At 68.8% G+C, this 44793-nt stretch carries 42 protein-coding genes, 6 tRNA genes and 1 pseudogene (1 of these 49 running past the window's edge); 19 read left to right on the forward strand and 30 right to left on the reverse strand.

What is annotated here, in order from left to right:
• From DTA22_RS20015 to DTA22_RS20065, 10 genes are all read right to left on the reverse strand, one after another.
• Positions 1-1686, reverse strand: the 5' portion of a protein-coding gene (locus DTA22_RS20015; protein WP_005241006.1) for a RelA/SpoT family protein. It extends 690 nt beyond the left edge of the window; 1686 of the gene's 2376 nt are visible here — the first part of the coding sequence; the start codon lies at positions 1684-1686; its stop codon lies beyond the left edge, outside the window.
• 103 nt (positions 1687-1789) lie between these two features.
• A complete protein-coding gene (locus DTA22_RS20025) occupies positions 1790-2323 on the reverse strand; it encodes an adenine phosphoribosyltransferase (RefSeq protein ID WP_105419926.1) in 534 nt (177 codons plus the stop codon).
• Positions 2320-4056 carry an ABC transporter substrate-binding protein gene (locus DTA22_RS20030; RefSeq protein ID WP_112300687.1) on the reverse strand — a complete coding sequence of 579 codons (1737 nt, stop codon included), beginning with the start codon at positions 4054-4056 and terminating at the stop codon, positions 2320-2322. The genes DTA22_RS20025 and DTA22_RS20030 overlap by 4 nt, the downstream gene beginning before the upstream one ends.
• Before the next feature lies 1 nt (position 4057).
• Positions 4058-5290 (reverse strand): protein translocase subunit SecF, encoded by a 1233-nt coding sequence (secF, locus tag DTA22_RS20035; RefSeq protein ID WP_112300688.1) that lies wholly within the window; start codon positions 5288-5290, stop codon positions 4058-4060.
• Entirely contained in the window at positions 5287-6957 is a 1671-nt protein-coding gene (secD, locus tag DTA22_RS20040) for a protein translocase subunit SecD (RefSeq protein WP_037239932.1), read from the reverse strand. The genes secF and secD overlap by 4 nt, the downstream gene beginning before the upstream one ends.
• A gap of 142 nt (positions 6958-7099) precedes the next feature.
• Positions 7100-7477 (reverse strand): preprotein translocase subunit YajC, encoded by a 378-nt coding sequence (yajC, locus tag DTA22_RS20045; protein WP_112300689.1) that lies wholly within the window; start codon positions 7475-7477, stop codon positions 7100-7102.
• A gap of 136 nt (positions 7478-7613) precedes the next feature.
• The gene (gene ruvB / locus DTA22_RS20050; RefSeq protein WP_112300690.1) at positions 7614-8711 is read right to left on the reverse strand and encodes a Holliday junction branch migration DNA helicase RuvB; all 1098 of its coding nucleotides are present in this window, start codon (positions 8709-8711) and stop codon (positions 7614-7616) included.
• Positions 8708-9310, reverse strand: coding sequence for a Holliday junction branch migration protein RuvA (gene ruvA, locus DTA22_RS20055; protein ID WP_037239923.1), 603 nt, complete (start codon positions 9308-9310; stop codon positions 8708-8710). The genes ruvB and ruvA overlap by 4 nt, the downstream gene beginning before the upstream one ends.
• Complete coding sequence (ruvC, locus tag DTA22_RS20060; protein ID WP_037239920.1) at positions 9307-9876, reverse strand: crossover junction endodeoxyribonuclease RuvC; 570 nt, start codon at positions 9874-9876, stop codon at positions 9307-9309. The genes ruvA and ruvC overlap by 4 nt, the downstream gene beginning before the upstream one ends.
• A 136-nt stretch (positions 9877-10012) precedes the next feature.
• Entirely contained in the window at positions 10013-10765 is a 753-nt protein-coding gene (locus DTA22_RS20065; protein ID WP_011598635.1) for a YebC/PmpR family DNA-binding transcriptional regulator, read from the reverse strand.
• Between the two features lie 144 nt (positions 10766-10909).
• On the opposite strand from DTA22_RS20065, the gene DTA22_RS20070 reads away from it, so the two are divergent.
• Both DTA22_RS20070 and DTA22_RS20075 read left to right on the forward strand, forming a co-directional pair.
• Positions 10910-11266 carry a GntR family transcriptional regulator gene (locus DTA22_RS20070; protein WP_037239917.1) on the forward strand — a complete coding sequence of 119 codons (357 nt, stop codon included), beginning with the start codon at positions 10910-10912 and terminating at the stop codon, positions 11264-11266.
• Positions 11263-12183: a hypothetical protein gene (locus DTA22_RS20075; protein WP_112300691.1), complete on the forward strand. Its 921-nt coding sequence runs from the start codon at positions 11263-11265 to the stop codon at positions 12181-12183. Before DTA22_RS20070 ends, DTA22_RS20075 begins: the two co-directional genes overlap by 4 nt.
• Here DTA22_RS20075 and pdxT read toward each other — a convergent pair.
• Positions 12180-12788 carry a pyridoxal 5'-phosphate synthase glutaminase subunit PdxT gene (pdxT, locus tag DTA22_RS20080; RefSeq protein ID WP_037239913.1) on the reverse strand — a complete coding sequence of 203 codons (609 nt, stop codon included), beginning with the start codon at positions 12786-12788 and terminating at the stop codon, positions 12180-12182. The two genes, DTA22_RS20075 and pdxT, sit on opposite strands and share 4 nt — an antisense overlap.
• Positions 12785-13639: an acyl-CoA thioesterase gene (locus tag DTA22_RS20085; protein WP_037239911.1), complete on the reverse strand. Its 855-nt coding sequence runs from the start codon at positions 13637-13639 to the stop codon at positions 12785-12787. The genes pdxT and DTA22_RS20085 overlap by 4 nt, the downstream gene beginning before the upstream one ends.
• Positions 13640-13695: 56 nt before the next feature.
• On the opposite strand from DTA22_RS20085, the gene DTA22_RS20090 reads away from it, so the two are divergent.
• Positions 13696-14319, forward strand: coding sequence for a nucleoside/nucleotide kinase family protein (locus DTA22_RS20090; RefSeq protein ID WP_112300692.1), 624 nt, complete (start codon positions 13696-13698; stop codon positions 14317-14319).
• Between the two features lie 6 nt (positions 14320-14325).
• On the opposite strand, the gene DTA22_RS20095 is transcribed toward DTA22_RS20090, so the two are convergent.
• The 11 genes from DTA22_RS20095 to DTA22_RS20145 form a co-directional block, all read right to left on the reverse strand.
• Entirely contained in the window at positions 14326-15147 is an 822-nt protein-coding gene (locus tag DTA22_RS20095) for an acyl-CoA thioesterase (RefSeq protein ID WP_112300693.1), read from the reverse strand.
• A gap of 159 nt (positions 15148-15306) precedes the next feature.
• Entirely contained in the window at positions 15307-16209 is a 903-nt protein-coding gene (gene pdxS, locus DTA22_RS20100; protein WP_011598631.1) for a pyridoxal 5'-phosphate synthase lyase subunit PdxS, read from the reverse strand.
• Positions 16210-16360: 151 nt separating this feature from the next.
• Positions 16361-17383, reverse strand: coding sequence for an NUDIX hydrolase (locus DTA22_RS20105; protein ID WP_112300694.1), 1023 nt, complete (start codon positions 17381-17383; stop codon positions 16361-16363).
• Positions 17380-18507 carry a glycosyltransferase family 4 protein gene (locus tag DTA22_RS20110; RefSeq protein ID WP_112300695.1) on the reverse strand — a complete coding sequence of 376 codons (1128 nt, stop codon included), beginning with the start codon at positions 18505-18507 and terminating at the stop codon, positions 17380-17382. The genes DTA22_RS20105 and DTA22_RS20110 overlap by 4 nt, the downstream gene beginning before the upstream one ends.
• Entirely contained in the window at positions 18504-19409 is a 906-nt protein-coding gene (locus DTA22_RS20115; RefSeq protein ID WP_037240580.1) for a phosphatidylinositol mannoside acyltransferase, read from the reverse strand. The genes DTA22_RS20110 and DTA22_RS20115 overlap by 4 nt, the downstream gene beginning before the upstream one ends.
• Complete coding sequence (pgsA, locus tag DTA22_RS20120) at positions 19406-20071, reverse strand: phosphatidylinositol phosphate synthase (RefSeq protein ID WP_037240577.1); 666 nt, start codon at positions 20069-20071, stop codon at positions 19406-19408. The genes DTA22_RS20115 and pgsA overlap by 4 nt, the downstream gene beginning before the upstream one ends.
• A gap of 79 nt (positions 20072-20150) precedes the next feature.
• Entirely contained in the window at positions 20151-20726 is a 576-nt protein-coding gene (locus DTA22_RS20125) for an HIT family protein (protein WP_005240964.1), read from the reverse strand.
• Positions 20727-20731: 5 nt separating this feature from the next.
• Positions 20732-22789, reverse strand: a complete 2058-nt coding sequence (gene thrS / locus DTA22_RS20130; protein WP_037240574.1) for a threonine--tRNA ligase — start codon at positions 22787-22789, stop codon at positions 20732-20734.
• Positions 22790-22884: 95 nt separating this feature from the next.
• Entirely contained in the window at positions 22885-23310 is a 426-nt protein-coding gene (locus tag DTA22_RS20135; RefSeq protein ID WP_037240571.1) for a TIGR02611 family protein, read from the reverse strand.
• A 112-nt stretch (positions 23311-23422) separates the two neighbouring features.
• Positions 23423-24628, reverse strand: coding sequence for an RtcB family protein (locus tag DTA22_RS20140; RefSeq protein WP_037240568.1), 1206 nt, complete (start codon positions 24626-24628; stop codon positions 23423-23425).
• Positions 24629-24780: 152 nt separating this feature from the next.
• A tRNA-Val gene (locus DTA22_RS20145) sits at positions 24781-24852 on the reverse strand.
• Between the two features lie 242 nt (positions 24853-25094).
• Between DTA22_RS20145 and DTA22_RS20150 the strand changes: the two genes are divergently transcribed.
• The 5 genes from DTA22_RS20150 to DTA22_RS20170 all read left to right on the forward strand — a co-directional run bounded on the left by DTA22_RS20150 (position 25095) and on the right by DTA22_RS20170 (position 25576).
• Positions 25095-25167: transfer RNA gene (locus DTA22_RS20150), tRNA-Gly, on the forward strand.
• A gap of 24 nt (positions 25168-25191) precedes the next feature.
• Positions 25192-25262: transfer RNA gene (locus tag DTA22_RS20155), tRNA-Cys, on the forward strand.
• A 1-nt stretch (position 25263) separates the two neighbouring features.
• A tRNA-Val gene (locus DTA22_RS20160) sits at positions 25264-25335 on the forward strand.
• 77 nt (positions 25336-25412) lie between these two features.
• Positions 25413-25485: transfer RNA gene (locus DTA22_RS20165), tRNA-Gly, on the forward strand.
• 16 nt (positions 25486-25501) lie between these two features.
• Positions 25502-25576 (forward strand) — tRNA-Val (locus DTA22_RS20170).
• Positions 25577-25649: 73 nt separating this feature from the next.
• Here the strand turns inward: DTA22_RS20170 and DTA22_RS20175 are convergent.
• Positions 25650-26138 (reverse strand): 2-isopropylmalate synthase, encoded by a 489-nt coding sequence (locus DTA22_RS20175; RefSeq protein WP_112300696.1) that lies wholly within the window; start codon positions 26136-26138, stop codon positions 25650-25652.
• Between the two features lie 452 nt (positions 26139-26590).
• Here DTA22_RS20175 and DTA22_RS20180 point away from each other — a divergent pair, with 452 nt between their 5' ends.
• Genes DTA22_RS20180 through DTA22_RS20190 form a run of 3 tightly spaced genes read left to right on the forward strand, consistent with a single transcriptional unit; the run spans position 26591 to position 28795 of the window.
• Positions 26591-27811 carry an MFS transporter gene (locus tag DTA22_RS20180; RefSeq protein WP_112300697.1) on the forward strand — a complete coding sequence of 407 codons (1221 nt, stop codon included), beginning with the start codon at positions 26591-26593 and terminating at the stop codon, positions 27809-27811.
• Between the two features lie 22 nt (positions 27812-27833).
• The gene (locus tag DTA22_RS20185) at positions 27834-28268 is read left to right on the forward strand and encodes a hypothetical protein (protein WP_037240562.1); all 435 of its coding nucleotides are present in this window, start codon (positions 27834-27836) and stop codon (positions 28266-28268) included.
• Positions 28265-28795 (forward strand): GNAT family N-acetyltransferase, encoded by a 531-nt coding sequence (locus DTA22_RS20190; RefSeq protein WP_037240560.1) that lies wholly within the window; start codon positions 28265-28267, stop codon positions 28793-28795. Before DTA22_RS20185 ends, DTA22_RS20190 begins: the two co-directional genes overlap by 4 nt.
• Before the next feature lie 9 nt (positions 28796-28804).
• On the opposite strand, the gene zapE is transcribed toward DTA22_RS20190, so the two are convergent.
• On the reverse strand, positions 28805-29821 hold the full coding sequence (zapE, locus tag DTA22_RS20195; RefSeq protein ID WP_037240557.1) for a cell division protein ZapE: 1017 nt from the start codon (positions 29819-29821) through the stop codon (positions 28805-28807).
• Positions 29822-29855: 34 nt separating this feature from the next.
• Here zapE and DTA22_RS20200 point away from each other — a divergent pair, with 34 nt between their 5' ends.
• From DTA22_RS20200 to msrB, 4 genes are read left to right on the forward strand one after another with little or no spacing between them, the layout of a single operon-like run.
• Entirely contained in the window at positions 29856-30644 is a 789-nt protein-coding gene (locus DTA22_RS20200; RefSeq protein WP_112300704.1) for a pyrimidine reductase family protein, read from the forward strand.
• 23 nt (positions 30645-30667) lie between these two features.
• Positions 30668-32224, forward strand: coding sequence for an alpha/beta hydrolase (locus DTA22_RS20205; protein ID WP_409372719.1), 1557 nt, complete (start codon positions 30668-30670; stop codon positions 32222-32224).
• A 34-nt stretch (positions 32225-32258) separates the two neighbouring features.
• On the forward strand, positions 32259-33596 hold the full coding sequence (locus DTA22_RS20210; protein WP_037240555.1) for a glycosyltransferase family 87 protein: 1338 nt from the start codon (positions 32259-32261) through the stop codon (positions 33594-33596).
• Positions 33597-33654: 58 nt separating this feature from the next.
• Complete coding sequence (gene msrB, locus DTA22_RS20215) at positions 33655-34092, forward strand: peptide-methionine (R)-S-oxide reductase MsrB (protein ID WP_005264000.1); 438 nt, start codon at positions 33655-33657, stop codon at positions 34090-34092.
• Here the strand turns inward: msrB and DTA22_RS20220 are convergent.
• From DTA22_RS20220 to hemE, 4 genes are read right to left on the reverse strand one after another with little or no spacing between them, the layout of a single operon-like run.
• Positions 34052-36400 (reverse strand): molybdopterin-dependent oxidoreductase, encoded by a 2349-nt coding sequence (locus DTA22_RS20220; RefSeq protein WP_112300699.1) that lies wholly within the window; start codon positions 36398-36400, stop codon positions 34052-34054. The genes msrB and DTA22_RS20220 overlap by 41 nt on opposite strands.
• 15 nt (positions 36401-36415) lie before the next feature.
• Entirely contained in the window at positions 36416-37111 is a 696-nt protein-coding gene (hemQ, locus tag DTA22_RS20225; RefSeq protein WP_037240550.1) for a hydrogen peroxide-dependent heme synthase, read from the reverse strand.
• Positions 37112-37115: 4 nt separating this feature from the next.
• A complete protein-coding gene (locus DTA22_RS20230; RefSeq protein ID WP_112300700.1) occupies positions 37116-38477 on the reverse strand; it encodes a protoporphyrinogen oxidase in 1362 nt (453 codons plus the stop codon).
• On the reverse strand, positions 38474-39541 hold the full coding sequence (gene hemE, locus DTA22_RS20235; RefSeq protein ID WP_174233834.1) for a uroporphyrinogen decarboxylase: 1068 nt from the start codon (positions 39539-39541) through the stop codon (positions 38474-38476). The genes DTA22_RS20230 and hemE overlap by 4 nt, the downstream gene beginning before the upstream one ends.
• A 161-nt stretch (positions 39542-39702) precedes the next feature.
• Between hemE and DTA22_RS20240 the strand changes: the two genes are divergently transcribed.
• Positions 39703-40296 carry a DUF3000 domain-containing protein gene (locus DTA22_RS20240; RefSeq protein WP_037240540.1) on the forward strand — a complete coding sequence of 198 codons (594 nt, stop codon included), beginning with the start codon at positions 39703-39705 and terminating at the stop codon, positions 40294-40296.
• Here DTA22_RS20240 and DTA22_RS20245 read toward each other — a convergent pair whose 3' ends face one another.
• Positions 40297-41547 (reverse strand): alpha/beta hydrolase, encoded by a 1251-nt coding sequence (locus tag DTA22_RS20245; RefSeq protein ID WP_112300705.1) that lies wholly within the window; start codon positions 41545-41547, stop codon positions 40297-40299.
• Positions 41548-41712: 165 nt separating this feature from the next.
• On the opposite strand from DTA22_RS20245, the gene DTA22_RS20250 reads away from it, so the two are divergent.
• From DTA22_RS20250 to DTA22_RS20260, 3 genes and pseudogenes are all read left to right on the forward strand, one after another.
• A complete protein-coding gene (locus DTA22_RS20250; RefSeq protein WP_112300702.1) occupies positions 41713-43107 on the forward strand; it encodes a WS/DGAT/MGAT family O-acyltransferase in 1395 nt (464 codons plus the stop codon).
• A gap of 49 nt (positions 43108-43156) precedes the next feature.
• The gene (locus tag DTA22_RS20255) at positions 43157-44446 is read left to right on the forward strand and encodes a ribonuclease D (protein ID WP_112300703.1); all 1290 of its coding nucleotides are present in this window, start codon (positions 43157-43159) and stop codon (positions 44444-44446) included.
• A 149-nt stretch (positions 44447-44595) separates the two neighbouring features.
• Positions 44596-44793 (forward strand): annotated as a pseudogene (locus DTA22_RS20260) (acetyl-CoA C-acyltransferase); the annotation flags it as partial.

Genomic DNA, 44793 nt, shown 5'->3' on the forward strand with positions numbered 1-44793 from the left:
CCGCACCTCCTTCGCGATGGCGTCCTTGCCCGCCTCGAGCGCCTCCTCACGGCGCTCCTTGGCGAACCATTGCCGGATCTTCGTCTTGGCGCGCGGGGAGACGACGAACGTCTGCCAGTCGCGGCTCGGGCCGGCGTTGACGGCCTTGGAGGTGAAGACCTCCACCACCTCGCCGTTCTCGAGCTTGCGTTCGAGCGCCACCAGCCTGCCGTTGACCCGGGCGCCGATACACCGGTGCCCGACCTCCGTGTGCACCGCGTACGCGAAGTCGACGGGCGTCGACCCGGCGGGCAGCGTCACCACGTCGCCCTTGGGTGTGAAGACGAAGATCTCCTTGACCGCGAGGTCGTAGCGGAGCGACTCGAGGAACTCCCCCGGGTCGGCCGCCTCACGCTGCCAGTCGAGGAGCTGACGCATCCAGGCCATGTCGTCGACCTCGGCGACGTCACCGGAGTGCCTGCCCTTGGTCTCCTTGTACCGCCAGTGCGCGGCGATACCGAACTCGGCGGTCCGGTGCATGTCGTGGGTGCGGATCTGCACCTCGAGGGGTTTGCCCTCCGGCCCGACCACCGTGGTGTGCAGCGACTGGTAGACGCCGTAGCGCGGCTGCGCGATGTAGTCCTTGAACCGACCCGCCATCGGCTGCCACAGCGAGTGGACGACACCGACGGCCGCGTAGCAGTCGCGGACCTCGTCGCACAGGATCCGCACGCCGACCAGGTCGTGGATGTCGTCGAAGTCGCGGCCCTTGACGATCATCTTCTGGTAGATCGACCAGTAGTGCTTCGGCCTGCCCTCGACGACGGCGTTGATGCGCGACGCCGTCAGTGTCGCGTTGATCTCCGCACGGACCTTCGCGAGGTAGGTGTCGCGGGACGGCGCCCGGTCGGCGACGAGCCGCACGATCTCGTCGTACTTCTTGGGATGCAGGATCGCGAAGGACAGGTCCTCGAGTTCCCACTTCACGGTCGCCATGCCCAGCCGGTGGGCCAGGGGCGCGATCACCTCGAGGGTTTCGCGGGCCTTGCGGGCCTGCTTCTCGGGCGGCAGGAACCGCATGGTCCGCATGTTGTGGAGCCGGTCGGCCACCTTGATCACCAGGACGCGGGGATCGCGGGCCATCGCGATGATCATCTTGCGGATGGTCTCGCCCTCGGCGGCGTTGCCGAGCACCACCTTGTCGAGTTTGGTGACGCCGTCGACGAGATGGGCGACCTCCTCGCCGAACTCGTCGGTCAGCTGCTCGAGGGAGTACCCGGTGTCTTCGACGGTGTCGTGGAGCAGGGCCGCCACGAGCGTGGTCGTGTCCATCCCCAGTTCGGCGAGGATACTGGCGACGGCGAGCGGATGCGTGATGTACGGGTCGCCCGACTTGCGGCGCTGGCTCGCGTGCCGCTCCTCCGCGACGTCGTAGGCGCGCTGCAGCAGCGCCAGGTCCGCCTTGGGATAGAGCTCGCGATGCAGGCTGACGAGGGGTTCGAGAACCGGCCGGATGGTCGTGTTCCGCTGACCCGTGATGCGCCGGGCGAGTCGCGCTCGTACCCGGCGCGATGCGGACGCCGGAACGGCGAATCCCTGTGCTCCACGGTTGTTACCGGAAGCCGGGTTCGCTGCAGGTGACTCGGCATCGGATTGCGCAGACGAGGTTGATCCCGTGTTCTGCGACCGATCAAGATTCGAAGTCATGCCGTCACCTCCTACCACTGAAATGGCTCGGGCCGTGCGGCCCTGGTTGGTCTCGGGCATGCGCCCCGGTGGCCGTGACGACCACCAGGCACAACTTTAGTACTCAGACCGTGACGAGGGACGTGAGCGGGTACTTTCCGAGTCGCTCCCGGCCGCCCAGCGCGGCGATCTCCAGGACCACGGCGACACCGATCACCCGGGCACCTGCGGATTCCACCAGTCGCGCCGTGGCGTCGAGGGTTCCGCCGGTGGCCAGGACGTCGTCGACGACGAGCACGGAACGCCCGTCCAGGCCGATCGATCCGGCCGGAATCTCCAGCGTCGCCGTGCCGTATTCGAGGGTGTACGACTGCGACAGCACGGGCGGCGGCAGTTTGCCCGACTTCCGCACGGCCACCACCCCGGATCCCAGTTCCCGGGCGACGCCGCCGCCGAGGAGGAACCCTCGTGCGTCGACTGCGGCGATGACGTCCGCTTCCGGCGCGCAGGCGGCGAGCGCGTCGACGACGACACGGAAACCGTCCGCGTCGGAGAAGACCGGCGTCAGATCGGCGAACCGCACCCCGGGTTGCGGAAAGTCGTCGGCCCACCGGGTGAGCCGGGTGACGGCGTCACGGGCCGGAGAATGGTCGATCACCTGCGCAGAACCCACCTGTCCATGTTCCATCCGGCGCCCGAGCGCGTCGGATTGATTGCTCCCGCCTGCAGCCCTGTTGCGAACGCGACGGTCCGCGGCTGGTCGAACAGCGGCACCGTGGGCACGTCCGACCACAGGATGTTCTCCGCCTCCGTCGACAACGACAGCTGGGTGGCGGTCGAGCTGTCGACCGCGAGTTGATCGACGATCTGATCGACACGGCCGTTGCTGTAGTCCCCGAAGTTCGATCGGACTCCGCTGCGGAGGGCGTACATCGCGGTCGTTGCCGCCGCTGTGCCCGCGGCTCCGGGGGCCGCGGCCGTGCCCGCGAGGACCACGTCCACCTGCCCGTCGCGCAGCATGGTCGGCGTGAACTCGGGCGAGGCGACGTCCTGCACGGTGATGCCGGCCGGGGCACATGCCGCCGCCACGGCCGACACGATCTCGGCGCGGCGCGGGTTCGGGCCGAGGTATCCGACACGGACGGTCGCCGACGTGTTGCCGGTGTCGGCCAGTGCGTCCGTCGCCGCTGCCGTGTCCGCCGTCTCGTACCGTCCACCGACGGCGCCGGCCACCGACTGGTGAACGAGGCTGTCGGGGGCGGTGACTCGCGTGTCGACCGGGCCTCCGGTTGCGGCTCCGGCCTCGTCCGACTCCGTGGCGATCCCGAACTTCGACGCGAGCTCCTCCCGGGGAAGGCACGCCGCGAATGCCCGCCGTCCGGCTGCGTCCTCGAACAAGCCCGAGGTGGACAGGACGAACTGCTCGACGCTGCGCGAGGGCACCTCCGTCACGTCGAACCCGCCGAGGTCCAGATCGGGCGCCGATCCCGCGGCGACGTCGACGACCTCGACCGAGCCGTCACCGATCCGCGCGCTCACGTCGGAAGACTTGGGCCACACCACGATCCGGGACGTGGCCGGGCGGTTCCCCCACCAGCGGTCGTTGGCCACCAGCACGAGACCCTCGTCCTCGGAGAACGATTCGACCTTGTACGGGCCGGACGCGGGGAACAGGGCGAGGTCGAGGTCGCCGGGTGCCATCGTCCATCCGTTGTTCCAGAAGTCTGCGACGCGGGTCAGCGCCCCCTGGTCCGAACTCTGCACGGCGGCCACGATGTCGGGCACACCGGCAGCGCCGGCGACCGTGTGCGCCGGCATCATCGACGTCGCGCCGAACAGCGACTTCCAGTCGGTGAAGTTGCGTCCCGCCTTGAACGTGACGACGGCATCCTTCGCGCCGGTCTGGCAGTCGATCCGGTCGATGTCCGAGTAGCCGGCGGTGCTCGCCGCCTCGAACATCGGGAAGCGGCCACTGTTCGCCGCCCACGTCAGCACCAGATCGTCGCAGGACATCGGTACGCCGTCGGAGTAGACGGAGTTGGGATTGAGTTTGTACTGGATCGTGAGGGCGTCCCCGGGCATCGCGTTGGCGGTGCCGATGTCCGTGTCGGCCACCGGTCCGCCTTCCGGTCCCGTGTAGTTGAACCCGGGCAGCACCCGCGCGAACGCCTGACGCGCCCCCGACACCGCACCCGCGACGCTGTTGGCGTTGTAGGTGGTGACGGTGTTGTCGATGGCGTACCCGATCGACGGGATCTGCTCCCCCTCCTCGGAACATCCGACGAGCGATCCGGCGAGGAGCACGGTCGCGAGGAGGCCGGCACCCGACACGGCCGCCGTACGGCCGTGTCGGGTGGGCGCACCGCGCCGGGTGCTGTGCGATGCGGGCATGTCAGTGCCTCTTCTTGTTGCGCTTCCCGGTGGGACGTGAGCCCGGAGTGGGTGCGGTCGCCGCCGACCGGCGGCGCTGGACGGCGACGTCCGCCGTGGACGCTGCGACCTCGGCGGCCGGGGTACCGGCCTTCTGCGCCCCGCCCTGCGCCAGCGTCGCCCGGCGAGCGAGGACCTTGCGCGTGTGCGCGGCCACCGGACCCCACCGCTCCTTCAGCGTGACCAGCAGCGGTGTCGCGAAGAAGATCGACGAGTAGGCACCGACGATGATGCCCACGAGCTGCACCAGCGCCAGGTCCTTCAGCGTTCCGACACCGAGCATCCAGACCGCGACCACCATCAGCGCGAGCACCGGCAACACGCTGATCAGGGTGGTGTTGATGGATCGCATCAGCGTCTGGTTGATCGCCAGGTTCGCCTGCTCGGCGTAGGTGCGACGGGTGAGGTGGAGAATCCCCCGCGTGTTCTCCTCGACCTTGTCGAACACCACCACCGAGTCGTAGAGCGAGAAGCCGAGGATCGTCAGCAGGCCGATGACGGTCGCCGGGGTCACCTCGAAGCCGACCAGCGAATACACACCGGCAGTGACGGCGATGTCGAAGAACAGCGCGACGATCGCGGCGATCGCCATGTCCCGCTCGAACCGGACGGCGATGTACACGCTCACGATCACCAGGAACACAAGCAGCGCGATCAGCGCCTTCTGGGTGATCTGCCCGCCCCACGTCTCGCTGACGTCGGCGACGCTGATCACGTTCTTGCTGACGCTGCCGTCGCTGTCCTTCGGCTGGAACGTGTCGTACAACGCGTCCTGAAGAGTCACCACCTGTGCCGCGTCGAGTGCCTCGGAGCGGATCTGCACGGTCGCGCTCGACCCCGAGCCCACCGTCTGCACCGAGACGGGGGCCATGCCCAGCGCCTGGGAGTAGACGTCCTCCACCTGCGAGGTCTCCACCCCGGCGCCGGCGGGGAACTGGATCCGCGATCCACCCTCGAAGTCGATACCGAGGGTGAACCCGCGGACGAGGATGCTCAGCAACGAGATCAGCACGATCGTGCCGGTCAGGATGTAGTAGAAGCGGCGACGCCCGACCACCTCGAAGGCGCCGGTTCCGGTGTAGAGCCGCGACAGCAGGCTGTGCTGGGGCATCGACGACTGGTTGACGCCCGAATCGGACAGCGAAGACTCGGGGTCCGTCTGCGACGCAGACTGGGACGTGGTCGATTCGCTCATACTCGTGACTCCTTCGCCGACGCTGCGGCAGCCTTGCGTTCCTTGGCGATCTGCTGCACGGCACCCAGCCCGTTGACACCGGGCTTCGACCAGAACGGCGACTTCGAGGCCAGGTGGACCAGCGGCCACGTCACCAGGAACACCACGACGACATCGAGGATGGTGGTCAGGCCGAGGGTGAACGCGAAGCCGCGCACCTGGCCGACCGCGAGGACGTACAGCACCGCGGCGGCGATGAAGCTGACCGCGTTACCGGACAGGATGGTGCGGCGCGCACGGGCCCAGCCGCGCGGAACCGCGGACCGGAAACTGCGGCCCTCCCGCATCTCGTCCTTGATTCTCTCGAAGAACACCACGAACGAGTCGGCGGTCATACCGATACCGATGATCAGACCGGCGATGCCCGCGAGATCGAGGGTGAAATTGATGTACCGGCCGAGCAGCACCATGATCGCGTAGACCATCACACCGGACAGCACCAGCGACAGCGCCGTGAGCACCCCGAGCATGCGGTAGTAGAGCAGGCAGTAGAGCAGCACCAGGACCAGACCCACGAGACCGGCGATGAGACCGGCCTCCAGCGAGGCGAGACCCAGCGTCGCGGACACGGTCTCCGCCTCCGACGCCGCGAAGGAGAGCGGCAGTGAGCCGTACTTCAGGGTGTTCGCGAGTTCTTTCGCGCTTTCCGCGGTGAACGAGCCGGTGATCGACGTCGAGCTGCCCGCGGGTGTCGCGCCCTGGACGACCGGTGCGCTCACCACCTTGGAGTCGAGCGTGAACGCGGCCTGCTTGCCGATGTTCTGCGACGTGAACGTGGCCCACGTGTTGCTGCCCTCGGACTTGAACGTCAGGCTCACCTCGTGCCGCGACTGCTGGGAGTTGTAGCCGGATGTCGCGTCGGCGATCTCCTGCCCGTCGATGATCGCCGGCTCCAGCAGGTACACGGCCTGACCGTCGGTCGAGCACGCGACGAGCGGCAGCGCCGGGTCGTCGTTGCCGCGCAGCGGATCGGGCACACTGCAGTCGAGCGTCGCCATGGCCTGCTGCTGCACGGCCGGGTCGGTGCTCTGACGCGTGGCGCGCGCTGCCGCGATCTCGTCGGCCGCCTCGGCGGTCTCGGTGCCGGACGCGTCGGCGGGCGCCGGTTCCGCCGTCGGAGCCGGCTCGGGAGAGGTGGACGGATCCTGAGCCGGGAACGGCCGGTTCTGGGGCGCGGGACTCTCGGTTCCAGCGGGAGTCTGCGCCGGCGTCTCACCCGCGGCGGGTGCCTGCGTGCCGGGAGCGGCCGCGGCCTGGGACGTCTGCACGGGGCGGACGTACAACCGCGCCGTCTGGCCGAGCGAACGCGCCTGTGCGCTGTCGTCACCGGGGACGGTGATGACGAGGTTGTCGCCGTCGATGACCACCTCGGAGCCGGACACACCGAGTCCGTTCACACGGGTCTCGATGATCTCCTGGGCCTGCCGCAGGCTGTCCGGCGTCGGCTTGCTGCCGTCCGGGGTGCGTGCGGTGAGGGTGACTCGGGTCCCACCTTGCAGGTCGATGCCCAGCTTGGGTGTCGCGGACTTGTCGCCGGTGAAGAACACCAGGGCATACAGAACCGCCACGAGCACCGCGAAAACGGTGAGGTAGCGGACGGGATGCACCGATCCTGTGGAAGGTGCCACGATCTCTATGTCTCCTCAGTACGTGCAGTTCGGGTGGGAACGTTCACAGCGCACCGGGCCGGCAGACGCAGGGCTGTGCCCCGGTTGCCACGCCCGGCGTCTGCGACGCGACGGCTGCGCGGGTACGCCGCGGAAGCGTCGATCAATCCTTGTTCAGCCGCGGCGGGGTGTCGCCGCCGTTCTCACGATCCTCGCGCACGATGTCGGTGGCGGGGGCCTCGGCGTCGATCGACTCGTGGTCGATGGAAACGTCACCCTGCACCGGGGCGTCGACGATCTGCTCACGGACGACGAGACGCGACCACGTGGTGACCACGCCGGGAGCGATCTCGAGATCGATCGTCTCGTCGCCGAGTGCGACGACGGTTCCGTGCAGACCGGCAGTCGTGAGGATGCGGTCGCCGACCGAGAGCGAGTCCTGCAGAGCGGTCACCTTGGCCGCCTCCTTCTTCTGTCGGCGGATCCCCAGGAACATGGGGACGAGCAGCGCCAGAATCAGGAGCGGGAAGAGAAAATCCATCTGTAAGTCAACCTCGAGGTATGTCGCACGGTCCGAAGCACTGGTCCCGGTTGGACCGATGCAATACACCAGTGTGCCATCACCGGCCCGGACACCGGTTCGGTCGGCACGAGGCGGGCGTTTCTCCGGGGGACGCTCAGGGGTCTTCCGGATCGAACAGGGAGGCCTGCGGCTCGTTGACGCGAACCTCGATTCCGCCGGTCACAGCGTCCGGCGGCGGGGTCAGGCCCAGTTGCGTCCACGCGGCGGCCGTGGCGACACGACCGCGAGGTGTCCGGGCGATCATTCCGGCACGGACGAGGAAAGGCTCACACACCTCCTCGACGGTGGCGGGCTCCTCACCCACCGCGACGGCCAGGGTGGACACCCCGACCGGGCCACCGCCGAAGCTGCGCACGAGAGCGCTGAGAACGGACCGGTCGAGGCGGTCGAGTCCCAGCTGGTCGACGTCGTAGACGGCGAGGGCCGCGTGGGCGATCTCGCGGGTGACGACGCCGTCCGCCCGGACCTCGGCGTAGTCGCGGACACGGCGGAGGAGGCGGTTCGCGATGCGGGGCGTGCCCCGGGACCTGCTCGCGATCTCGGCGCCGGCGTCCTCGCCGAGTTGCACTCCGAGAATGCCCGCCGATCGCATGAGGATCTGCTGTAGTTCCGCGGGTTCGTAGAAGTCCATGTGGGCGGTGAAGCCGAACCGGTCGCGCAGCGGCCCGGTGAGCGCCCCCGAGCGGGTGGTGGCCCCGACCAGGGTGAACGGCGCGACCTCGAGGGGAATGGACGTGGCGCCGGGACCCTTGCCGACCACGACGTCGACCCGGAAGTCCTCCATCGCGAGGTAGAGCATCTCTTCGGCAGGCCGGGCGATGCGGTGGATCTCGTCGATGAACAGCACGTCGCCCTCGACGAGATTGCTCAGCATGGCGGCCAGGTCGCCGGCACGTTCCAGCGCCGGACCCGACGTCAGTCTCAGCGAGGAGCCCAGTTCGGCGGCGATGATCATCGCCATGCTGGTCTTCCCCAGCCCGGGCGGGCCCGAGAGCAGGATGTGGTCGGGGGTGCCGCCGCGCATCTTGGCGCCGGTCAGGACGAGTTGCAACTGCTCGCGGACCCGCGGTTGCCCGATGAAGTCGTGGAGATTCTTCGGCCGCAGGCTGGCCTCGACGTCGCCGTCGCCGGCGACGAGATCGGCCGAGACCGGGGACTCCTCGTCGTGGTCGCCGCCGGGTTCGGGATTCATCTGGTCTTCCCGAGCAGCGACAGGGCGGAGCGCAGCGCGGACGAGGTGGTCGACTCGGGCGCCTCGGCGAGGACGGCGTCGGTGGCCTGTTCGGCCTGCTTGGCCGGGAATCCGAGCCCGACGAGGGCTTCGACGATCTGGTCGCGGACCGATCCGCCGCCGCCCGCACCGAGCGGCACCGCCCCGGCGGTGGACGCGACGGCGTCGACCTTGTCGCGCAGTTCGACGACCATCCGCTCCGCCCCGCGCTTGCCGATGCCCGGCACCCGTGTGAGGGCCGTGACGTTGCCCTCGGCCAGCGCCGCCCGCAACGCGTCGGGTTCGAGGACGGCGAGGGTCGCCATCGCCAGGCGCGGGCCGACACCCGATACCGTCTGGAGCAGCCCGAACAACTCCTTGGACTCCGAGTCGGGGAACCCGTACAGGGTCATCGAGTCCTCGCGGACGATCATCGCCGTGACCAGCCGGGCCTCGGTTCCCCGCTGCAGTCCGCCGAGAGTGGCCGGCGTCGCGTTCACGCGGTATCCCACTCCCGCGGATTCGATCACCGCATGGTCGAGGGCGATCTCGAGCACCTCGCCGCGGACGGACGCGATCATCGTGTACCTGCCTTCTTCACTTCGGCCAGTCGGGCCTGGTAGCGACGTTTCTGTTCGGCGGCCGCGGCTTCGGCGCGGGCCATGCGTTCGATCATCGGCGCCCGCCAGCAATGGCAGATCGCCAAGGCCAGCGCGTCCGCCGCGTCGGCCGGTTTGGGTGCGGCCGCCAGTTTGAGGATGCGCGTCACCATGGCCGTCACCTGAGCTTTGTCTGCCGAGCCACTCCCGGTGACGGCGGCCTTGACCTCACTGGGGGTATGGAAACACACGGGGATGCCGCGGCGCGCGGCGGCGAGGGCGACGACGCCACCCGCCTGCGCGGTGCCCATCGCGGTGCGCACATTGTGCTGGGAGAACACCCGCTCGATCGCCACGACCTCGGGCCTGTGCAGATCGATCCACGATTCGGCCGCCTCGGAGATCCGTAGCAGCCTGGACGACAGCTCGAGGTCTGCCGGGGTTCGGACCACGTCGACGGCGATCGGGGTGACGGTGCGGCCGCTGCCGCCGTCCACCACTCCGAATCCGCACCGGGTCAGACCGGGATCCACACCCAGCACACGCACGCAAAGCCACCTCTCCCACGCCGAACAGCTGTTCGATAGCTTAGCCGTGGGGTCGGACGAGTCGGCGCACCAACACGCAGGACGGCGCGGGGCGGGCGAGCACCGCTCCCCCACCCCGCGCCGTGCGTCGTGCGATCTAGTCGTCGAGCTCCGCGAGCACCTCGTCGGACAGGTCGACGTTGGTGTAGACGTTCTGGACGTCGTCGGACTCCTCGAGCGCGTCGACGAGCTTGAACACCTTGCGGGCTCCGTCGGCGTCGACCGGGACCTCGACGGACGCGCGGAAGTCGGCCTCGGCGGAGTCGTAGTCGATTCCCGCCTCCTGCAGTGCGCTGCGGACGGCGACGAGGTCGGTGGGCTCGCTCACGATCTCGAACGTGTCGCCGAGGTCGGTGACCTCTTCGGCACCCGCGTCGAGGACCGCCATCAGCACGTCGTCCTCGGACTGGTCACCCTTCTCCAGGGTGACGACGCCCTTGCGCGTGAACAGGTAGGATACGGAACCCGGGTCGGCCATGTTGCCGCCGTTGCGGGTCATCGCGGTACGTACCTCGCCGGCCGCGCGGTTGCGGTTGTCGGTCAGGCACTCGATGAGGACGGCGACACCGTTGGGTCCGTAGCCCTCGTACATGATGGTCTGCCAGTCGGCGCCGCCCGCTTCTTCACCGGCGCCGCGCTTGCGCGCGCGCTCGATGTTGTCGTTGGGGACCGACGTCTTCTTGGCCTTCTGGATGGCGTCGTACAGGGTGGGATTTCCCGCAGGATCGCCACCGCCGGTACGGGCCGCCACCTCGATGTTCTTGATCAGCTTCGCGAAGGCTTTGCCACGCTTGGCATCGATCACAGCCTTCTTGTGCTTGGTGGTGGCCCATTTGGAGTGGCCGCTCATGCGATTCAAGCCCCTTTCCTGCTGCCTTTGGCACGCCGAATGCGCGGTTTCAGCTTTGACGATGTTACCCGCAGCCCGGCCGCCCCTGTGCGTTCCCGGGGTAACAACTCGCATAAGTCGGCATTGTTTGCATAGAATGCAAACATGTTGATGCGGGTCGACCACAGCTCCACCACCCCACTGGGTGAACAGATCGCGGCCAATGTGCGCGGCGCGTTCCTGCGCGGCGAGATCGGCGCGGGCGACCGGCTGCCCTCTGCCCGGGCGCTGGCCGAGTCCATCGACGTCAACCTCCACACCGTGCTGCGCGCGTACGCCGCGCTGCGCGACGAGGGCCTGATCGACCTCCGCCGGGGCCGGGGCGCCGTCGTCCGCGCCGACACGGACCCGGTACGCACCGGATTGACCGAAGCCGCACGCGCTTTCGTGTCCGAGGCACGACGCCTCGGACTCGACACCGAACAAATGCTCGACGTGATCAAGGAGACCACCAGACAATGACGACCTCCCGCACGCGGCTCCTCGCCGCGACCTCGGCCGTGCCCCTCCTCGCGCTCGTGATCGCGAGACTCGCGTGGAGCGGCGAACTGCCGCCGGTGGTGGCCAGCCACTGGTCCGGCACCGAACCCGACCGATTCAGCGACACGACCACCTACTTCTGGATCGCTGCCGCCGTCTGCGCGGCCGCCGCCGTGACCGCCGGCGTCGTGGCGGCGCGGGTCCGCACCGACGCCGCGCTCTGGCTTCCCGCCACCGTTCTCATCGGGTGGACGGTGGCCACCGCCTGGATCGTCAGCGTCGCTGCCACGATCGACGCGGGCTCGCCCGAGGCCGCAACGCTGGGCTGGTGGATCGTGGTTCCCCTCCTGGGAATCCTGTGGGCGATCGCGACGTTCGCCCTGCTCCCCCGGACGTCGCATTCCACGGAGAACGCTGCAGCGCCGACGCTGCCCGTCCCGCTGGGTCCCGGCGAACGCGCAGCCTGGACCGGATTTGCCCACGGGCGGTGGGCGGGCGTGCTCGCTCTCGCCATGGCCGTGGCCGCCGTCGTCTCCGCGCTGGTGGGAGCGCTCTGGCTCGCCGTCCTGTTCCTCGTCCTGGCGGTCGCCGCCGGCGGCTTCGCGTCCGTGACCGTGCAGATCGACCGCACGGGACTCACCCTGTCGTCGTGGAACGTCCGCTGGCGGAGGATCCCGCTCGACTCCGTCGACGAGGCCCGGGTCACCGAGATCCGGCCCGCGGAATGGGGCGGCTGGGGCTACCGCTTCACGCCGCGCGGGACCGCGGTCGTGATCCGCGCCGGCGACGGCATCGTGGTGACCCGCACCGGCGGCCGCCCGTTCGCGGTCACCGTGGACGGCGCCGCGCAGGGTGCGGCGCTCCTCAACTCGCTCGTCGCACCCCGTCCGGCGAGCTAGACCCCGCGGACGATGTCGACGAACAACTCGTGCACCCGCCGGTCGCCCGTCACCTCCGGGTGGAACGACGTGGCCACCACGGCGCCCTGCCGGACGGCCACGATCCGTCCGGCGGCCGCGCCACCCGACTCGGGCACGCGGGCAAGAACCTGCACGTCGTCGCCGACGCGCTCCACCCACGGAGCCCGGATGAACACGGCCCGGATCGGCTCGCCGACGATGCCCTCGAATTCGAGGTCGGACTCGAAGGAGTCGACCTGACGACCGAAGGCGTTGCGGCGCACCGTCATGTCGATCGCACCGAGGTGCTGCGCGTCGGGTCTCGTGTCGAGGATCTCGCTCGCGAGGAGAATCATCCCGGCGCAGGACCCGTAGGCGGGCAACCCGTCGCGCAGGCGCGCCTTCAGCGGCTCGAGCAGTTCGAAGATCTGCAGCAGCTTGCTCATCGTGGTCGACTCGCCGCCCGGGATGACGAGGCCGTCGATCTTGTCGAGCTCCTCCGGGCGCCGGATGCCGACGGCGTCGGCACCCGAATCGTTCAGTGCTGCAAGGTGTTCACGGACGTCGCCCTGCAGGGCGAGTACTCCGACGAGGGGACGGGTCATGCCATGTTTCCTGTCTCGATATCGCGCTTGTCCTGATCGCGCTGGATGCGGGTCAACCCCTCCTGGACGACGGCGGCCACCATGGTGCCGTTCCGGTCGAACATGCGGCCCTGGGTGAGGGCGCGGCCGAAGCCGGCGGAGGGCGAGGTCTGGTCGTAGAGCAGCCACTCGTCGGCGCGGAACGGGCGCATGAACCACATGGCGTGATCGAGCGACGCCGTCTGCGTGACCACTCCCGGGTGCGGGACCTTCGACGCACCGAGGAGCGTCATGTCACTGAGGTAGGCGAGCGTGCAGATGTGGAAGACCTGATCGTCCGGCAGCTTGCTGCGGTACCGCATCCACACCCGTTGCTGCGCGGCGATTCCGGGGGTCTTCCCGGTGGATCCGGGCGGAACGATGCGGACGTCCCATTCCTTCCACTCCCGGTAGAGGTCGGTGGCGGCGAACTCCTCGAGGGTCTGTGCGTCGACGAGTTCCTCGGGCGCGGGGACGGACGGCATCGTGTCCTGATGCTCGATGCCCTCGTCCTCGCTGTGGAACGACGCCGACATGGTGAAGATCGCCTTGCCGTCCTGGATTCCGGTGACGCGCCTCGTACAGAAGGATCTGCCGTCCCGGATCCGGTCGACCAGGTACACGGTGGGTTTCGCCGGATTTCCGGGGCGCAGGAAGTACCCGTGCAGGGAGTGGACCTTGAATGCCTCGTCGACGGTACGGACCGCGGACACCAGCGACTGACCCGCGACCTGCCCGCCGAACGTCCTCGTCAGAACAGACGGATGAACCGCGCCGCGGAAGATGTCCTTCTCCAGCGCTTCGAGTTCGAGAACGTCCTCGATGCTCGCCATGAGCCCTCCTTCTGTGCCTGGTCAAGGTTATCCGCCCGGTTCGGGCTCGAGGCACCATGGGTGCCATGACGATGTTCACACCGACGAGCCCGGACGGCCTCGTCGCCCTCGTCTCCGAACGATGCCTCGCCGTTCACGGCAACGCCGTCGTCGCAATCGACGCTCCCGACGGCGCGCACCCCCTGCCCCTCGCGGACGCGGTGTGCGCGTCGCTGCGGGAGCAGGGCCGCCCATGCGACGTGGTGTCCCTCCACGACTACGTCCGGCCCGCCTCCCTGCGGTTCGAGCACGGACGCGACGACGAACTCAGCTACCGCACCCTCTGGTTCGACTACGACGCCCTGAACCGGGAGGTGGTGCGGTCGATCCGCACCGACCGCCGGTGGTTGCCGCGCCTGTGGGACGAGGACGAGGATCGCTCCGCCCGCTGCGCCCGTGTTCCCGCGGCCGACGGTCAGGTGCTTCTCGTCGCCGGCCCGATGCTGCTCGGCCGGGACCTCGACTTCGACGTCACCGTGCAACTCCATCTCGGTGAGGGAGCCCTGATGCGCCGAACCCCGGCCGATCAACGGTGGACCGTCCCCGCCCTGCTGCGCCGCGCGGCCGACGTCACGGTCGAACCCGACCTGCTGGTGCGGTACGACCATCCGCCGAGGCCCGCCGTCCGGGCGGGCCGCTGAGCCCGCTCACGTCGTGCGCAGGAACCGGGTCAGCCCTTCCTGCACGACGGCGGCGACCAGGTTGCCCTTCCGGTCGAAGATCCGTCCCTGCGCGAGCGCCCGACCGAAACCGGCGGACGGTGACGTCTGGTCGTACAGCAGCCACTCGTCGGCCCGGAACGGCCGCAGAAACCACAGCGCGTGATCGAGTGAGGCACCGTTGATCTCGACTCCGGGGTGCGGGGTCATGGCGGAACCGATCAGCGTCATGTCGCTCATGTAGGCCAGTGCGCAGACGTGGAAGACGGGGTCGTCGGGCAGCGTCTTGCGGGACCGGAACCACGCCTGCTGCTGAGCGGCCGCACCGCGCCGGCGGTCGACCTCGCCGTGTCCGACCATCCGGATGTCCCAGTCGGACCACTCCTGGGCGAGCCAGGCGATCTCCGGGTCGTCGGAGTCACTGGCGAACGGCAGCGTGTCGGGCGGCGGGACCACGGGCATCTCGTCCTGGTGCCCGATGCCCTCGTCCTCGACCTGGAACGACGCCGACATCGTGAAGATCGCCTGACCGTCCTGGACGGCGCTGACCCGTCTGGTGACGAACGACCGGCCGTCCCGGATGCGGTCCACGAGGTACACGATGGGCATCGTGGGGTTTCCGGGGCGGAGGAAGTAGCCGTGCAGCGAATGCACCATGAAGCGGGGGTCGACCGTGCGGACCGCCGCCACCAGCGCCTGACCGGCCACCTGCCCACCGAACGTGCGGGGAAGCATGGTCTCGGTCGCTATGCCTCGGAAGATGTTCTCCTCGAGGCGTTCCACTTCCAGGATCTCTTCGATCGTCGCCATCCACGGCCCCTTCCGATGCTCGTCCGCTGACACTCTCACACGGGTCCCGGGCACCGGCACACCGCACCGCACGAGGCCCGGGTCGGGGCCTCGTGCGGTGCGAACGGAAGCAGTGCTGCGCCGGGAGCGCCGCGACCGATCACCGATCGATCGCGGGGATCACCAGCCGCGTTCGGCGAGCCGGTGCGGGACGGGGATGTCGTCGACGTTGATCCCGACCATCGCCTCACCCAGACCGCGGGACACCTTCGCCAGCACGTCCGGGTCGTCGAAGAACGTGGTCGCCTTCACGATCGCCGCGGCCCGCTCGGCCGGGTTACCGGACTTGAAGATGCCCGACCCGACGAACACACCCTCCGCACCGAGCTGCATCATCATCGCCGCATCCGCCGGGGTCGCGATACCACCGGCGGTGAACATCGTGACCGGCAACTTCCCGGCCTTCGCGACCTCGACGACCAGGTCGTACGGCGCCTGCAGCTCCTTCGCCGCCACATACAGCTCGTCCTCGCTCAGCGAGGTCAACCGGCGGATCTCCCCACCGATCGTCCGCATGTGCGTGGTCGCGTTCGACACGTCACCGGTACCGGCCTCACCCTTGGACCGGATCATCGCCGCACCCTCGGTGATCCGGCGCAGCGCCTCACCGAGATTGGTGGCACCACAGACGAACGGAACCGTGAACTGCCACTTGTCGATGTGGTTCGCGTAATCGGCCGGGGTCAGCACCTCGGACTCGTCGACGTAGTCGACCCCGAGGGACTGCAGGATCTGCGCCTCCACGAAGTGCCCGATCCGGGCCTTGGCCATCACCGGGATCGACACCGCGGAGATGATGCCGTCGATCATGTCCGGATCGCTCATCCGGGACACCCCACCCTGCGCGCGGATGTCCGCGGGCACCCGCTCGAGCGCCATCACCGCGACCGCACCGGCATCCTCGGCGATCTTCGCCTGATCGGGGGTGACGACGTCCATGATGACCCCGCCCTTCAACATCTCGGCCATGCCACGCTTGACGCGGGCCGTACCGGTGGTGGGGGTGGTGTCGGGGGTGCTCACAGCGAACTCCTGGGTTGTGGCGTGGATTGACTTCGAAAGCGGCATGCGTGAGCGACGACGTTCACGCTGCAGTACCCGATTCTAGGACGAGCGGCGGTCCAGTTCCGTAGCCAGTCCGCGATTGCTGGCTTTCTCCGGATCTGCGGGCGGCTCAGGTGATCGCGCGCACCTCGGGTTCGTCCGCGGCCGAGGCCACCGCGCCTGCCTCGTCGAGGAGGTCCGCGAGGTCGTGCGGATACACGGCTTCACCTGCTGCCGCCAGTTCACGCACCGTGTCCGCGGTGCACCACCGGTGACCGGTGATGGTGCGGTTCTCGAGTTCGGTGAAGCCCCCGTGGTGCGGCTCGAACCCGTCGGTGCGCAGCGCGAAGAACAGTTCCTCGGAGCGGATCAGCTGCCCGTTCCAGGAGAAGATGGCCACCCGCCGCCACATCGGTCCGCGCAGCGATTCGGGCGACGCGCTGTGCCCCGTCTCCTCGGCGATCTCCCGGACCGCGGCGGCCCGCAGGTTCTCCCCCTTCTCGACGGCGCCGCCGATCGTGAACCAGTAGTAGATGTCGGGGACGGTCGGGTCGTGCCCCCGGAGCAGCAGGACCCGGCCCTCACCGTCGAGCAGCACCACCCGGGCGGAGGTCCGGACGGAGTCGAGAGCCAGACCTTCGGTGACCGCCGCGGCGGACGAGCGTTCGGTGATCTCGAAGTACGTCGGCAGCGGGGCCGTGCCCCCGAGGTGCAGCCATCGGACAGGACGCCGGGTGCGGAGTGCGAGGGTGTCGCGGACGGCGTCGTTGTGGAAACGGCGGGCGATCAGCACCCGCGCCTCCGAATCGGCGAGTTCCGCCACCAATTGGGGGCGCAGGGTCTCCGGGTCGAGGGACGAGAGCGCACTCGACAACGCGTTCTCGGCGATCTCCCGGTCGGCCCGGTCCGACTGTTCGGCCCGGGCCGCCAGCGCGGCCAGCGACCTGCCCTCGGGTGGGTCCATCGCCGCGGCCGCCGCCCGCACGACCACCGCCCGCCGGGCGAGAGCCGCGTCGAGGGCCTGCCAGGACAGGTCGGAGCGGACGTGCAGGCGGTCGAGGCGGTTGGCCGTTCCGTACGCCCACAGGCCGATCGCCAGGACGACGGCGGCGACCAGGGCGAGGACCAGGATCGTGAGGGCGGAGAACGTCACGAGCCAACCTCCCGGACGCCGTCGCGGCCGACGGTGACGGTCTCGTAGACACGCAGGATCTGTTCGGCCACCACCGGCCAGTCGTATTCGGTGACCACCGTCCGGCCGACGTCGGTGAGTGCGGCGCTGCGCTCGGGGTCGCCGAGCACCGAGTCGATCCCGGCGGCGAGCGCCGCCGAATCCCCGACCGGCACCAGCACGCCTGCCTGCCCGTCCCGCAGAACCCGGCGGAACGCGTCCAGTTCGCTCGCCACGACGGCAGCTCCCGCGGCCATCGCCTCCACCAGCACGATGCCGAAGCTCTCCCCGCCGAGGTTGGGTGCGCAGTACACGTCGGCGCTCCGCAGCGCCGACGCCTTCTCGGCGTCGTCGACCTGGCCGAGAAGACGCAGGTGCCCGAATACCGGGCCGGCCTCGCGACGCAGCTTGTCCTCGTCGCCGCGGCCGACCACCAGCACCTCGAGGTCGGGATACTTCTCCACCAAGGTCGGCAGCGCCTTCAACAGCACCGCCATGCCCTTGCGGGGCTCGTCGTAGCGTCCGAGGAAGAGAATGGTCTTTCCGGGTCGTGGGTAGCCGGGCAGCGGCTCCGCGTTCGCGAACGCCGGGACGTCGACGCCGTTGGGGATCTCGACCGCATCGGAACCGAGTGACTCCACCTGCCAGCGTCGCGCCAGTTCCGACACCGCGATTCGTCCGCTGATCCTCTCCAGGTAGGGCTGGAGCACACCCTGAAACGTGCTCAGCACCAACGACTTCGTGGTCGACGTGTGGAACGTCGCCACAATGGGCCCCTCGGCCACGCGCATGGCGAGCATCGACAAGCTCGGCGCGTTGGGCTCGTGGATGTGCAGGACGTCGAAGTTGTTGTCCGAGATCCAGCGCCTGACGCGGGCGCTCGCGGCCGGGCCGAAACTCAGCCGGGCGACCGAACCGTTGTAGGGAATGGCGAGGGCACGTCCTGCGGAGACGACGAAGTCCGGCAGGTCGATGTCGTCGGACGCCGGGGCCAGGACGCTCACCTTGTGCCCACGCTCGATCAGGACCTCCGCGAGGTCGACGACGTGGGCCTGCACTCCGCCCGGGACATCGAACGAGTACGGGCAGACCATTCCGATCTTCACGAGTTCTCCATGCGGGAGAGCCTCGCCTGGGACAGGTCGGAGAGCCACAGCGGCTGGAGCATGTGCCAGTCCTCGGGATGTGCCGCGATGTTGGCCTCGAACCGGTCCGCCAGGGCCTGGGTCGCCGCGAACACCCCGTCGGTGGTGTCGATCGGCGGGTCTATGCGGAAACCCCACCCGCCGTCCGTGAACCAGCAGTGCACCGGCAACAGCGGCGCGCCGGTGTCGATCGCCAACTTGGCGGGACCGGCGGGCATGCGCGTCGGTTCCCCGAAGAACGTCACCGGGACACCCTTCTTCGCCAGGTCGCGTTCACCGAGCAGACACACGATCCCGTTGCCGCGCAGTCGCGCCGACAGTTCCACGAACGGTGGGTGCTCTCCCCCGCTGAGCGGGAAGATCTCGAAACCGAGCCCTTCGCGGTAGTCGACGAACCGCTGGTACAGCGACTCGGGCTTCAAACGCTCGGCGACCGTGGACAGACCGCCCCAGTGCTGGGCGCACCACACGCCTGCCATGTCCCAGTTGCCGCTGTGCGGCAGTGCCAGAATCGCGCCTCGGCCTGCTTCCTTCGCGGCGTCGAGGTGTTTCTGCCCTTCGATCAGCTCGTCGAGGGCGGCGCCGGTCTTCACGAGGTCCATCGACGGCAGCCGGAAAGCCTCCCGCCAGTAGCGCGCGTAGGACCGCATCGAGGCCCGCATCAGGGTGTCCGGCACCTCGGCCGCGGACACACCCAGCACACGGGCGAGATTGCGGCGCAACTGTTCCGGGCCGCCGTTCCGGACGGCGAGGTCGGCTCCCCTGTCGAACAGGGTGACCGCGGCCTTCTCGGGTAGCGCACGGACCAGCCGCCAGCCGGCCGCGTACCCCAGGTCGCTGATGCGTTCCGACAGTCCGCTCACTGCGCGCTCGCCTGTCCGTCTTCCGGCGTCGTGTCAGCCGGAGGCAGGGGCAGCACGTCGCGGGCGCCTGGCGACCTGCGGACCGCCAGGACCCGCTGGAACACGGTGATGACGCTGCCGACCGACAGCAACCACATCGCGACATGAATCGCCCATGGGACTCCGAGCCCGGTCACCCCGGCGCCGACCAGCACGATGATCAGCCGATCGGGTCGTTCGATGAGTCCGCCGTCGGCGGACAGTCCACTCGCCTCGGCGCGCGCCTTGGCGTACGAGATCACCTGGGAGGTGACGAGGCACAGCAGAGTCGCGATCAGCAGCGGCTTGCTGTTCTCGTGGTAGACCGCCCACCAGGCGAGACCGGCGAAGATCGCACCGTCGGCCACCCGGTCGCAGGTGGCGTCGAGAACGGCGCCGTACCGGGTTCCGCCGCCGCGGGCGCGGGCCATGGCACCGTCGAGCATGTCGAACATGACGAACAGCCAGATGAACATCGCTCCCCAGAACAGATGTCCGCTGGGAAACAGCGTGACCGCACCGGCCACGGTCGCCACGGTGCCGATGACGGTGACGGAATCGGGAGTGAGCCCCGTCTTGACCAGGGCCTTCCCCAACGGCGCCGTCACCTTGGACACGGATGCCCGTCCGAAGAAGCTCAGCACCTCTCCACCCCGTTCTTCACTTCCTGCCAGGAACCCCGAACGCGTGAGTCAGCGACTCGCGCGTCATTCATCTATCGAGTCATTCATTCCAGGCCTTCGCCAGCAGCCCCCGGGTCTCGCGCAGCAACTGCGGCATGACCTTGACCCCGGCGAGGACCGTGATGAAGTTCGCGTCCCCGCCCCACCGCGGAACGATGTGCTGATGCAGGTGCTCGGCGAGCGAACCGCCTGCCGCCGCACCGAGATTGAGGCCGACATTGAACCCGTCCGGCCGCGACACCCGCTTGATCACCCGCAGGGCCTGCTGGGTGAACGACATCAACTCGGCGCTTTCCTCTTCCGTCAGGTCTTCCAGCGCCGCGACCTTGCGGTAGGGAACGACCATCAGGTGCCCCGGGTTGTACGGGTACAGGTTGAGGACCGCGTAGACGTGCTCACCCCGGGCGACGATCAACCCGTCCTCGTCGTCCATCTTCGGGATGTCGATGAACGGCTCGTTCGGGGTGTCCCGCGACTTCGGCGCCTCGGCGATGTACGACATGCGGTGCGGCGACCAGATCCGCTGGAGGTGATCGGGTTCGCCGGGGCCGCGGTCGACGAGGCGGCCGGGGCCGCCGAGCATCTCGTCGGCCGTCACGTCGTCACCTCCGGTCATGTGCGTCACCCTTCCTTACCGGGTTGCAGCAGTTCCGCCGTCGGCGAGGCGTTCTCGCGGCGACCGATCCAGTCGGTGACGATGCGCACGGCGTCGTCCACGGGCACACCGTTGACCTGGGTGCCGTCCCGGAATCGGAAGCTGACGGCGCCCGCCTCGACGTCGCGCGCACCCGCCAGCAACATGAACGGCACCTTCTGCGCCGTGTTGTTGAAGATCTTCTTCTGCATGCGGTCGTCACTCGCGTCGACCTCGGCGCGGATACCGGCCGCCTTCAGCCGCTTCACCACGTCGAAGAGGTGATCGGCGAACGTCTCGGCCACCGGGATGCCGACCACCTGGACGGGCGCCAGCCACGCCGGGAACGCACCCGCGTAGTGCTCGGTGAGCACGCCGAAGAACCGTTCGATGGAACCGAACAGGGCCCGGTGGATCATGACCGGACGCTGCTTGGTGCCGTCGGTGGCCGTGTACTCGAGGTCGAAACGCTCCGGCAAGTTGAAGTCCAGCTGAATGGTCGACATCTGCCAGGTGCGGCCCAGGGCGTCCTGCACCTGCACCGAGATCTTCGGTCCGTAGAACGCGGCGCCGCCCGGATCGGGAACGAGGTTCAGCCCCGACGATTCCGCGACCTCGGCGAGTGTCGCCGTCGCCTCCTCCCACACGGCGTCGTCGCCGACGAACTTGTCCGGGTTCTTGGTGGACAGCTCGAGGTAGAAGTCGTCGAGTCCGTAGTCCTTCAGCAGTCCGAGGACGAACTGCAGGGTGGTCGCCAGTTCGTCGCGCATCTGCTCGCGGGTGCAGTAGATGTGCGCGTCGTCCTGCGTCATGCCGCGCACACGCGTGAGTCCGTGAACCACACCCGACTTCTCGTACCGGTACACCGAACCGAACTCGAAGAGCCGCAACGGCAGTTCTCGGTACGACCGGCCGCGGGAGCGGAAGATCAGGTTGTGCATCGGGCAGTTCATCGGCTTGAGGTAGTAGTCCTGGCCCGGCTTGCGCACGGTGCCGTCCTCGTTCAGCTCCTCGTCGATGTGCATCGCCGGGAACATGCCGTCGCGGTACCAATCCAGGTGACCCGACACCTCGTAGAGGTGCCCCTTGGTGATGTGTGGGGTATTGACGAACTCGTACCCCTCCTCGACATGACGCTTGCGGGAGTAGTCCTCCATCTCGGTGCGGATGATCCCGCCCCGCGGATGGAACACGGGCAGTCCGGAGCCGAGCTCGTCGGGGAAGCTGAACAGGTCGAGTTCCGACCCCAGCTTGCGGTGGTCGCGACGCTCGGCCTCGGCGAGCAGTTCCAGGTGCTGATCCTGTGCCTCCGCCGACTCCCACGCGGTGCCGTAGATGCGCTGGAGATCGGCATTGTCCTGGTTGCCACGCCAGTACGCCGCCGAGCTGCGGGTGAGCTTGAACGCCGGGATGTGCTTGGTAGTGGGGATGTGCGGGCCGCGGCACAGGTCTCCCCACACCTTCTCGCCGGTCCGCGGGTCCAGGTTGTCGTAGATGGTGAGCTCGTTGCCGCCCACTTCCATGATCTCCGGATCGTCGATTCCCGACTTGTCGTCGATGAGTTCGAGCTTGAAGGGCTCCTTCGCCAGCTCGGAGCGGGCCTCCTCGAGCGACTCGACGACGCGACGGGAGAACCGCTGTGACCCCTTGATGATCTTCTTCATCCGCTTCTCGAGGCTCGCGAGGTCCTCGGGGGTGAACGGGCGATCGACGGCGAAGTCGTAGTAGAAGCCGTCCTTGATCGGCGGGCCGATGCCCAGCTTGGCTTCGGGGAATTCCTGCTGGACGGCCTGCGCGAGCACGTGGGCCGCCGAGTGGCGGATGACGCTGCGGCCGTCGTCGGTATTCGCCGCGACCGGCTCGACCTCGACGTCGGCGTCGGGCACCCAGGACAGGTCCTTGAGCTGGCCCTCCGCGTCACGGACCACGACGACGACGTCCGGGCCCTTGCTCGGGTAGCCGGCCTCCCGAACCGCTGTACCGGCCGTAGTCCCCGCGGGCACCCGGACGAGGGCGGCTGGGGCGGCGGATGCGGGGGTGCTCACGGCGATGTTCTCCTAGGTGAGGTGTGCGGTGCAGACATGGTGAATGTGCCAGCCCATGTTATCGGCCCAGCAGTCACACCCAACCATGCGTCCGGCTAGAGCGGGCTCTCCAGCCACGGGTAGTCGAGACCGATCCACGTTCCGACGAGACCGAACGTCCCGAGCAACCACAGCGTGGCGAGGACGACGGCACACGTCAGCAGCGCGCCCGCCCCCTTGACCACCAGCGACTGCCGCGAGAACCAGTCCATGAACTTGTCGTACCGCTGCCGCGCGTAGTGCAGCAGCCGGTGGGCCCACGCGAACTCGGACGCGAGAATTCCGAGCCCCGCGAACACGATCAACCAGCCGGGGCCGGGGTAGGGAATCGCGACGATGCCCGCGGCCAGCACGAGTGCGCCGATCACCCCCACCGCGATGCGGTACGCCAGGTTGAGGCTCGGCCGCGCGGCGATGTGTGCTCGCCACCGACGCCAGCGGCTCTCCGCTTCCTGGAACGGCGACAGATCCGAGTCGTCCACGTCCACGTTCTCGGGCGCGGGTCCCGGCCGAGCTTCTCCGCTAGTCACCAGTCCACCCTACCGACCGCGACCTGCGGCGGCGCGCCGTCGCACCGCCGCAGTCGCACGCGGGTCATCCCTTGACGCAGACGACCTGGCGCAGGTGGGCCACGACCTCGACGAGATCGGCCTGCGCTTCGATCACCTGCTCGATGTCCTTGTAGGCGCCGGGGATCTCGTCGATCACGCCCGCGTCCTTGCGCGATTCGACTCCGGACGTCTGCCGCACGAGGTCGTCGACGGTGAAACGCTTCTTCGCCTTCGTACGGCTCATCGTCCGGCCCGCCCCGTGCGACGCCGAATTGAAGGACAGCTCGGAGCCCAGGCCCCGCACCACGTAGGAACCGGTGCCCATGGAGCCGGGGATGAGTCCGAGATCACCCCGCCCGGCCCGGATCGCGCCCTTGCGGGTGACGAGCATCGGCTCACCGTCGATGACCTCCTCCGACACATAGTTGTGGTGGCAGGAGATCGGCTCGTCGAACCGCACCGGCCTGCCGGGGAGGGCCTGCCGGAACGCCTGCATCACCAGCGTGAGCATGACGGCACGGTTGCGGGCTGCGTACTCCTGCGCCCACGTCAGGTCGTGGCGGTACGCGTCCATCTCCTTACTGCCTGCGAGGAACACCGCCAGATCGCGATCGACCAGCCGCTGGTTGTGCGGCAGCGCCCGCGCCACCGCGATGTGCCGCTCCGCCAGTTCCTTGCCTATGTTGCGCGACCCGGAGTGGAGCATCAGCCAGACCTCGTCGGCGTCGGACAGGCACACCTCGATGAAATGGTTGCCGCCGCCGAGGGTGCCGATCTGCTTCATCGCCTTGGATTCGCGGGGCTGAACGCCGGAATGCAGGTCACCGAAGTCCTGCCAGAAGCGGTGCCATCCCTTCTTCACTCCCCCGGCGTCCGCGACATCCAGTGCCCCGACGTTCACCGCACGCTCGTGCATGGCGAACCCGACCGGCACCGCACGCTCGATCCGCGACCGCATCGACCGCAGGCTGTCGGGCAGATCGCTCGCGGTCACATCGGTCCGGACCGCCGTCATTCCGCACCCGATGTCGACGCCGACCGCCGCCGGGGCGACCGCCTCCCGCATCGCGATGACGGAACCGACCGTCGCGCCCTTGCCCACGTGGACGTCGGGCATGACCCGCACCCCGTGTACCCACGGCAAGTCGGCCATGTTCCGCAGCTGCTGCAACGCAGCCTGCTCGATGGTCCACTCTTCCGCCCACATCAAGGTGGGCGCGGTGGTGCCTTCCAGCCTCACGGGGAACATGGGACTCAGTCCTTCGATAGCGGATCACCCGGGAATTCGGCCGGCTGAGTTCATTGTCCGCCGCGCCGGAGAGCCGGAACAACCGATTATTCGGGTGCGCCACACGAAAAAAGAGGGCGTTTCCGATTTCGGAAACGCCCTCTTCTTCTCTGTGGTCCCGGCTGGGATCGAACCAGCGACCTCCCCGGTGTGAACGGGACGCTCTTCCACTGAGCCACGGGACCGAAGCGCGCCAAACACTCGCGCTCGAACGAGTTGGAACATTAACACGACCGAGCGGCCGAACGAAAATCACGTCGCTGGGATTCGTGTCGACCCTTGCCCGCGGCACACCCGCGACCCGGCGTCGTTCATGCGTAGTTCACCGTCTGATGCCTTGACCTGCAGATTTGTAACTATCGCGGATGGTCGGCTAATGTTCTCAACCGCACCACGGAGAACATTCTCCGCGAGTTACACGGTGCATGCGGACGTGGCGCAGCTGGTAGCGCACAACCTTGCCAAGGTTGGGGTCGCGGGTTCGAATCCCGTCGTCCGCTCGAGAGGTTGGACTCAACCTTCGCGGTGGAGTGGCCGAGTGGTGAGGCAACGGCCTGCAAAGCCGTGCACACGGGTTCGATTCCCGTCTCCACCTCGCGCGATTAGCTCAGCGGGAGAGCGCTTCCCTGACACGGAAGAGGTCACTGGTTCAATCCCAGTATCGCGCACCGAGATAGATGATAGATGTACGACTGTTTTACTTGCTCGACCAGTGAGGCCCGCCAGGACGGGGGCTTTCACGAATGCGGACGTGGCGCAGCTGGTAGCGCACAACCTTGCCAAGGTTGGGGTCGCGGGTTCGAATCCCGTCGTCCGCTCTCTTCTTTTCATCCCGCGCGATTAGCTCAGCGGGAGAGCGCTTCCCTGACACGGAAGAGGTCACTGGTTCAATCCCAGTATCGCGCACCAGTTCACTCTCAACCGAACAGTTCACGACAGTTCAGCCCCGGTCATCGACCGGGGCTGAACTGTCGTTCCGGGTTCAGGCAGGCTGGAGCCGGTTGGCGCCGGCGATCATTGCGCGCAAAGTCGATTCTGTGTGGGATTCGCCGATTCCCATCGCCCAGAGGCGGATGCCGGCGCGCTCGCAGAGCAGGAATGTCGCGGTGCGGTGCCCGATCTCGTGCTGATGAAACGACAGGATCTCCATCGCACACCCCGCGTCGTACAGCATCGAGGTCATGGCGGCCACCGGGCCGGGAGCGCTCGCAGCGGTCTGGCAGATCGATTCGCCGATACCGAGTGTCGCTTCGAAATCCCACATTCCGGGGCCGGTCTTCGTTTCCGACCAACTGCCCAGACGGAACGGTCCGCTGGACGGCGCGTAGACGGCTTCGAACGCGGACCATGCCATTCCGGCGGATTCGTTGCGGAGTTCCCGCGGCAGCGACTTGCCGTAGCGCGCGGCGAACGGGTCGGCGGCCGGGGTCGAGGAGGGAAAAGATGAAGCGAAAGAAGTGTTGGTACTCATTCTCGTGGTCTTCCTGAAAGAAGGGAGGACCAACGCGTAGCTCAACGACCCGCAGCGAGGGGTCGGTCCGTATCAGACCCCGCTACGGCGGAGAACTACGAGAATGCGCTGCATGGATCACACTGTAAGCGACAACCGTCCGCAGAGACAACCCCCGGTTCACCTGTCGCACGCCCGACCACCGGTGACGGGCGGGTGACGAAATCGTTACCGCTGCCTCTGGAACGTGAGGAATTCCTCATGTATCGTCGAACTTGCCATCCACCCCCCCGATGGCAATGAGCCCCAGCCATGACCCCCCATCCAAGGCTGGGGCTCAGTCTTGTTCCGGGCACCTCACGCACCGCGCGCATCAGGACATTTCGCCCGCCTGTTCGGAGAACGCTGCACATCCCCGCAAAGTATTGGACACTCGTCCAATCGATTGGATGTCCACTACCGAAGGCCGACCCATGACGGATTCACGACGCCCCGATGTGTCCGCGGATCACCGCTCGGCACGGATCGCCGCAGCGGGCTCATTCGGCCTGCAGGGTTTTCTCCTCGCGGCCGTCCTCACGCAACTGCCGCAGTACCAGGACAGATTCGGGTTCGACGACACCGTCATCGTCGTCGCGGTCGTGACGGTGTCTCTCATTGCCGGGGCGGGAAGCGTCCTCGCCGAGCACCTGGCCCGCCGATTCTCCAGCCGGTCGGCCCTGCGATTCGGCCTCGCGACCATCACGGTCGCCGGCGGCGCCCTCGGTTTCAGCCCGAATACCGCGGCGTTCTTCGTCTGCCTGTCCGTGTACGGCGCCGGATTGGGCATCGTCGACGCCGCCGCCAACATGCAGGCGGTGTCGATCCAGCACGCCTACGGCCGTTTCATCCTGTCGTCGTTCCACGCAGTGTGGAGCGTCGGCGCGATTGCGGGTGCACTCTTCGTCGCCGCCACCTCAGCCCTCGGCGTGGGCGTCGCCACCGCGCAACTGGTGGCGGCGCTCGTCGTGGCTGTCGGTCTCGCCGTCTGCGGCCCCCGGCTCCTCGTCCGCCAGGAGCCGGCGGGCACCGCCGCGCCGGCGACCGGCTTTGTGCCCGTGCCGGTTCCGATCCGCGCACTGCTCGCGCTCGGTACCGCGATGGCGTTGTTCTACGCGATCGATTTCGGTGTCGGCAACTGGTCCGCGCTGTACGTCCGGAACGTTCTGCTCGCGGATGCCGGCACAGCTGCCCTGGCGCTGGCCGCATACCAGTGCTCGGCCCTGGTGTCGCGGCTGAGCGGCGACCACTGGGTGGCGAAGTACGGCGAGATCGCCGTAGTCCGTGCGGGTTCGGCAGTCGGTGTCGCCGGACTGACGATCGTCGTGCTCGCCCCGTCGCCGGCCGTCGCGATTGCCGGATTCCTCGTCGTGGGCCTCGGCGTGCCGGTCGTCGCTCCCCTGTGTTTCAGTGCCGCCGGGCGGCTGGCGCCCGGCGGACAGGTGGACGACGTCGTGGCGCGGATCAACCTGTTCAACTACGTGGGAACCCTCGTGGGCGGGGCGATCGTCGGCGGCGTCGCCGCGGCGACCAGCCTGCGGATCGGGTTCGTCGTCCCGCTCCTGTTCGCGGTGGGGCTCATCCTGCTCGCCCCGGCGTTCGCCCCGGACCGGGACCGCGCCAGGCAATCCGAGTGGGCCCCGGATCCCGACTGACAGCAGATGTTCTACTTAGGACATGCCGACTTGGGGATGGTTCGTGATCGCCGTGGCGATCGTCTACGTCGCGGTTCTGGTCTCGTCACGGTCCGCTCGTGGCGGCTCGCACACCCCACACGACCTGCATCCCGCATCGACCTGGCGACAACTCGACGACGCTGTCCGGGACGAGGTGAGCTGTCTGCTCGACCGGGGCAGGACGCTCGAGGCGATCAAGATTCTCGTCGCACGGGACGGGATCGGCGTGCGGCACGCGAAGGCCACGGTCGAGTACGGCCGGCTCCAGGCCCGGCCGGTCCCCGCCGGGATCCGCTCCTGCGGAGACACGGCGCCGATCGAGGGCAGGCTTCGCGACCTCAAGAGCGAGGGCAAGAACGTTGCGGCGATCACCCTGCTGCGGGACAGTACGGGAATGACACTTCGGGAAGCGAAGGACGCGGTGGATCAGCTGTGACTGTCGAAATAGACCCGGCGGGGATCTGGGATTCCGAGGCGATCGCCGACGTCGCCGCGGCAACGTTCCCGCTCGCGTGCCCGCCCGGGGCGACACAGGACGACATCGCCGCCTTCATCGACGACGTGCTGTCGGCCGAACGGTTCTCCGAGTACCTCACCGACCCGAACCGCACCGTCCTGAAGGTCACCCACGGCGGGGCGATCGTCGGCTACGCGATGCTGATCGACGGTGAACCCGCCGATCCGGACGTCGGCAGGGTCGTGACGCTGCGACCGACCACCGAGATCAGCAAGCTGTACGTGCTGCCCGGTAATCACGGGACCGGCGTCGCGTCCGCGCTGATGGACGCCATCGTCGAACGCGCCGTCGCCGCGGGGTTCGCCGGGCTGTGGCTCGGCGTCAATCAGGAGAATGTGCGCGCCCAGCGCTTCTACGCGAAGCACGGATTCACGCAGGTCGGAACGAAGACTTTCCTCGTCGGCACCCAGCTGCACCACGATTTCGTGATGCAGCGGGCGCTGTGACGAGCGGCGTCAGCTCGCGGCGACCTCGAAGCGCGACAGCGCCAGCAGGCGCGATGTGGCACGCAGGTACTTCTTCCGGTATCCACCGGCCAGCATCTCGGGAGTGAAGATCGCGTCGAGCTTGGCCCCTGCCACGGTGACCGGGATGCTCGCGTCGTACAGGCGGTCGGCGAGGACCACCAGGCGCAGCGCGACCGACTGGTCCTCGGCGGGGTGGACGCCGTCGAGGAACACGGCCGGGATGCCCTCGACCAGCTTGTTGTAGCGGGACGGGTGCAGCGTGCTGAGGTGCTTGCACAGCGCGTCGAAGTCGTCGAGTGTGGCGCCGGGGATGCTGTCGGCGCGCTCGGCGAGCTCCTCCGAGGAGATCGGGTCCGGGGCCGGCGGCAGGTCGCGGTGCCGGTAGTCGGGGCCGTCGACGCGGATCGTCTCGAAGATCGAGCCGAGCTTCTTGATCTCCCGCAGGAAGTCCTGTGCCGCGAATCGTCCTTCACCGAGCTGGCCGGGCAGGGTGTTCGACGTCGCCACGATGGACACGCCGCGCGCCGACAGTTCCGACAGCAGGCGGGACACCAGCATGGTGTCGCCCGGGTCGTCGAGTTCGAATTCGTCGATGCAGAGGACGCTGTGGTCGGACAGCTGCTCGACGGCCTTGTTGAAACCGAGGGCACCGACGACGTGCGTCAGCTCCACGAACGTGCCGAACGCCTTGGGCGACGGGACGCTGTGGAAGATCGAGGCCAGAAGGTGGGTCTTGCCGACGCCGAAGCCGCCGTCGAGGTAGAGACCGGCACCGGTGGCCTGCGTCTTCTTCCCGAACAGGCCGCGTCGTCCGCCGCTGCGGATCTTCACGACCTTCTTCGCGAACTCCTCGGCCGTCTGGACCGCGGCGGCCTGGCTGGGTTCTGCGGGATCGGGGATGTACGACGCGAAGCTCACCTCGTCGAACATGGCCGGGGGCACCATTTGAGCTACCAACTGATCAGCCGGTACCACGGGGCTGCGATCGACAAGACGTGCATGCATACAAGCAGGGTATCCACGTGTTGTGATCACCAACATGCACCGTGTACATATTGCGACATTTTTCACACCGGACAGTCCGCCCGCCCGGGAGGAGTCCAGTGAATCGACCGCGAACGCGCTGCGCGGCCTGTATGCCTACCCGAGGGAGACCCTGCGGCCCTGGGTCCGCGTCAACTTCGTGAGCAGCATCGACGGCGCCGTCTCCGTCGACGGCGTCAGCGGAGCGCTCGGCACACCCGCGGACAGGCTGGTCTTCGAAACCCTGCGGGAGTTGGCCGACGTCGTGCTGGTCGGGGCCGGAACCGTCAGGGCGGAGAACTACGGCGGGGCGCGCGTGGGCGCGGAGGGCAGGCGACGTCGGGTGGCGTCGGGGATGCCGGAGGTCCCGCCGATCGCCGTCGTGTCGGCACGCGCCCACCTCGACCCGCATTCGCGCCTGTTCACCGACACCGAGGTGGCCCCGATCGTCGTCACGTGCACGGACGCCGACCCGGCGCGGGTCCGGGCGCTCGCCGACGCGGGTGCGCGGATCGTGACGGCCGGCGAGGGGCAGGTCACCGGCGACGGGCTGATCGCCGCCCTCGAGGATCTCGGACTGCGCCGGGTGCTCTGCGAGGGCGGCCCGAGCCTGTTCGGGCAGCTGACCGCGGACGACGCCGTCGACGAGGTCTGCCTGACCACGGCGCCCGTGCTCGTCGGCGGGACCGCGGGTCGTGTCGCCACCTCGCCGGGTACCCGGGTCACCGCGATGACTCCCGCGCACATCCTCACCGACACCGACGGCACCGTCCTCACCAGGTGGGTGCGGCTGCCCCGCCCGTAGGGGAACCTGGCAGGGTGGTCGCCATGCGCAGATCGGTGTTGCTCGCAATGGTTCTCGTGGTGTGCAGCGCGTGCGGAGCCGGACCGTCCAACCGACCGCACGTGGCGGTCGAACGCGAGGGCGGCGGCAGCGAACCCACCGCGACCGAAACCGAGAACCCCGACGCTCCCCCACCCGTGTTGCAGACCCCGAAGAACGATCTGGCGTGGACCGACTGCACGCAGAGCACCCTCGGCACCCTGGGCCCGGGAACGACACCGCCCGCCGGGCTCGTCTTCGAATGCGGCTCGTACGAGTCGGCCGTCGACGAGAGCGGCACCCTGCCCGGCTCCTTCACGATGGGCGCGATGCGGGCGCGGCTCGCCGACACCCCGGACGGCGCGGCCCCACTGGTGCTCACGTCGGGATCGGACCGGTCGTCGACCGCGACGCTCGCAGCGCTGAGCACCGGCGGTCTGACGTCCCTGCTGTCGACGCGACCGGTGGTCGCGGTGGACCGCCGCGGCATCGCCTCCTCGCAGGAGATCGAATGCCTCACCCCGGAGCTCCGCAGCAGCCTGGCGGATCTCGGGCAGTTCGACCCGGGGACGGGTGACCAGGTCGACAAGGTGACCGCGCTGGGCCGCGACGCCACCATCGCATGCACCGACTACCTGCAGCCGCAGGAACTCGCGTTCGACAGCACCCACGCCGCCGACGACATCGAGGAGTTGCGCCGCACCTGGGACGTCGATGCGCTCGGGATCCTCGCCACCGGCAACGGCAGTGCCGTCGCGCTCAGCTACGCCGCCAAGTACCCGGATCGGGTCGGCCGGCTGGTCCTCGACTCCCCCGCCGTCACCACCGTGGATGCCGCGACCGCCACCGAGCAGCAGGTCGCGGGTCAGGAGGCGGCGTTCGACGCGTTCGCCCGCCAGTGCACCGCCCTGAACTGTTCCCTCGGCGCCGACCCCCGCGCCGCGATGGCCGACGCCGTCACCCGCGCCGCGAACGGCCAGATCCCTCGCGTCTCCGCGAACGCCCTCCTGACCGCGGTGTCCGGGTCGCTCGCCGCGGCGGGCGGCGACCAGCAGGGCCGCGTCCGCGCCCTGTCCGATGCGGTGTCCGCCGCCCTCGCCGGAAACACGGCGCCGATCCTCACGGCGGTCGCGCAGGCCGAGGCAGCCTACGAGAGCGACGGCCAATTCATCACCCGATGCACGGACGGTCAGCAGTGGCCCGCACCCGACCGGGTCCGCGAACTGCAGAAACTGTGGGGCGAGCGGTTCCCGCTCTTCGGTCCCAACGCCGCCGTCGGACTGCTCGCGTGCACTTCCTGGCCCGCGACCGCGCCGCCTGCCCTGCCCGGCGAGCTGACGCTGCCGGTCCTGGTGCTGAGCGGCACCGCCGACCCGGTCGTCGGGAACGCCGGGGTGGGGACGGTGACCGGGGCCGTGTCGAGCGTCGGCGCCGCGACGGCGACGCTGACGTGGCACGGCAGCGGTCACCCCGCCACCCATTCGGACTGCGCGCAGAAGTCGATCGTCACCTACGTCTCGGACGGCGTGCTGCCCCCGGACGGCAGCGCCTGCCCCGCCTAGCCGACGTGTTCCGCCCGACACCCACAGGGGGTGCGTGACCGCACGTCAGAGCTTCTCGGTGTACCGTGCCGTGGTGTTCCTTCGACAACTCGAACCGCGCACCGGGCGGACTGCCAACGAGGTAATCAACTTCGCGCTGTGGCCGATCGCCGTCATGACTGTGCTGCATCGAGTGGTCGTCAAGGCGGTCAACGGGTACATCACCGACGACTTCCGCCCGGTCTACAACGCTGCGCTGGCCTTCCTGAACGGGCGGCCCGTCTACACCGCCAACTTCAACTGGGTCGATCCGCATTACCTGTATCCGCCGTCCGGCACGCTGCTGATGGCGCCGATCGCGGTGATCGACCCCGAGAAGTCCCGGTGGTTGTTCATCATCGCCAACGCGATCGCCATCGTGATCGCGTTGTACCTGCTCCTGCGGCTGTTCGGGCTGGGACTGAACTCCATCGCCGCCCCGATCCTGCTGCTCGCCACGTTCTCGTCCGAGACCGTCACCAATACCCTCGTCTTCACCAACATCAACGGTCTGGTCCTGCTCGGCGAGATCGCGTTCCTCGTGTTGCTGATGAAGCGCAAGGACATGTGGTCCGGTGTCGCCATCGGGCTGACGTTCGCGGTCAAACCGATCCTCGCCCCACTCCTGCTGCTGCCTCTGGTGCGGGGACAGTGGAAGGTGTTCGTCACCGCGATCGGAATCCCGCTGATCCTCACCGCCGTGGCGTGGCCGCTGTCCGCGGACCCGATGGACTTCGTGCGCCACACGGTGCCGTACCTGATGGAGTCGCGCGACTACTTCAACAGCGCGATCGTCGGCAACGGCAAGTACTACGGTCTCCCCACCGCCATGATCTGGACCCTGCGCGGTGTCTTCACCGCCATCGTGCTCAGCTCTCTGTGGCTGCTCTACCGCTACTACCGCCACGACGAGCTGTTCTTCGTCGTCACCACGTCCGGGGTTCTGCTGACGGCGTCGTGGCTGCTCGGCTCGCTGGGCCAGATGTACTACTCGATGATGCTGTTCCCGCTCCTGATGTCCGTGGTGCTGAAGAATTCGGTGATGCGGAACTGGCCGGCGTGGCTGGCCGTGTACGGGTTCATGAGTTACGACAGCTGGCTGTCGAGCCGGTTCATCGAGGCCGGCCGGACCGCCGAGTACATGAAGACCACACTGGGGTGGAGTCTGATACTCCTCGTGATCTTCGGTGTGCTGACCGTCCGCTACGTCGCCGCACGGCGGGACGGGCGACTCGACCGGGGCATCGATCCGGCGTTCCTCGTCGAACCGGACGTGAAGACGCCCGAGGCCCCGCCGCGGGATCCGGAACCGGACGAGCAGCCGCAGGTCGAGTCGGCCGCCGCCAAGACGTAGGTCGCATCCCACGCCGGGCGTCACGGCCGGAATCGGCGAAACGTATTAGCGTGGAGCCATGAGTTCGCAGCAGCAGGATCCCACGCAGTCCGCCCCGAAGGTTGCTCTCTCCGACAGCGAGTGGCGCGAGAAACTGACTCCCGAGGAGTACGCGGTGCTGCGCCAGGCCGGTACCGAGCGCCCCTTCGTCGGCGAGTACACCGACACGAAGACGGAAGGCGTCTATCACTGCCGGGCCTGTGGCGCCGAGCTGTTCCGCAGCACGGAGAAGTTCGAATCGCACTGCGGGTGGCCGTCGTTCTTCGATCCGGCCGACTCGGACGCCGTCGTCCTCCGCGAGGACACGTCGCTGGGCATGCGCCGCGTCGAGGTGGTCTGCGGGACGTGCCACAGCCACCTGGGCCACGTCTTCGAGGGGGAGGGCTACCCCACCCCCACCGATCAGCGGTACTGCATCAATTCGATCTCGCTGACCCTGGAACCGACCGGCGAATGATCGTGGGCGGATCGAACGCCCGGATCGGCGGCAGCTCGTCCTCGTAGCGTTCGATCTCGACGAGCACGTGCTGACCCGTGCAGCCGTGGGCGAGTGACGACGTCCCCACGTCCGGGGTCAGCACGTTGGGGTTTCCGTGCACGCAGAGGGAATCCGGGTCGGTGGCGTCGAGCGGGTCGTACCAGGCTCCCGTCGACAGCTGGACCACACCGCGGCGGACGCCCTCGTCCACCACCACACCGGCGAGGCAGGCGCCGCGGTCGTTGAACACGCGGACGACGTCGCCGGCGGTGAGACCGCGGTCGGCGGCATCGTCCGGATGGATCCGCAGCGGTTCCCTGCCCCGGATCTTCGATTTCTGGCTGGTGCCGCCGTGGTCCAGTTGGCTGTGCAGGCGGGTGCGCGGCTGGTTGGCGATCAGATGCAGCGGGAACTGGCGTGCCCGCCTGCCTCCGAGCCATTCCTCGGGCTCGTACCAGCGTGGGTGTCCGGCGCAGTCGTCGTAGCCGAATCCGTCGATGTCGGCGGAGAAGATCTCGATCCGCCCACTCGGGGTGGCGAGCGGGAACTTCACCGGATCGGCACGGAAGTCGCCGAACAGGATCAGGTCGTCCTCGGTCCGCATCCGCACGTGACCCTGCATCCAGAAGTCGTCGAAACTCGGGGCGGTACCGCCGTCCGCGCGGACGAAGTCTCGCCACTGCCCGTACAGGTGCTCGAGCCACTGCTCGGACGAGCGCCCCTCGGTGAACGTCTCCCCGACACCCAGTTTCCGGGCGACGGCGGCGAACGTGTCGTAGTCGTCCTGCGCGTCGGCGTACGGCCCGACGGCGGCGTGCATGGCGACGAGCAGGGGGTCGTTGCGGGTGCAGCTGAGATCGGCCCGCTCGAGGGACGTGGTGGACGGGACGACGATGTCCGCGTGCCGGGCCATCGGCGTCCAGTAGGGGTCGTGGACCACGATCGTGTCGGGACGGGCCAGCGCCCGGCGCAGACGGGGAATGTCCTGATGGTGGTGGAAGGGGTTGCCGCCCGCCCAGTACAGCATCTTGATGTCCGGGTACGTCAGCCGCTGACCGTCGTAGTCGAACGGTGCGCCCGGGTTCAGGAGCATGTCCGAGATCGCGGCCACGGGGATGAAGTCGCGGACGGGGTTCAGCCCCTGGGGAAGCGTGGGCAGCGGGTACGGGACGGGGGCGAGCCCGGGCTCGTTCATGGAACCGTAGCCGTGGCCGAAACCCCCACCGGGAAGGCCGATCTGGCCCAGCATCGCAGCGAGGGTGACCCCCATCCACGGAGCCTGCTCGCCGTGCCGGACCCTCTGCAGCGACCAGGTGACGGTCACCATCGTCCTGCCCGACGCCATCCGCCGGGCCAGGGTGACCAGGTCCGCGGCGGCGATACCGGAGATCTGCTCGGCCCATGCGGGTGATTTGGGTACGCCGTCGGATCGCCCGAGCAGATAGTCCTCGAAGCGGTCGTAGCCGACGCAGTGGCTGCCCAGGAATGCCGTGTCGTGCAGGTCTTCGGTCGCGAGGACGAACGCGAGTGCGAGCATGATCGCGACATCGGTTCCGGGCACCGGGGCGTGGCGCTCGGCGGCGCCGTGCACGTCGTCGTGCAGCGGACTGAACGACACGACGGAGCCGCCGCGGCGCCGGAGCGCGTCGAGCGCGTCGCGCGTCGGGTGGTCGCTGGTCCCGCCGTGATTGACGCCGGTGTTCTTGAGGGGGACGCCACCGAAGCACACCATGAGATCGGTGTGCTCGGCGATGATCTTCCAGGACGTCGAGCGGGCGAACATCTTCCAGTGGGTGCCCACCACCCGGGGCATGACGACGCCCGTCGCGCCCAGCGAGTAGCTGTGCACCGACCGGGTGTAGCCACCGAGGGTGTTCAGGAACCGGTGGACCTGGCTCTGAGCGTGGTGGAACCGTCCCGCGCTGGCCCACCCGTACGAACCGCCGTAGATCGCACTGTTGCCGTGCGTGTCGACGACCCTGCGCAGTTCGTTCGCGAGCCGCTGGGTCAGCTCTTCCCAGTCGACCGACACGAATTCGTCGGACCCTCGGGAACTGCTGGGTCCCGGGCCGTTCTCGAGCCACCCGCGGCGCACCACCGGGCCGGTGATCCGCGCCTTGCTGCGGACCGACCCGGCGATGTTGCCCAGCACCGGTGACGGGTTCGCGTCACCGGTGTACGGGTGGGCGGCGACGACGTCGCCGTCGGCGACCTCGGCCTCGAACATGCCCCAGTGCGACATGTGCTGGTAGCGGGGCGCGGTGCGAGCCCCGTCGGCGTCATTCATCTGTGGTGCTTCAGATCACGGCAGAGCGGTGATCAGCTTCTCCACATCCACCCGCGGGCCGGTGAAGAACGGCACCTCCTCGCGGACGTGCAGGCGGGCCTCGGTGGCGCGCAGGTCGCGCATGAGGTCGACGATGCGGTACAGCTCGGGCGCCTCGAACGCGAGAATCCACTCGTAGTCGCCGAGCGCGAACGAGGGCACGGTGTTGGCGCGGACGTCCTTGTACGTGCGGGCCGCCATGCCGTGGTCGGCGAGCATCTTGCGCCGCTCGTCGTCGGGCAGCAGGTACCACTCGTAGGAGCGGACGAACGGGTACACGCAGATGTAGTTGCCCGGATCCTCACCGGCCAGGAACGCCGGAATGTGGCTCTTGTTGAACTCGGCGGGACGGTGGCACGCGACGTTGCTCCACACGGGCTTGCTCGCGCGGCCCAGTGCGGTGGTGCGGCGGAAGTCGGCGTAGGTGGCCTGGAGGGCTTCGATGCTCGCCGAGTGCGTCCAGATCATGAAGTCGGCGTCGGCACGCAGGCCGGCCACGTCGTAGAGCCCGCGCACCACGACACCCTTGTCGGCCTGACCTTCGAAGAAGATCCGCGCCTCCTTGATCACAGCTTCCCGGTCGTCCCCGAGTACACCGGGTTCCACCTGGAACACCGAGAACATGAGGTAGCGGATTTCAGAGTTCAATGCGTCGAAGTCGAGGCGTGCCATGGGTCTATCGTGCCACTCGCCCGGCGAGCCGTGCAGCCGCCGTCGTCGCAGCGGCCACACACGCGGGAACACCGACCCCGTGGAGCAGTGCCCCGGACACCTCGAGACCGTCCAGACCTGCGACTTCCTGCTCGATCACCGCCACCCGCTCGAGATGGCCGGGACCGTACTGCGGCAGGCCGCCGTGCCAGCGCTGGACATGCGCTGCGACGGGCTCCGCGGACACCCCGGTGACCGTCGCGAGGTCCCGCCGGGCCGCGGCGATCAGCTCGTCGTCGGGTGCGTCGACGACGGCGGCGTCGCCGAACCGTCCGAACGACGCCCGGACGAGAGTCACCTCCCGCTCGGCGAGGTGCGGCCACTTGCGGCTCGACAGGGTGAACGCTTTCGCGCCGAGCGCGGCGTCGGTGGCGACGAGGATCCCGGAGTTCTGCGGGAGGTCCACCCGGATCGGCAGGGCCAGAGCGACGACCGCCGAGGAGGCCAGCGGGATGTCGGCGGCGGCCGCCGTCGCGCGGGGGGCGATGCCGGTGAGCAGGTCGGCGAGTTGGGGGGCGGGCACGGCGAGCACGACCCCGTCGACGCGGCCCACCGGGTCGGCCGACCAGCCGTCGCCGTCCCGGCCCAGTGTCCGGATCCGTTCGTGCACGATTTCCGGCGACGCGGCCTCCGTCAGGGCGCGCAGCAGGACGCCGTAGCCGTCACGCAGCGCCCCGAACACCGGCCCGGGGGTCGGGGCGGGGAGGGCGTCCGCCACGGCCGCGGACAGGCTCGTGGCTCCGCGGTCGAGCGCCGCCGCGAGTGTGGGGAGCGCGGCGCGGACGCCGATGGTGTCCGCCAGACCCGAATAGACCCCTCCGAGAAGTGGATCCACCGACCGCTGGACCACCTGCGCGCCGAACCGGTCGCCGACCAGTGCACCGACGGCGATGTCCGCGCCCGGTGCCCAGTCGAGGGGCACCGTCCGCTCCCCCGCCACCCGCGCGAGTGTCCGGTCGTCGACGAGACCGCGCAGGCTGTTCCCGTCCGCGGGTATCCCCATGAGCGTGCCGGCCGGCAGGGGGTGCAGCGCGTCCTCGGACCAGATGAGCGGCCGCAGTCCCGCCGGATACACCAGTTGGTCGGCGAGGCCGAGTTCACCGAGCAGGGCGGGCAGTTCCGGGCGCCGCGCGATGAAGGCTTCCGCCCCGACGTCGACGGGTTCCCCCGCCAGGTCCACCGTGCGCAGCTTGCCCCCGAGCCGCTCCGCGCCGTCGGCGAGAATGATCCGGGCCTCGGCGCCGAGCCGTTGCCGCAGCCGGTACGCGGCAACGAGCCCCGAGATACCGCCGCCGACGACGAGAACGTTCGGCGACGACCCGGTCACAGTGAATGCACCAGCTCGACCAGCGCGGTCAGGGCGCCCGGGTCGGTGTCGGGCAGGACGCCGTGCCCGAGGTTGAAGATGTGTCCCGTGGCGCCGGCGGCGAGGGCGGCGTCGGCTTCCGCGGTGATCCGGCGGACCTGCTTCTCGACTGCCGCCGGTCCCGCGAACAGCACCGCGGGGTCGAGGTTGCCCTGGAGCGCCTTGCCCGGGCCGACCCGGCGCGCCGCCACGTCCAGGGGGATGCGCCAGTCGACGCCCACCACGTCGGCGCCCGCTTCGCCCATCGCGCCGAGCAGTTCACCGGTTCCGACGCCGAAGTGGATGCGCGGCACCTTCGCGTTCTCCACCTCGGCGAACACCCGCTCGGAGTGCGGCAGCACGAACTCCCGGTACTCGGCGAGGGACAGCGCCCCGGCCCAGGAGTCGAACAGCTGGATCGCGTCGACGCCGGCGCGCAGCTGGGTCTGCAGGAAGGTGATGGTCGTGTCGGCCAGGGAGCCGAGCAGCGCGTGCCATGTCCGGGGGTCGGAGTGCATCAGCGCCTTCGTGCGCTCGTGGTTGCGGCTCGGACCGCCCTCGACCAGGTACGACGCGAGGGTGAACGGGGCTCCGGCGAAGCCGATCAGCGGCGTCGAGCCGAGTTCCGCGGTGAGCAGCTGCACGGCCTGGGCGACGGCGCCGACTTCCTCGGGCACGAGGCGGGGCAGGGCGGCGACGTCGGCGATCGACCGGACCGGGTTCGCGACGACGGGACCGGTGCCTGCGACGATGTCGAGATCGATGCCGGCGGCCTTGAGCGGCACCACGATGTCGGAGAACAGGATCGCGGCGTCGACGCCGTGCCTGCGCACGGGCTGCATGGTGATCTCGCAGACGAGTGCCGGATCGAAGCACGACTCGAGCATGCCGATCCCCGACCGGATCTTGCGGTACTCGGGAAGCGAGCGGCCCGCCTGCCGCATGAACCACACCGGGCGGCGGCCGGGGGTACGGCCTTCCGCGGCCGCCAGGAGGGGGGCGTCGGGGAGCACCCGCCTCGACGTGTACGTCGCCCGTTCGCTCATGCCTGCATTGGTGCTTTCCAACCCGCTCATCGGTCCTCGCGCTCTCTGCCTGCTCGAATTTCGGCAGCTCTCATGCTGCCATGCCGGGACTCCGCCGCCGATCGGCCCTGCTCGGCGCGCCTCCGACGAGATGTGCAGGTCCGGGTCTAACGTCCCGAGCTGTGACGACTTCGGGATCGCCCGCCGAACCGGCCGAGTTCCGCGCCGCCGTCGAAGCGATGAATTCCGCGCAGGTTCGCGCGGACATCGAGCTGGGCCCCATCCGGCCCCCGCAACGGCTCGCGCCGTACAGCTACGCCGTCGGCGCAGAGGTCGTGCACGAGGACACCGGGGTCGTCGCCGAACAGAGCGAGGGTGACGCGTTCGGCAGATTGATCCTCCTGTTCGACCCCGAGGGCGACGAGGCGTGGAACGGCACGATGCGGCTGGTCGCCTACATTCAGGCCGATCTCGACGCCGCCGTGGCGTCCGACCCCCTTCTTCCCGAGGTGGCGTGGAGCTGGCTCGTCGACGCCCTCGAGTCGCGCCACGAACCCCTCAACGCGCTCGGCGGGACGGTGACCGCGACGACGTCGGTGCGTTACGGCGACATCGCCGGTCCCCCGCATGCGCATCAGCTGGAACTGCGCGCGTCGTGGACGGCGACGTCGGTCGAACTGGCCACGCACGTCGAGGCGTTCTGCGAGGTACTGGCGTACGCGGCCGGTCTGCCGCCCGCAGGGGTGTCGCAGTTGCGGACGCTCGGCGGCAAGTAGTCAGGCCGATTCGGTGCCCGCCGCGGGCACGTCGGTGGTGGCGCTGCGCGACCATTCCAGGAATCGCCCGACGGCCTGCGTGACGGAGATGCTGCGGATCGAGGGGAACACGTCGAACGCGTGCTGCGCGCCCTTCAGTTCCGCGTAGACGACGGGGTTGTCGGACACCTGCCGGAGTTCGTCGACGAATATCCGCGCCTCGGCGACGGGGATCAGCGAATCGCTCGTGCCGTGGATCACGAAGAACGGCGGTGCGTCCGCCCGGAGGTGCGCGAGCGGCGACGCGGCCCGGTAGTCGTCGGGGAACTTGGCCTGCTTGCCGAGCACCATCGGCATCAACCCGGAGTGCACGCGCTGGAGGACGGCCTTGATTCCGGTGTCGCCGGCGATGTCGTAGACGCCGTAGTACGGGACACACGCCTGGACCGACGTGTCGACGTCCTCGAACCCCGGCTGCAGGTGGCTGTCGTTCGCGGTGAGTCCCACCATGGCGGCGAGGTGGCCACCCGCCGAACCACCTGTGACGGCGATGAAGTCGGGGTTGCCGCCGTACTCCTCGACGTGCTCCCGGAGCCAGGCCAGGGCCTGCTTGATCGCGATCAGGTGTTCCGGCCACTTCGCCTTCGGTGACAGCGGGTAGTTGACCGCCGCACACACCCACCCCCGCGAGGCCATCTCGAGCATGAGCGGCAGACCTTGTTGATCCTTGTTCCCGATCACCCACCCCCCGCCGTGAATCTGCAGGAGCACCGGACTCTTCGACGGCAGATCCTGCCGGTGGTAGATGTCGAGGCGGGCCCGGCGCCCGCCCGGCCCGTACGCCAGGTTTCGGACCCGGGTGACCGCCTTGTTCCGCATCCAGAACGGGTTGAGGAGTTGCCGCCACACGGGTCGTCCGGGGTGTTCGATGGCCCTGTCGCGGTCGGTGTAGTTCTCGCCGAGCGTCTCGACGAGAGCGGATTCGGCTTCCGCTCCGGCGCCCCGGCCGGTGGCGATCACGGCGGCGAGCCCGGCGGCGGACGCGGCGGCCAGCGCGAGGCCGACACGGTCACCTCGGGTGCGCGTTCCGTGACGCGCGGCGTGCTGGGCGGCGTCGGCCGCGGTCACGGCGAGGAGGTGCGGCGCGAGTTCGGTGGTGAGCCACCCCGAGAAGAAGGCGACCACCGATGTGGGCGCACCGGGCAGGGGACGCAGGGCGTTGGCGGCGAGTGCCGCGCCGACGGCCTGCCGGAGAACGAAACCTCGGGTCATACCCCAACCGTAGAACATGTTCTAATCAATCGGTTGACCGGCGTGCCGGCGGGCGCCGGATCGAGAACGACACGGGACGGCATCTCGAAGGGTCGGACACTGCTCCGACCTCACAGTTCCGCGATTCGATGGACCAACTTCTAGAACGTGTTCTAGTATCGGACCATGCAGCGACTCAGCGGTCTCGACGCGTCCTTCCTCTACCTCGAAACGTCGACGCAACTCCTCCACGTCTGCGGAGTCATCGTTCTCGACGTGTCGACGGTTCCGGGTGGCTACACGTTCGCCCAGCTCAAGGCGGAGCTCGGCGCGCGCACCGAAGCGATTCCCTCGTTCCGGCGCAAGCTGCAGGACTCGAAGTTCAACCTCGACCACCCCGTGTGGGTCGAGGACACCGACTTCGACATCGACCGGCACTGCCATCGCGTCGCACTCCCCGCCCCCGGCGGCCGCGACGAACTGGCCGAGCTGTGCGGCGACATCGCGGGCATTCCCCTCGACCGCGCCCGGCCGCTGTGGGAGATGTGGGTGATCGAAGGCCTCGAGGACGGTTCCGTCGCCGTGATGTCGAAGATGCACCACGCCGGGGTCGACGGCATCACCGGCGCCAACATGATGGCGCAGCTGTGCGGCCTGGAAGCGGACGCACCACGACCCGGCCCCGACGACTCCGCCGAGAGCGCGGGGCAGGCGAGCACACTCGACATCGCCGTGGGCGGGCTGCTCGCGGTCGCGTCCCGGCCGGCGAAACTGCTGAGAATCGTCCCGCAGAGCCTGACTCTGCTCCCCCGCTGGATCGGCCGGGCCCGGCGCGGCGAGGCGATGCCCGCACCGTTCACCGCGCCGCGCACGTCCCTGAACGGCACGTTGACCAGTCACCGCAACCTCGCGTTCACCCAGCTCGACCTCGACAAGGTCAAGACCGTCAAGGACGCGTTCGACGTCAAGGTCAACGATGTGGTGCTCGCGCTGTGCTCGGGCGCACTGCGGAAATACCTGCAGAACCGCCGGGAGCTGCCCGACAAGTCGCTGGTCGCCATCGTCCCGGTCTCGGTCCACGGAAAGTCGGACCGGCCGGGCACCAACCAGGTGTCCGGCATGTTCACCCAACTCGGCACCCAGATCGAGGACCCGGCCGAACGCCTGCTCGCGATCGGCGAGCACAACTCGACGTCGAAGGAACACAACGAGACCCTCGGCGCGAGCCTGCTGCAGGACTGGTCCCAGTTCGCCGGCCAGGCCGTGTTCGGCACCGCCATGCGCCTCTACTCGACCCTCGGCCTGGCGGAACGGCATCCGGTGGTCCACAACCTGGTGATCTCCAACGTGCCCGGACCGTCCGTCCCGCTGTATTTCCTGGGCGCTCTGATCAAGGCGATGTATCCGCTGGGCCCGATCTTCCACGGCGCCGGGCTCAACGTGACGGTGATGTCGCTGAACGGTCAGCTCGACGTCGGCCTGATGAGCTGCCCGGAACTCGCACCCCACCTCTGGGACCTCGTCGACGCGTTTCCCGCAGCGTTGGACGAGCTCGTCGAGGCAGCGGAGAACCGGTCGTGAACCCGCCGGTGCGCTGCGGGAATCCCGAAGCGACGTAGAGTCAGCTGTCATGTCCGAAGTCACCGACGACGCCTCGTCACCCGTCCCCGCCGAAGAGCCCGGCCGGCAGATCGTTCCCCTGCTCGCACCCCGGGACGGCGTGCCCGATGTCGTGACCACGGCGGAGGGCGTCGCGAAGGCCGCGGCCGCGCTGAGTGAGGGCACCGGGCCGCTGGCTGTCGACGCCGAGCGGGCGTCCGGCTTCCGCTATTCGGCGCGGGCGTATCTCGTGCAGCTGCGCCGGGAGGGTGCGGGAACGGTGCTCCTCGACCCGATCCCCGCCGCCGCCGATCTCGCCCCGCTGGCGGAGGTGATCAACCCGCTGGAGTGGATCCTGCACTCCGCCGACCAGGATCTGCCGGGGCTCGCGGAGATCGGCCTGGCGCCGGCGACACTGTTCGACACCGAACTCGCGGGGCGCCTCGCCGGGTTCGAACGGGTCGGTCTCGCCGCGATCGTCGAGCGGACGCTGGGTCTCGAACTCCGGAAGGGCCACGGCGCCGCCGACTGGTCGAAGCGGCCGCTGCCCGACTCCTGGCTGAACTATGCGGCCCTCGACGTCGAGGTTCTCGTCGAGTTGCGGAACGTGATGGCCGCGGAACTCGACGAGCAGGGCAAGAGTGATTGGGCCGCACAGGAATTCGAGCACATCCGGCTCGCGGGGCCACCGAAACCCAAGGCCGACCGCTGGCGGCGGACGTCGCACATCACGTCACTGAAGACGCAACGGCAACTGGCCGGCGCACGCTCCCTGTGGCAGGCCCGCGAGGACCTCGCCCGCAAACGCGACGTCTCCCCCAGCCGGGTCCTTCCGGATTCGGCGATCATCGACGCCGCGACGAAGGACCCCCGCAGCATCGAGGCACTCCGGGCGCTGCCCGTGTTCGGCGGTCCCCGCCAGCGGCGGCACTCCCGGATCTGGCTGCAGGCGCTCGAGGACGCCCGGGCACTGCCGGACTCCGAACTTCCTCCGAAGACCCCGCCGTTCACGGGACCGCCGCCCGCGAGCCGGTGGGCGCGGCACGACCCCGACGCCGCCGAGCGGCTGACGGCGGCCCGCGCCGCACTGGCCGCCCTCGGCGCGGACGTGTCGGTGCCGGTGGAGAACCTGGTGACCCCGGAACTCGTCCGCAGGTTGTGCTGGGACTGGACGACGCCCGCGGACGGCGAGGTCGAGGCGGCAATCGACCGGGTGCTCGATGCGGGTGGAGCGCGCCCCTGGCAGCGGATGCTGACCGTGCCCGTGCTGGCGAGCGCATTGCTCTCCGCCGCCGAGCGGAAGGGTTCCGGCGGCGACTGATCGACTGCACCGACACGCGGGGTGAGCGCGTGAATTCCCGATGAGGTACCCGTTAAGTTACCCGCGAGTAACGGTAGGGGTACGCTGGTCTGGAGGCCGGACGCCTGGCCGTGATCCGGAACCAAACTGCTCCATCAGGAGGAATTCGCGTGGCTCCATCCACCACAACTCAACGCAACGTCGTGTTCGTCGACGGCATCCGCACTCCGTTCGGCAAGGCCGGCCCCAAAGGCATCTACGCGGAGACCCGCGCGGACGACCTCGTCGTCAAGACCATCCGCGAGCTGCTTCGCCGTAATCCGCAGCTCGACCCCGCGCGCATCGACGAGGTCGCCATCGCCGCGACC

Source organism: Rhodococcus wratislaviensis (genome assembly GCF_900455735.1).
Classification (GTDB): domain Bacteria; phylum Actinomycetota; class Actinomycetes; order Mycobacteriales; family Mycobacteriaceae; genus Rhodococcus_F; species Rhodococcus_F wratislaviensis.

Bases quoted from the DNA above. Each gene is read 5' to 3' on its own strand.
- DTA22_RS20070 (WP_037239917.1), top strand. From the start codon at position 10,910: ATGTTGATGCGGGTCGACCACAGCTCCACCACCCCACTGGGTGAACAG.
- ruvA (WP_037239923.1), bottom strand. From the start codon at position 9,310: ATGATCGCGTCCGTCCGCGGCGAGGTGCTCGAGATCGCCCTCGACCAT.
- secF (WP_112300688.1), bottom strand. From the start codon at position 5,290: ATGAGCGAATCGACCACGTCCCAGTCTGCGTCGCAGACGGACCCCGAG.
- DTA22_RS20185 (WP_037240562.1), top strand. From the start codon at position 27,834: ATGCCGACTTGGGGATGGTTCGTGATCGCCGTGGCGATCGTCTACGTC.
- DTA22_RS20205 (WP_409372719.1), top strand. From the start codon at position 30,668: ATGCGCAGATCGGTGTTGCTCGCAATGGTTCTCGTGGTGTGCAGCGCG.
- pdxT (WP_037239913.1), bottom strand. From the start codon at position 12,788: ATGACCCGTCCCCTCGTCGGAGTACTCGCCCTGCAGGGCGACGTCCGT.
- DTA22_RS20175 (WP_112300696.1), bottom strand. From the start codon at position 26,138: ATGAGTACCAACACTTCTTTCGCTTCATCTTTTCCCTCCTCGACCCCG.
- DTA22_RS20180 (WP_112300697.1), top strand. From the start codon at position 26,591: ATGACGGATTCACGACGCCCCGATGTGTCCGCGGATCACCGCTCGGCA.
- DTA22_RS20075 (WP_112300691.1), top strand. From the start codon at position 11,263: ATGACGACCTCCCGCACGCGGCTCCTCGCCGCGACCTCGGCCGTGCCC.
- DTA22_RS20200 (WP_112300704.1), top strand. From the start codon at position 29,856: ATGCACCGTGTACATATTGCGACATTTTTCACACCGGACAGTCCGCCC.
- hemE (WP_174233834.1), bottom strand. From the start codon at position 39,541: ATGAGCGAACGGGCGACGTACACGTCGAGGCGGGTGCTCCCCGACGCC.
- DTA22_RS20095 (WP_112300693.1), bottom strand. From the start codon at position 15,147: ATGGCGACGATCGAAGAGATCCTGGAAGTGGAACGCCTCGAGGAGAAC.
- ruvB (WP_112300690.1), bottom strand. From the start codon at position 8,711: ATGAATCCCGAACCCGGCGGCGACCACGACGAGGAGTCCCCGGTCTCG.
- DTA22_RS20140 (WP_037240568.1), bottom strand. From the start codon at position 24,628: ATGTTCCCCGTGAGGCTGGAAGGCACCACCGCGCCCACCTTGATGTGG.
- DTA22_RS20085 (WP_037239911.1), bottom strand. From the start codon at position 13,639: ATGGCGAGCATCGAGGACGTTCTCGAACTCGAAGCGCTGGAGAAGGAC.
- DTA22_RS20065 (WP_011598635.1), bottom strand. From the start codon at position 10,765: ATGAGCGGCCACTCCAAATGGGCCACCACCAAGCACAAGAAGGCTGTG.
- hemQ (WP_037240550.1), bottom strand. From the start codon at position 37,111: ATGGCACGCCTCGACTTCGACGCATTGAACTCTGAAATCCGCTACCTC.
- DTA22_RS20220 (WP_112300699.1), bottom strand. From the start codon at position 36,400: ATGAATGACGCCGACGGGGCTCGCACCGCGCCCCGCTACCAGCACATG.
- DTA22_RS20125 (WP_005240964.1), bottom strand. From the start codon at position 20,726: ATGACCGGAGGTGACGACGTGACGGCCGACGAGATGCTCGGCGGCCCC.
- msrB (WP_005264000.1), top strand. From the start codon at position 33,655: ATGAGTTCGCAGCAGCAGGATCCCACGCAGTCCGCCCCGAAGGTTGCT.
- yajC (WP_112300689.1), bottom strand. From the start codon at position 7,477: ATGGATTTTCTCTTCCCGCTCCTGATTCTGGCGCTGCTCGTCCCCATG.
- DTA22_RS20250 (WP_112300702.1), top strand. From the start codon at position 41,713: ATGCAGCGACTCAGCGGTCTCGACGCGTCCTTCCTCTACCTCGAAACG.
- DTA22_RS20090 (WP_112300692.1), top strand. From the start codon at position 13,696: ATGGGTGCCATGACGATGTTCACACCGACGAGCCCGGACGGCCTCGTC.
- DTA22_RS20245 (WP_112300705.1), bottom strand. From the start codon at position 41,547: ATGACCCGAGGTTTCGTTCTCCGGCAGGCCGTCGGCGCGGCACTCGCC.
- DTA22_RS20255 (WP_112300703.1), top strand. From the start codon at position 43,157: ATGTCCGAAGTCACCGACGACGCCTCGTCACCCGTCCCCGCCGAAGAG.
- zapE (WP_037240557.1), bottom strand. From the start codon at position 29,821: ATGCATGCACGTCTTGTCGATCGCAGCCCCGTGGTACCGGCTGATCAG.
- DTA22_RS20030 (WP_112300687.1), bottom strand. From the start codon at position 4,056: ATGCCCGCATCGCACAGCACCCGGCGCGGTGCGCCCACCCGACACGGC.